The organism is Streptomyces sp. STAM6, from assembly GCF_054963715.1.
Genome location: NZ_JBUEFZ010000012.1, coordinates 113186 through 170162, shown reverse-complemented (window position 1 = coordinate 170162; position 56977 = coordinate 113186). Strand labels below are relative to the sequence as shown.

Sequence of the window (56977 nt, the reverse complement as noted above, 5' to 3'; positions counted from 1 at the left end):
GCATGAGGTCAAGGGGCAGGCCGAGAACCTGTCACGGACCCTGACGGCCACGGCGGCGGCTTGCCGCACACGCCCGCGAGGCCCCGGCACCACCCACTGACATACGTACATGTATGTATGTTACGTTGGGTTCGACCCTGCCCCAACAAGGGCTCGGAATGGGTGCATTGAGGAGGACCACGGTGTCGTCAGCCGACAAGAAGCCCCAATTGACCGTTCGTGAACAGTCCACCGTCCCCCGGGCTGTGCGTGATCTCAGTTCCATCGGTGATCCCGACTACCTCGACCTCTTCACCCTGGAGACCCATGCGGCCGCGCACCGGTCGCCGGAGCAGTGGGCCCGTGCGGCGTTCGAGGACGTCGCCGGAATTCAGGGCCAGTTCATCTGGCGGGTCCTGCTCGGCCTGCGCCTGAAGCGGGGCGTGGCGCCCGACCGCGTGGCGGGATGGAAGGTCGCCCGCAGTCGCGAAGGGTGGGTCACTCTGGAGGCCCACTCCCGCATGATGACCGGCAACCTCGTCATCCGGGTCGAGGACGCCCAGGTGTCGTTGGCCACGATCATCCGCTACCACCGGCCGATGGGGCGGCGCATCTGGTCACGGCTGTCGCCGGTTCACCGCCGGCTCGCCCCCGACCTGCTGCGCGACGCGCACAGGGTGGTGATGTCGAGAGCGGCAGCCGCGTCGTAGGCCGCTGACCGGAGGGGCCCGCCCGGGGCGGGCTCCCGTCTTCGGGGCGGTGACGTCGGCCGCCGGCCGACGCCCCGTGCCCGGACGGCGTCACTCGAGGTGGCCGGGTCACCGCGGATCCCGGGGGAAGGTCCTGGCCGCCGGTTCCCGACCGTGCCCACGGGGCGAGGATGCGGCGGGCCGACTGGGCGTGTGGCGACGGCGCCCTCATGCCTGGTGAAGGGAGTGTGGGGGCTTTGCGGACATGCCGTGTGTACATAGGATCCGGTCATGTCGATCACGCCTTCCATACCCGTGTTGCGCGGCGGCCGGAACACCGATCTGCGCGTCAGTGACGACGGGTTGATCCTGCGCCGAGGGGACCGGGAGTACCGCATCCCTCTCTCGGCGGTCGCGCTCGTCCGCGCGGACCGGCGCGCCGTCGAGGTCAGGCTCACGGCACCTTCCGGGACCGAGCCGACCGTCCATCGGATCGACGGCGTCAGCGAGGCCGCCGCCGGCGCCTTCGCCCAGGCCGTGAACGCCGCGCTTCCGCCGGCCCCGGAGGACGGTGCCACGGTGGACGGCTCCACCCTCGTCACCACCGGCCCCGCCGAGCGGGAGCCCGAGACTCCGCGAGAGGCCCTCGGGCGGCGGGTCAAGCGCTTCGTGCTGGTCTCGGTCCTGGCGATCGCCGTGATGAGCGTGGTCGTCTCGCTCGCCGTGCACCCCGTCCTGATGATCTTCGTCTGGCTGACGGGCGGTGTCGCCTTCCCCTTCGCGGGCGCGGTCGCGCTGTTGTTCCCGACCGTGGCCGAGCGCTGGCGGCTGCCCCGTCACGGCATCACGGTGACGGCGGACTACGCCCACATCGCCTCGGAGCCGAGCCTCTACCTGTACGCGGACCTGAACGGCAACACGCGGACGTACTACGACACGAGCGGCCGGCTCCGGATCGAGATCAGCTACGACCCGAGCGACCCCAGTAAGGTGGTCCGCGCCGACGGCAAGGGCCGGTGGGGGCAGACGATCCTCCTCCTGCTGGCGGGCGGCATCGCGCTGGGCGCCTTCGCCGCCTTCCTCGCGACCCCCTTCATTCCCGTCTAGGGCCGGAGGTCGCGGCCGCTAGCTAGGTCCGTGCCACGATCACGGCTGTGCCGTACGCACACACCTCCGTGCCCACATCGGCGGCTTCTGTGACGTCGAAGCGGAACGCGAGTACGGCATTGGCGCCACGTGCGCGTGCTTGTTCGGTCAGCCGTTCCATGGCCTGGTTGCGGGTCTCGACCAGCGTCTTGGTCAGCCCCTTCAGCTCGCCGCCGATCATCGATTTGAGCCCGGCCCCGATCTGGCTGCCGAGGTGGCGGGAGCGCACGGTGAGTCCGAACACCTCGCCGATGACTTGCTGTACCTGGTGGCCGGGGACGTCGTTGGTGGTGACGACCAGGATGTCGGAATGGGGTGACTGGCCGCCCCCGAAGTCGTCGATGCTCATGTGCGCATCACCTCCTGGCGCCACCCTGGCCCGGATGGCGCGGCAGTGCACGCGGGGGAGGACTGGACGGGTAGGCGGGCGTCGGGCCGCTTGTGCATCGAACAAGCCGGGGCGCTCAGACCTGCCTCGAACGGGATCCCATCACTCGAACGGGCGAGTGGCGCGCCCTCCTTGGCCGACATCGCTCGTCGGAAACGACAGCTTCCCTTGTAGGACACATCAAGGATGCCCACCCATGATCCATGATCCGTAGCCCTTCGGTGCCGACCTGTGTAGCGTGACGCGCGCAAAGCGGTCAGTCCGAGCAAGGCAACGGGGGAGTCGAATATGTCTTTTGACGACGAGTGGGGCTGGACCACGCCCGTTTCGATGCGCAGGAATCACGCGTCGGCGTCGCATTCCGGGGTGTGAGTCCCGCGCCGGGTGGGGGCGTTCACTCGGTGGCACGTACGCCGGTGCCGCGAGCGAGCGTCCCCCTGGACCGCGACGGCGCTTCGGTTGCGGGCCGAGGGTCGCCCTCTCCGTGGCACGCCCTAGAGGCGCGCGTCCGTGTTCCTCTCGGCCAGGGCAGTCAGGAGCGCGGCGCCGCGTGCGGCGTCGTCGACGCTCACGGCGAAGTCCCTGCCTTTGGAACGTATGACCAGGCATTCGCCACTGCGCAGCATGACGGTGGTCCCGAGTCCGCTCAACCGGTACCCCCATCCGCCCACCTGCGCCGGCGTGCGGTTCTCGGCGCGGGCCGACTCGATGTCCGCAAGGGCCCAGCGGCGCGCCGGCCGGCCGAACGGGCCGAACGACACCTTCAGCCCCTCTTCGCTGACCGTCGTCTGCACCGAGGCGCAGCCCAGGACCACGAGCGAGGTCATCGCGAAGGGCGCGATCAGCGCCCAGTGCAGACCCGTCAGACCGCCGACCGCGGCGACGACGGCGCCCAGGGCCACGAGCCCGGTGCATGCCGCGACGGCGTGAAGCCAGGGGTTCGAGGTCCGGGAAAGCCATACGAGTCGCTGATGCGCAGGGAGGTCCATGCGCGGGCGGTCCGTCGCCTCCGCCCGAGCGGCGGTGGTTCCGCCGCCGGCCAGCCGGGTGACCAGGCCCGTGGTGACCGCGACGACGACGATGCCCACGAGCCAGCCCGCCACGGAGTCGGCCTCGCGCCAGTCGGAGCGGTCCAGGTTGGCCCGCACGACCGAGGCCTGCCCGCCGACCAGGAAGACTCCTCCGGACAGCAGCGTGACGCCGGACCAGTCACGCACGACGCCGCTCGCTCCGCCGTTCGCCCGCCGTCGGCCGAGCAGCACGGCCGGCGCCAGGACGGACCAGATGAGCGCCGGGTAGAGCGCGGCGGCCCACAGGGGCATGGAGCTGTCGGGTTCCCCTGAACCGCCCCAGTGTGTGGCCAGTCGCTCCGGCAGCCGCCCGCTCGCAGCAAGAGGCATGGCGATGAGGAGCATCAGTACCGCGGTGCTCCAGCCGACGACGCCCCACGTCGCACCGCTCCCTCGGCCCGTGCGTTCCTTCATGTAATCCCCCTGATCATCTCGATGAGGTCGGCCTTGCTGTATCCCAGGCGCTCCGCGTCGGCCACCAGGCCACCGACGCGATCCAGCAGGTCCGAGCGCTCGTCCGCCGCGGCGGCGACGGTCACACCGCGACCCCGCCGGAACTCGAGAACCCCCTGGTCGCGTAGTGCCCGCAGGCCCCGCAGAACGGTGTTGACGTTGACGCCCAAGGCCCGGGAAAGGTCCCGCGCCGGAGGCAGGCGGTCTCCTGGACCGCATTCGCCCTCGGCGATGGCGCGCCGGATCGCACCCGCGACCTGCTCGTGCAGGGGCCGGCTGTCCGCGGTGTTCAGTCTCAACAGCATGGTGCTAGTGAAAGTAGCACCATTAACTTCATGGTGCCTGGTTGACCTGAAGTGCGGTTGAGCTCCTGCCGATCTGGCGAGGGCGGCGCGCGTGCGGGCGGTGGCGAAGACCTGGCCGGCGGTGACGAAGCCGACACCGGGCAGGACGAGCGGTTCGCCGGGCCGGAAGAGCATGCGGTGAGTCGGCACCGGGCCGCCCGCCGGGCGGTCGCTCTGGCGCTGGACCTCTGTGCCGGCGGCTTCCTGACGGGCACCACCTCGGAACCGGGCGACGACCGGGACACGACGTAACGCGGTACAAGTGTCCGTCGGCTCGCGATTCACCACCCGCTTCCCGGTACGGCCACCGGGCCGCGGTGGATGGAGGGGGAGGCGGCCGGGGTCACACCTCTATCTCGTTCATCGCTGCGGCGTACACCCGTTGGCGGCGGCGCGCTTCGCCGGGGCGGCCGAGGCGAGCCGGGTGAGGAGCCGCACATGGACGGCCTGCGCCTCCCGGCGCAGCCCCGCCCCCTGCGGGTCGTACGGCTCGTCCTCCAGGACGTCCCCCGGTACAGCCCCTCGGCGGCGGCCAGGAGCGCGAATGTGCCGCTTCCGGTGCGCTGCGCACCGCTGATCGCATGGTTGCCGGCGGACAGGAACTCCTGCACGTAGACACACGTAGACAACCGCGCCGTACTCGGTGCCGGTGCGGGGAGTTCAGCCGGCCCAAGTGGCCTGTCCGGCCGTCAGCGTCCGCTCAGTCCGACGCGGCCGGGCACGTCGCGGCCGGCGGGACGTCGCTGCCGTACGCGGTGAGGGAGCAGACCGTGGTGAACGACAGCTTCCACGCGTCGTCCTGCCGTACCGCGGTGCCCGGGCTGCCCGGGCCGACGGTCTCCCCACCGGAGAGCAGCGTGTAGTGGACCGTTGCCCGCAGGTCGGAGCCGAAAGTCACCGCGTCGACGTTCGCCCGCAGGAGCCGGGCCTTGGGATCGGTGGCCAAGGCCTCGATCATCAGGGCGTACTGCTGGCCGTCCTCCACGACGTTCACCCGTTCGTCGACGGAGGATCGCGGATCGAAGAAGCGCGCCCACGCGATGTTGATCTCGTCCTCGGCCGCGACCGGGTCCCGTGGGGCGGTCGGGCCGGGTGTCTGCGAGACGGTCGGCCCCGGCGTGGCCGCCCGGCTCGGGGCTTCCGGTGTGGCGGTGACTGGGGTGGTCGGTCTTGGCCGCGGCTCGTCGGACGCGTCGTCACCGCACGCCGCCGTGAGGAGCAGCCCGCCCACGAGGGCCGCGCCCGTGATGCGCTGACCGACCAAACCCATGATCACCACCTCGCCGTCCCGGGCGCACGACCCAGGTACCTCTTGAGCGGCCGCGTGACTCCCAGCGGGAGCTGGAAGTGTCACCCGTCCGACCGGGCCGCAGGTGACCGGGGCCCGCACCACTACAACTCCGCGAGCCCCTTTTGGTGACGGCCGGACCGGCTGACCCGCGCAAGCCGGAAGTGTCGCGACGCCTCGGTTCGCACGCCGCGGTCGGCGGGCGGACGGCAGACCCGGTGCCCCGGGGACGTCAGCCGTGTTCGACGGGGGTGGTCAGGCGTCTGACCGCTTCCACGACGGCGGTCCGGTGCAGTGCCTGTCGCTGCTCGCCCCAGGCGGAGCCGTCCGGATCGGTGGCCGGGCCGCCCGCTGCCGTGAACCAGGCTTGGGAGAGGGCGAGTACCAGCGTCAGGATGTCGGACGGCTCGAAGGAGGCGTCGATCCGCCCGGCCCGCTGGGCGGCGGCCACCGCCTCGATCTTGGCGGCGTAGGCCTCGCCCTGGCCCGATGTGGCCGCGGGGCGCTCCAGCTGCTTCCAGGCGACCAGGCGCATCAGTTCCGGCCGGGCGATGAGGTGGTCGAAGATCGCGCCCGCGTAGGCGGGGAGGTCGTCGACGCCGAAGGGCACGGATTCGGCCCCGGCCTCCAGGGCGCGCTGCATGACGTGGTCGAAGAGCTGCTCCTTGTTGCCGAAGTAGACATAGATGAGCCGCTTGTTCGCTCCGGCCGCTTCGGCGATGCGGTCGACGCGCGCACCGGCGACCCCGTGGGCGGCGAATTCGGTGAGGGCCGCGTCGAGGAGCCGGGCCTTGGTTGCGCTGGAGTCCCGTGCCATGGCGATCACCCTACCAAGTAACTATCTGGTTATTGACAAGTTGGGTCGCCGTACTCCAAGCTCGAACTATCCAGTTAGTTACATGCGGGATCGAAGGAGTGGAAGACATGGAGAAGCGCGCACTGGGTAGCCAGGGCCTCACTGTCGGCGTCGAAGGGCTCGGGTGCATGGGCATGAGCGCCTTCTACGGCGCGACCGACGATACGGAGGCGCTCGCCACGATCGACCGGGCTCTCGAACTCGGGATCACCATGCTGGACACCGCCGAGGGCTACGGGCCGTTCATCAACGAACAGCTCATCGGCAAGGCCCTGGCCGGGCGCCGCGACAAGGCCGTGATCGCGACCAAGACAGGCGTGGAATTCACCGACGACGGGGTCATGCTCGGTCACAACGGCACGCGGGAATACATCCACCGCGCCGCCGACCGGTCACTGCGCAACCTCGGCACCGACCACATCGACCTGTACTACCTGCACCGAGTCGACCCGAACGTTCCCATCGAGGAGAGCGTGGGGGCCATGGCGGAACTCGTCACCGCGGGCAAGGTCCGCTACCTCGGCATCAGCGAGGCCGCCGCGGCGACGATCCGGCGAGCGCACGGTGTGCACCCCCTCACCGCCGTACAGAGCGAGTACTCCCTGTTCGAGCGGGGTCTCGAAGGTGACGGCGTGGGGGCCGTCCTGGACGAACTGGGCATCGGTCTCGTCGCGTACTCACCGCTGGGCCGAGGTTTCCTCTCGGGCGCGATCACCACGCCCGACGACTTCGCCGCCGACGACTTCCGTCGCACCGATCCGCGCTTCCAGGGCGAGAACTTCGCCCGCAACCTCGCCGTGGTCGACCAGGTGCGCCGCATCGCCGAGGAAAAGTCGATCACCCCTTCCCAGCTGGCCCTGGCCTGGGCGCTGCATCAGGGCGCGGTACCGATCCCCGGCACCAAGCGGCGCCGGCTCCTGGAGGAGAACGCCGCCGCCACGGCCGTGACGATCAGCGACGAGGACCTTGCGGCCATCGAGGCCGTCGCCCCACGCGGTGTCGCGTCCGGTGACCGTTACGCACCCGAGTTGATGCGCTCCCTCAACGGCTGACACGCTCCGGGTCCAGGGCGCGGGCGCTCGCCGCACCGGCACGGCACGGCGCGGCACCGGCACGGCGCGGCACCGCACCGGCACGGAGCCGGCGTTCGTGCCGCCCCGGCCGAAGCGGGGCGAGATTCGCCGGGCTCGTCGATAGGCTGCGGCGGTGTTCGAATACCACGGCTGGATCAACGTGCGGGAGAGCGCCGGAGCCGACGACGACGATCAGGGGCACGACCGTCCCCGGGAGATCGCCGAAACCATCGAAGGCCGCATCCGGGAGACCGGCAGTCCCCATCTGCTCGATCTGCGGTGGATGAACGGAGAAGTGTTCGTCCGCTTCGGGGACTTCCGGAACCACCGTGATGCCGGAATCCTGGAATTCCTCGTCGAGATCGGCCGTATGGCGCCGGGTTCGTACGGCGTGATGCACCTACGGGACGCCAAGGACCCCGGCCGGGAGAACGAAGTCCGCGTCCTGCGGATGGTCCACGGGCGGATCGTCGAAGGCGTGGAGGAGTTCCTGTCGCCGTGCATCCCGCTGCTGGAGGATCCCTCTCCCCGGTGAGGGAGCCGGGCCGCGCGGATCGTCGCCGCCGGTCCGGTGAGACCGCGTGGCCGGTGTCCGTGCAGCGGGCCTCGGGGTCACTGGCTCAAGTGGCCCTTCAAGGCGTTGGTCCCCGGTGCGCAGCTCTCGTTGAGTTCCTCGAGCTCCGCGGCCGTCAGTTTCCGGGCGGAGCCGCGGCGGCCGTGGTCGAGGAGCGCGCACGCGGTGTCGAGCCAGTCCGGGCGCGGGGTGACCCCGGCGAACGCTGCCAGCCGTGTCAGCTCTTCGCGCGGGGCGTCGAGGAGGTCCTCGTAGGCGAGGGTGGTGCGCTGATCGGAGGGCAGTCCGCTGAGGAACCGCGTGCCCTGGATGACGAGTTCCGACCACAGGGTGCCGAACGTCCGCAGCGGCAGCTTCCGGTCGCGGACGAGGGCGGGGTCGAAGCGCTCCTCGAGGAGCGGCGCCAGGTCCGGCGGCAGCGAGCGGACGTGGGCCTCGGTCAGGTCGGCGAAACTGTCGATGCCGGCTCGAGCCTTGATCTCGCGCAGCAGGGCGATGGTGCGGTAGCCCACGTGGCGGCTCATGGACAGGGCGCAGTCCGGCCCGTCCCGGAACATGTGGACGAAGCGCGCGTGCGGGAAGGCGGCCCGTAGCGTCGGGGCCCAGCCCGTCGAGTAACCGGAGCGCTCCACGACGGCGGAGCGCCCGAACCGCGCGCAGAGCAGCCCGAACAGTGCTTGGTGATGCGCAGCGGCGGTGCGTCCGGGCCACCGGGCCACTTCTGCGTGGAGCTCGTCGAGGAGTCCGTCCGGGTCGTCGGTGAGGTGAGGCAGCACCATGAGGGACAGGGCCGGAATGCCGGTGGTCTCCGAGGAGTATCTGCCGGGGCCGCGCGTGTAGAGGAACTCCGGCAGGGGCAGACCACTGCGGATCATCCGCTCGAAGTGCGGCGCGGGCTGGGAGAGCCGTTGCCAGAACTCACTGCCGGACACCTCTCCTTCGGGGAAAGCCGCGTCCCCCACCGAGGCCATGAACTCGTTGAGGCTCAGCACGTCGGGGTGGGCGTTGAGGATGCGTGAGAGCGCGGTCGAGCCGCTGCGGCCCGTACCAATGACGAACGTCAAGGTGCGCATGTTCCCTCTCCGCGGTGCGTACCGTTCCGGAACCAGGACTCGGCTGATGCAGCACTATGCCACGGGGACGACGTCTGCGAACGGGATCCCGCGGGGGCCACCTCTTCGGGGGCGGATGGTTCATTCTGTAACCGTCGGCAAGTGATCAGACTCACTCCGTCATCGACTCGCCGTGTGTTTCGTTCCTGCTTCCTCCTGTCATGATCACCACTGGTGCGGCGTTGAGTGACTCCGCAGCGGACCGATACGCAAGAGAATCAGGGGCATTGGTGTGAGCATGAGGTGGTCTCGGTGGGTGACACGGCGGCGTGAGGACGGCGGCGGGCGTGCCAATCCCCGCAGAAGGGAGTTATCCCGCCGTCTTCGGACCCTGTCCGGGTCTGTTGTTCCGGCGGCGGCAGTGGCTCTGCTGGCCCAGACGGCCACCGCGCTCCCGGCCACGGCCCGGTCGGACGCCTCTTCGGCAGGCGCCTACCCCCTCGTCCTCGATGTGGACCTGACCCCCGATCCGGTCTGCAGCGGGCCGGTGCGGGGCCGGGTGCAGCTGTACGACCCCGCCGCGGCGAGGAGCGGGGCAACGGTCGAATGGCGGGTGCGTGCCGGTCAGGAGCAGGTGGCCGGCGGGCAGGTCGTCATGGGTGCGGCCGTGTCCGGAGCGGCGTTCAGCATCCCGTTCGACCGGGTGCCGGCGACCGAGACAGCCCTGCAGGTCGACGCTCGCGTGCTGCCGGCGTCCGCCGGGGAGGACCCCGGTTCGTACGGGAAGGTCTGGCAGGACAGCATCAGGAGGGGCTGTCATCCGGTACGGGTGGCCTCGGTCGGCGACTCGGTGGTCTGGGGGCAGGGCCTCGAACACGACCAGAAGTTCCCGTACTTGACGGGCCGGCTACTCGGGCGTGAGACCGGGCGGGGCCATCAGCACCTGGACTACTCGATCTCGGGCGCGGTACTCGACGCACCCGACCTGCCCGCGGGCAACGACGACTCGGCCTGTCTGCGGATGCAGGAGAAGCAGGACCCCGACGGCGACGGCGAAATGGAGTTCGGCGAGGTCACACAGCAGATGCCGGACGTCTTCTGCCAGCTGGAGAAGGCGGGTGCGCAGGCACGGGCGGGCGGATACGGTCTCGACCTGGTCGTGATCAACGGATGCATCAACGACCTCGACCCCTTCTTCGGTATCGGCGTGGGCATCACCCCCGGTTCGAAGAACCTGCCCGAGGCGGTCCGGCGCGAGTGCTCCGGCGTCGGCGCGGCACCGCAGAACCCGGCGAAACACGTGCCCTACTTCAGCGGCGCCAAAGTGGGATACGGCGGCCGCGGAATGCAGGCGGCGATCGAGAAGGCGCATTCCCTTCCCGGCCGGCCGAAGGTCGTCGTGGCGAACTTCTACTACGCCGTCAGCCGTAGCAGCTCCCCGATCCCCGTGAAGCACTGCACCGCGCCCGGGCTCGCGGGGTCGTGGTTCAGCGCCTGCAAGGGTGCGATCGGCAAGGTGACCGGCCGCTACGAGCAGTACACCCAGCTGGCCAACGACGCCTACCGCCAGGCGGCCGAGGCGGCCAACGACGCCTCGCCGGACGGTGCGTACGCGGTCGCGGCCGATGGGCTGTTCACCCTGGACAGTGCCCTTTACGCCCCACGCTCGACGGTGTGGGGCTCTCCGTTCACCGACCCGATGTACCCCCTGCGCAAGAAGGCCTGCCCGGAACTCAGCTCCACACCTGTCCAGTGCCTTTCCGCGGCCGTCGGCCACCCCGACATCGCCGGGGCCCGGCAGTACGCCGACGCCTTTCTTCTCAACCCGCGCGTACGGCAGTGGTTCCACCTCGCCCCCGGCGGGCCGAGCACGGAGCTGACCGCGTCCAGGGAGACGCAGGTCGGTGCGGAGGTGCGCCTCACGGCGACGACGGACGGCGCGCAGCCCCGTGACGGATACCGTTACCAGTGGTACTTCGGCGACGGCACTCGGCAGGAGACGCGCGCGGCGACCACCACGCACGCCTATGACCGGGAAGGCCCCTATCTGCCTCGAGTGGTGGTGACCGGCGGGGACGGCCGGCAGGTACTGGCCGAGGCGACGGAACCCGTCACCGTGAAGTGAACCGACGGCCGCCGTACGGTGCGTCGCCGGGCGTGAAGTACCCCGTCACCGCAGTGCTCGCGACGGGCCGCCCTCCGGTTGCGTCCGGCGGGGACCCCCGTTCTCCGCCGGACCGACACCGAGGGTGAAGCCCGCTTGACATCCACCTGCTCAGGCGGGCTTCGCGGCGGTCTGGGGCGAGCTCACGCCGCCATGAGGACGCGTGCCTCCGCGTGTGCCCCGGCCTTCGCCGCGAGGGCACCGAGCAGGTCACGGCACGCAGCTCGCCGACGGCGCGGCTCAGTGCCGACAGGCCCGGCCTCTGGCACACCGCTCCGGTCATGCGGTACGCGTCATCACCGGACGTCTTCTCAACCCACCCCATGTGCATGACTGGTTGATCGTATGTGGGGACACCGCCACCAGCCGTCCCGCTGTGCGCGTCAGCCCGTGGTCCTCGGCCCGGGCGTGGGGGAGTGCCCATCGACGGGGCTCATCCCTGTTGCTCACCCGGCGACGACGCGCACGGTCTTCATCGACGGGTCGGCCGCGTCCGGGATCAGCATTCCCGCTGCGACACCGGTGCGCAGATAGTCCAGGACCTCCGCTGTGATCCGCTCGCCCGGAGCGATGGCCGGAACGCCGGGCGGGTACGGGCTGATCATCTCCGCGGCGATCCGGCCGACGGCCTTCTCCGCCGCGATCTGCTCCGCCTCGGCGAAGAACGCCTTCCTCGGCAGCGTCACCTGCTCGAGTTCGAGGGCTCCGGGCGCGGGCAGGTCCACCCGAGGCTGCCGCTCGATGGAATCCGCGGCATCCACGAGGGCGCCCAGCGAGGTGATCAGCAGGTCCTCCGTCTGGTCGTCGTCGGAATGGAGGATCGACGCGCTGAAACGGCAGGTGTCGGAGCCGCCCACGTCGACGTGGCGGTGTGTGCGCAGCCATTCGCATGCCTGCATGCCGCTGATGCCGAGCTCGCGGACATCGATCACGAGCTTCAACGGGTCGAGGTCGAACGCCAGACCGGCCTCCACCACTTCGCGGTCCATGAGGCGCAGGCCCGGCAGGTCGGCCACGGCCTTCCTCACACGGGCCGCGCGACGCAGGGCGCCGGCCAGGAGCTCGTGCCCGTGCTCCACCATCTGGCGCCGCCAGCCGTCGAGCGTCGCGAAGACCAGTGGCGAGGCGCTGGTGGTGCCGAGCAGGTCCTCGCGCTGCTTCAGGACATCGGGAGAGACCCGGTCGCCCTGCAGGTGGAAGACGGAACTCTGCTCGATGGCTCCACCCATCTTGTGCACACTGGTGACGACCAGGTCGGCATCGGCGTCCATACCCCACGCGGGCAGGTCCCCGTGGAAGGGGAAGTGGGCGCCCCACGCCTCATCGACGATCACGGGCACGTCGTGCTCGTGGCACACGTCGGCCGTGCCCTTGATGTCGCCGCACGTGCCCCAGTCGGTCGGGGTGATCAGCAGCATCCCTTTCGCGTCCGGATGGGCCTGGAGAGCACGGCGCACGTCGTCGGGTTCGGGAGGGTGGGCGAGCTGCCGCTCGGTGTCGAAGTGCGGGTGCACCCAGATCGGCTCGACGCCGTTCACGATCACCGCCGCGATCACGGACTTGTGAGCGTTGCGCGAGACGAGGATCTTTTCGCGCGGTCCGGCCACGGTGAGCATGGCGGCCTTCACCGACAGGGAACTGCCGCACGTCGAGAAGAAGGCGTGCTCGGCACCGACCGCGTCGGCCATCAACTCCTCGGCCTTGCTGATCACGCCCTGTGACTGGCGTCGGTCGTCGAGACCGTTGAGCGTCAGAACGTCGGACCGGAAGACGTCCATGCCGACGACGTCCACGACCCTCGGGTCGGCCCCCCGGCCCTGCTTGTGACCGGGAGGCCCGTAGGAGACGTCCCCGCGGCGCCGGTACTCCTGCAGTGCTTCGAGCACGGGTGCGCGAGAGTGGTCCATCATCCCTCCCGGGGTGAGGGGTGGGCGGTGCTTCCGAGCGGCATGCGGAGGTGCGACAAGGACTGCTCCGGACGAGTGTCACTTTCGCCGGGTTCGAAACACTCCGCGCACAGTCGCTGTCACGGAAGAGCGGCGCCCGCCCAGCGGCGCCCTGTCACGTCGCTGGCGCGCCGTGTCACGTCGCGGGCGCTGGGCACCGGCGGCCACACCACCGGGCTTCGCCTCCACCGCCCGTGGACCGGAGCGCTACTGAGGGTGTGTCAGCAAGAAGTGCCTCCAGCGGACGAATGGCCTCGTCGGCGCGGGGCACTCGCGAGGGCGTCAGAGGCCGCATGACACGTGAGTGGAGGAAGCAGGGATGGCCCTCCCCGAGGACTCCGCCGCTTCGCCGCCGGCCCCGTACGGCTCACCTGAGTGCAGCTTCCGCGTCGTGTACGCCGAAGCCCCGCGGGGAGCCGGTGGCCCGCTCCCGCGTGCGGCCGTTGGTGTGACGGCAATCCCCTTCCGTCGACGCGGTGGCCGTCGACGACTCCCGCACGTGGTTACGGTGGCCCTCCGCGGGCTCAGCGTCTCCTCTCGGAGCGTCGGGCCGGCACCCATCGAGCGGTGAGCCGCCCACCGGAGGGCAACATCGGCTCCTGCCGGCCGCCCTCGCAGCATTGGCCAGCGACGTAAGGACACGTCTTGATGAGCAGCAACACCGAAACCGGCAAGGTGACCGGCACCAAGGACAAGAACTACAACCTCATCTGGTACGTCGAGTCGTGCTTGAACAACGCTCTCAGGCTGGAGACCTACATCCAGGATGCCGAACGCGACGGCGACGCCGAAGTCGCGGAACTCTTCCGCAAGGCCCAGGCGGACAGCCGGAAGGGCGCCGAGCTCGGCAAGCAGCTGCTGCGTAGCAGGCTCGGCGGCTGACCGCGTGCCGCTGCGCCGCGTGGGGAGCGGCGCAGCAGGCCCGAAGCGGTGCCTCGGTCAGGCCCCGGCGTGCGGCAGTACGGGCCCGAACCTGTCCCACCGGGCGATCTCGCAGCCATCGGTCCGCCTGAACTCCGCGTTCACCGGTCGCCCTGCCCACGTGCCTGTGAGGTGGGCGGTGGCAGGTCCTCCGTACTGCATCGTGCATGAGGCGTTCGATGGCGCCGGCGCGAACGGGTCCGTGCCCCACGCGGTCAGTTCGTCGAGCTTGTCGCAGGCGGCTCGCGGGGCCGGATGGGTGCCGCCGGCCGGATGGCAGTACAGCTCGAAGGTGCCGTTGCTGTCCGGGGCACCCCTGTCGGTCACGGTCAGTGTGAGGTGGTCCTGAGGGGGTGGTGCCGCCGCGGCGGCAGAGCCGGTGACGACAGCGGCGAGGGCCAGAGCGAGCGTGAGCCCGGAAGAACGCGGCATGGACACTCCAGGACGAGCGGCTTGGTGGGTCACGAGCGGCCGAGCCCCGGCGCGGCGCGGCACATCCGGATCAACGCACCGGGCCGTTTCAGGACACGCAGCCGCGTGGGGTCGGACCGGCGGGCCGCCGGAGGGTGTTCTCGTTCCGCCTTCGGGTACGCGGGCGACGTGAACAGCGCATCACTTCGCTCGCACACCCGGAGGTTACGTTGAACAGCTTGACGACAATCGCGGCGGACGCCGCGCAAGCTCCCGCCTGGATACACCTGACGATCATGGCCCTTGCCATCGTCGTCCTCCTCCACGTCCTCACCAGGCGCAGCAACTGACGGCCGCACGCCGTCCCCGGACTCGCGCCCGCAGGCTGCGGTTGCGGCGAGTCGTCCCGGCGAGGGCGACGGAAGGGCCCGCTTCGGCAGCGACGACATCCGTCTCCCGGGTGACGCCGGAGGCGAGTCGGAGGGCGACGACGTCGCGGACGAGGTGTCCTGCCGCGGCGGCCCGTGGATCTTCCTCCCCGAAGGCACCGGATCGGCGTCCGCACCCGCTTCACCGGCCGAACGAAACCGTACGACCGCATCGCGGGCCCCATGGCGCCGCTGAACGCGGCCTTCGAGCGCACCCTGCGCCTCGAGGAGGGCTGCGGCCGCAGCGTCACCGGCAATCCGCGGACCTTCACGACCGCACCCTGGTCCTCACGTGACAGCAGCACGTACGGACACGTTCCCCCATGGCTACATGTTTCTGGGCGTCAGGAGGGCATGACCGGGGTGCGTCCCGGGCGCCCCGGACCGCCTCTGCCGCTGCTCGCGGGTCACCGGTTCGAGTGGAGGAGCCACCGGTTCGAGGGGACGAGCGACCTCGACCCCCGACTTCGTCCGGAACCGGAGGCACCACACGCCTCGGTGGCAGGAAGCGGGGAAGACGGGGGCCGACCCGCCCACGGGGGGGGTGGGCGGGGCGGCGGGGGCCGGCCATGTTCTCGACCGCGCGGATTCAGTGTTCCGTCCGCGCGACGAACGCGGCAACCTGCGTCGTTCGTGCGTCGTAAGCTGCCCGGATGAACGACGCTGACGGGGCATCCGGTGTGACGGGCGGCCTCACCACCGGTTCCGTGGCGCGCCTGCTGGGCGTCGCTCCGACCACGCTGCGCTCCTGGGACCGGCGCTACGGCATCGGGCCCGCCGCGCATCACACAGGGCGACACCGGCGCTGGAGCGCGGAAGACATCGCGCTGCTGGAACGGATGTGTGCCCTCACCAACGGGGGACTGCCGCCGGCGGAAGCCGCGCGGCTGGCGCGGGCGGAGGCGCGGGCCGCCGCGGAACCCGGCAAGGGCACCCTCGGCGGGCCCTCCGGTCCACCGCATCCGAGGCGCTCGCCCGAAGAGAGGGCACCGGCTGCCCGGCCGCACCGTGACGAACGCGGCCGGGGACTCGTGCGCGCCGCCCGGCGCCTGGACTCTCCCGCCGTCGACCGGATGCTCGACTCGGTGATCACCGAGCGCGGTCTCGTCACGGCCTGGACCGACGTCATGGTGCCGGCACTGCAGGCCGTCGGCCGCCAGTGGGAGCGATCGGGTGAGAGGTACGTCGAGGTCGAGCACCTGCTGTCCTGGCACGTCTCGGGGGCGCTGCGCCGCTGTGGGACCGTACCGGACGAGAGTGAGGGCGCCCGGCCGGTGATCCTGGCCTGTGTTCCCGGCGAGGGCCACAGTCTGCCGTTGGAGGCACTGGCCGCGGCGCTGAGCGAACGTGCCGTGCCGGTGCGGATGCTCGGTGCCGCGGTGCCCGGCGAGGCACTGGTCGAGGCGGTGCGCCGGACGGGCCCCCGGGCGGTGGCGCTGTGGGCGCAGTCCCGGACGACGGCCAGCCGGCCTCTCGCACGGCATGTGGCCGGGATGAGCTGGGGGGTGCGGGGTGCGCGCGGCCGGCCCTCCGTCCTGACCATCGGCCCCGGCTGGATGGCACCCGTGGTGCCCGGGGCGCTCCGCCCGCCGGGGCTGCGGGAGGCGGTGGAGCTTCTCGCGCCGGCGTCGCACTCGGCGCCTGCGCCCGCCTCCGCGCGGGCCCCCGGCCGGGCCGCCGTCGACGGCCTCCGTCGCCACAGCTGATGCGTGAGGGGAGCCGCGGCACGCTCCCCTCAGCCCTGGTCCTGGTCCCTTTCGGAGCGAAGCCGCGACGTCCGCTCCGAGGTTTCGGACAGTTCCCGCGCGATCCGTTCCCAGACCCGCTCCGGGGGCGGATTCGGCAGATCCGAGAAGCCGACGCGGCGTGCCACGGTCACCACACGGGTCATCCCGGCCAGTGCCTCCCGGCACACGACACAGGTGTCGATGTGCCGCAGGGTACCGACGGCATCGCCCGTCACGGCGTTGCCGAGGGCCAGTTCCACGAGGTGCGCGGGCTCGACGTGTGCCACCGTACCCTCCGGTGTCGCGTGGGGTGTGCCTTGTCACCGGGCTCGTGCGAGCTCCGCGCAGGTGGTCAGGCGCGTATGCCCGGAGCCCGGCGTGCCACGAGGACGCCCGTGACGGTCACCGTGCCGGCCGCGGCGGCCCAGGCCACCCACTGGCCACCGGGGTCCGTGGTGGCGGGGGCGCCGATGCCTGCGGTGTTGAGGGTGTTGGAGGCTGATTCCATGCCGCTGAACGTCTGGGTCTTCAGCGCCAGGTTCTTGTCCGCGGCGCTGCCCCAGGCGTAGACGACGTTGCTGGTGGTTTCCCGGAGGTTCAGGTTGGCCGGGCCGATGGCCACGGTGTCCGTGCCCGCGAGGGTGACATCGGCGGCGACGGTGCCGGCGTCCACGACGGCGGTGTCCTGCTTGGGGTTCGTCAGATTGGTGAACACCGGTTGTCCGCCCGCTCGGACGTCGACCGCGGGGGCGGCGGCGACATGACGTACGGTCAGCCGTGCTTTTCCGTCGCCCACTTTCGACACCTCGTTGACGAAGGCCGTCAGCTGGGGCTTGCCGTCGGCGGAGAGGTGGGCGGCGATCGTCGCGTTCGCTCCCGCGGGTACCTGGATCTCCTTCTCGATGGCCGGTGCGCCGTCGGGCCCCTGGCCCGCCGCGAAGACCTGGATGTCGTAGGTGCCGGGGTCGAGGGCCTGCGGGTCGGTGAGGGTGCCGGGCTTGAAGTCGCCGAGCAGTTCACTGCCGTTGGCGTAGACGTCGACCGTGAGACCAGGGACGCCGTGGAAGACGGAGACCATGGCGGAGTCATTGGTTTCAGTGGTGGAGGCCGCGAAGGCGGGCACGGCGGAACCCAGCGCGAGGGCGCAGGCGCCGGCCGATGCGGCGATGGCGAGGGGGAGCCGGAAGGTCATGACAATCAATCCTTGAGCGATGAGTGTCCGCCGGTTGCGGGAACTCGTACCTGCTTCGTGCGCGGGCGCCGCGCCGGATGCGGGCGGCGCTCGTTCGTCGGCCGCTATCCGTGTGTCGTTGTGGCGTCCGTCGTGTCGACACGGCCCTGTTCGATCCCACGACGCAGGCGGTGCAGGCCACGGCGTGCGTGGCTCTTCACGGTGCCGAGGGGCATGCCGGTCCGTTCGGCGATCTGGGCCTGGGTGAGGTCCTCGTAGAAGGCCAGGCAGAGTACCTTCCGCTGGTGTTGCGGCAGGCGTGACAGTTCGTCGACCAGGAGGACCCGGTCCAGGACGTCGTCCGGCGCCGCTCCGTCGGGGCGTGCCGGGTCGATGGTGTGGGCGGCGGAGTCGATCAGTGCCAGGCGCCTCGTTCTGGCCGCCAGAGCGTCAACGATCTTGCGTCGGGTGATGCCGACGAGCCAGGCGCCGAGCGGGCCTCGCTCGGGGCGGAAGCCGGCGCGTCCGCGCCAGGCGCTGAGGAACACCTGCTGCGTGACGTCCTCCGCCTCGTGGGTGTCGCCGAGCGAGCGGGTGGCCATGGTGTGGACGAGCGAGCCCCAGCGGCGGTAGATCGCGGCGAAGGCGTTCTCGTCCGCGGCTCGCAGGCCGCGGGCGAGCTCCTCCTCGTAGCGCGTCTCCTCCGTCGGCGGGGCGCCGGCTCGTGGGGATGGGGCGGTGGTGGTTCGCGCGTTCGCGATCATGGCCCGGTTCCTCCTGCCGAGCGTCGAAGACGGGGTCAAAGGCCGTCCGCCGAGCCGGGACGGCCGCCGTGCCTTTCGGGGTGGCCGGTGTTGTGCGCCAGTCTTCGACGCCCAAACGACGCACGCAACATGCGTCGTTTGTGCGTCGTACCATGGGTGCCATGGCAGTGCGCGAAGGCGAGGGCGAGGATGCGCGGCGCACCGGCGGGCTGACGACCGGCGAGGTGGCCAGGCGTCTCGGCGTGGCGCCCACGACCGTCCGTACGTGGGACCGGCGCTACGGCCTGGGCCCCGACACCCACACCGGTGGCCGGCACCGTCGCTGGGCCGCCGCGGACGTGGCGCGGCTGGAGCGGATGTGTGCCCTGACGGCGACCGGACTCCCACCGGCCGAGGCCGCTCGCACGGCCCGCGAGGGCACACCGGCCGCGGAACGGGCGGCCCGGTCCGTCGACGCCGCACCTGCGGGACCGCCGGTCCGTGCGCGCAGCCGGGCCGGCACCGGCCTGCGACTGGGCGACGTGCGGCAGGAGTGCAAGGGAGTCGCTCGCGCGGCTCTGCGCCTCGACGCCGTCGCGCTGGACGAGCTGCTGAGGACCGCCATCGACGAGCACGGGCTGATCACGGCATGGACGGAGGTGATCATGCCGGCGCTGCAGGCCGTCGGACGAAAGTGGGAGAGCTCCGGGGAGAGGTACGTCGAGGTGGAGCACCTCCTGTCCTGGCACGTCTCCGGCGCGCTGCGGCGCTGCACCCGGCCCCCGGCCGAGGAACGTCCCGGTGGCACCGTCGTGCTCGCCTGTGTGCCCGGCGAGAACCACACGCTGCCACTGGAGGTGCTGACCGCCGCACTCGCGGAACGTGGTCTCGCGGTACGCATGTTCGGGGGCGCTCTGCCCGTCGAGTCCCTCGTCTCGGCGGTGCGCAGGACCGGACCGGCCGTGGTCGGGCTGTGGGCCCAGTCCCGCAGCACCGCCAGCCGGCCGTTGGCCCAGCATGTGGCCGCCATGGAATGGGGAGTGCGCGGCGCCCGCAGGAAGCCGGTCGTCCTGACACTGGGCCCCGGCTGGGCCGGGCGGACCGTGCCCGGCCTGCCGCGTCCGACGGGGCTGGCCGAGGCCGTGGCGCTCGTGGAGTCGTCGACGGGGGAGTGAGGGGCCGCCCTTTCCGCGCCCGGCTGCGGCGGGCGCCCGCGTTCCCCGACGGGTTCCGACGGGGCGAGTCGGGTGGGCCACGCCGAGTCGTTGGGCGAGCCGGAGGACCTGTTCCCGGCCGTCGCGGTACAGGTGGTCGGGTCGATGAAGGAGGAACATGACCGTGCACCCCCGCCGCCTCCCGGACACCGTCGTCGTCGGTGCCGGTCCGGCAGGCCTGGCCTGTGCCCTGGACCTGAGCCGTGCGGGACGGCGAGTGGCCCTGCTGGAGGCTTCCGACGGGGTGGGCGGCCGGATGCGCACCGACCGGCGGGACGGATTGCTCCTGGACCGGGGATTCCAGGTGTTCAACACCTCCTACCCCCAGGTCGAACGGCGTCTGGATCTGAGGAGTCTGCGACTGCGACCGTTCACCCCCGGCCTGCTGGTGCACGGGGAGCACGGGCCGGTGCGCCTCGCCGATCCGACCCGCCGGCCGGGTTGGGCCGGGTCACTGCTGCCGGGGCGGGTCCTTCCGGCCCGCGATCTGGCCGCGCTCGCGGCACTCACCGCACGGGACGCACTGCTGCCCGCCGAGCTCCTCAAACGGCGCGCCGACAGCTCCACCTCGGCCGCCCTGTCCCGCGCCGGGGTGTCGCCCGGGACGGTCGACCGTATTCTGCGGCCTTTCCTGTCCGGCGTGTTCCTGGAGGACCGGCTGGAAACCTCCGCGCGCTTCTTCCACCTGGTCTGGCGAAGCATGGTCCGCGGAACGCTCTGCCTGCCCGCCGACGGCATCGGCGCGGTACCCGCCCAGCTGGCCGACGGTTTGCCCGAGGGCGTCCTCCGGCTGGAGACACCCGTCGCGGCCGTCACCGACTCGGGTGTGCTGCTGGCGGACGGGGACGAGCTGCCGGCCCCGACCGTGGTGGTGGCCACGGACGCCGGCACGGCGGCCCGTCTGCTGCCGGGACTGCAGGTGCCGGACGGCCGTACCGTCACCACGTACCACTACACGGCCCCGACCAGCCCTCTCGCCGAACCGACCCTGGTGGTGGACGGTACCGGCACGGTTCTGAACACCTGCGTCCTGACGGAGGTCGCCCCCACCTACGCACCGTCCGGCACCGTGCTGGTCTCCGCGTCGGTGCTGGGCACGGACCGGCCCGGGGCGGGCGGAGCCGTGCTGCGGCGCCTGGGCGAGCTGTACGAGACGGACACGAGCGGCTGGCAGCAGGTCGCCGTGTACACCGTCGAAGGCGCGCTGCCCGCGATGCGACCGCCCTGGCCGCTGAGCCGTACGACGCGTTTCGGCCCCGGCAGACACGTGTGCGGCGACCATCGGGCGACCGGTTCGGTACAGGGCGCGCTGGCGTCGGGCACGCGGGCCGCCCGGGAGGTACTGGCCGACCTGGCGCGTGGGTGAGGCGCGACGGCCGTGTGCGACCCGCCCGCATCCATGAGGGACCGCCGCACGGAAGAGACGGCGCAAGGGAAAGACGCGCAGGGAAAACGGTGCAGGGCACCACACCCCCCGACCAACCCGACCCCGGAGCGAGGCGTGGACATCAACGGCGGGCGAATGCCGGTGGCCGGGACCAGCGGTGGCGGGCGGCCCGGATGAGCCGACCTGCCCCACGCCCCGACGAGACGTCCGACGTGGTCATCGTGGGCGGCGGCGCGGCCGGACTCAGCCTCGCGCACCGGCTGGCGCGGAGCGGCACGGCCACCGTGACCGTCGTGGAACCACCGGAGGGCCCCCTGCGGCCACCCGAGCGCACCTGGTGCTACTGGGACGACGGAACGGGCGACTTCCAGGAAGCGGTCACCGCCTCCTGGCCCCGGCTGCGCGTCCACGGCTGCGACGGCGGCGCGGTCACCGTCGATCCGGCACCCCTGCGCTACTCCATGCTGAGGTCCACCAGGTTCGAGCGGCTGGTGCACTCCCGGCTGGCCCGGTCCCCGGCCGCCCGGATCGTCCGCGCCACCGCGCTGGCGGTGCGCGACGTCGCCGGAGGAGCGGAAGTCCACTGCGCGGCACCCGACGGCCGTAACCTGACACTCCGCGCCCGCCACGTGTTCGACTCCCGCCCCCTGCCCACGCTGCCACCGGCCCGGACCCTGTTGCTACAGCACTTCCGCGGCTGGTTCGTGCGCACCGCGGCGGACCGGTTCGACCCCGCGGTCGCGGACCTGATGGACTTCCGGGTGCCACAACCGGGCCACGGGCTCGCGTTCGGATACGTCCTCCCGCTCGCCGCGGACCGGGCACTGGTGGAGTACACCGAATTCTCGCGGGCGCCGTTGACCTCGGCGGCCTACGACACGGCGCTCAGCCACTACACCCGCGAGGTCCTGCGCCTCGGCGCGTTCACCGTGGAAGAGGCGGAGCAGGGAGCCATCCCCATGACGGACGCCCGCTTCCCGCGCCGGGACGGGCAGGCCGTCTTCCGGATCGGGACGTCCGGCGGCGCCACCCGCCCGGCGACCGGCTACACCTTCGCCGCCGTGCAGCGACAGAGCCGCGCCATCGCCGCCGCACTGCGCGACGGACGCGCCACCGCGCCGGCCCCGCACGGGCGGCGGGCGCTGGTCATGGACGCCGTGCTCCTGAGAGCACTGGACACCGGGCGGATCGACGGCCCCGACTTCTTCACCGGCCTGTTCCGCCGCAACCCCCCGGAACGGCTGCTGCGCTTCCTCGACGGGGCCACCACCCCGCGGGAGGAGTGGGGCATCGGCCTGCGCACCCCCGTCGGCCCCATGCTCCGGACCGCACTCGAACTGCCCTTCCTGCGCCGCCGCTCGCATCCCACGGCCGGCCCCGCACACCGACCGGAGGAGAGCCACTGATGACCCTGCTGCGCGACCACGACCTGGCCCGCGCCTTCGACCACGCATCCCACAGCTACGACCGCCTCACGGCGCTCAACCCCGGCTACCGCACCGATCTGCTGCGTTCGGCACGCCGGCTCCGGCTGCCCGGGGACGGCGCCGGTCTGCATGTGCTCGACCTCGGCTGCGGCACCGGCGCCTCCACCCGCGCCCTGCTGCGCGCCGCCCCGCACGCCCGTGTCACGGCCGTCGACGCCTCCGCGGGAATGCTGCGACGCGCCCTGGCCAAGCCGTGGCCCGCACGCGTGCGGTTCCTGCACCTCACCGCCGAAGAACTCGCCACGGCCGGTGAAGGACCCTTCGACGCGGTCTTCGCGGCCTACCTGTTCCGCAACGTCACCGCCCCGGACCGCGTCCTCGCGACCGTCAGGGCGCTGCTGCGGCCGGGCGGACGGCTCGCCGTCCACGAGTACAGCCTCAGCGGCTCGGCCGTCCACCGAGCCATGTGGACCGCCGTGTGCCGAGCGGTGATCATTCCGGCCGGCACGCTCAGCGGCGACCGCGCCCTGTACCGCCACCTGTGGCGCAGCGTCCTCGCCTTCGACACCGCGCCCGCGTTCACCGACCGCCTGACGCGTGCGGGCTTCACGGGAGTGCGTGCCGCCCCTGTCGCCGGGTGGCAGACCGGCATCGTGCAGACCTTCCTGGCCCGCAACGGCACCACCACGACGGCGGGGTGCGCCCGGTGAGCGCCCCACGCCGGGCCGCCCGACGCGGCCGCGACCGCAAAGCCGAGATCCTGATGCCCATGCCGGGCCGGGACCGGTTCACCCGCGCCGACGCGCCTGACGTCGCCGTGGTCGGCGGCGGCATCGCCGGTCTCGCCGCGGCCACCGTGCTGGCCGAACGCGGCGCCCGCGTGACGCTGTACGAGCGGGAGGAAGCACTGGGCGGGCGGCTCACCGGCCGCCGGACCCGTCTGGCCGACGGCTCCGTGGTGACCATGAGCCGAGGGTTCCACGCCTTCTTCCGCCAGTACTACAACCTGCGCGGCCTCCTGCGGCGTACCGACCCGGGTCTCACGCGGCTGACCTCTCTGCCCGACTACCCGCTGCGCCACAGCGGTGGCCTGACGGACAGCTTCGCCCACGTCCCGCGCACCCCGCCGTTCAGCGCGCTCGGATTCGTCGCTCGCAGCCCCACCTTCGGCTGGCGTGACCTCACCACCATGGACGCCCGGGCGGCGCTGCCGCTCCTCGACGTCCGCGTCCCCGAGGTCTACGAACGCTTCGACGACATCAGCGCGACAGCGTTCCTGGAACGGGTCCGCTTCCCCGAGGCCGCGCACCACCTGGCGTTCGAAGTGTTCTCGCGCAGCTTCTTCGCCGATCCGCGCGAACTGTCCGCCGCCGAACTGCTGCTGATGTTCCACATCTACTTCCTCGGCTCGGCCGAGGGCCTGCTCTTCGACGTGCCGAACGACCCCTTCCCCCAGGCCCTGTGGGAGCCGCTCGGCGACTATCTCCAGCGCCTCGGGGTGGACATCCGGACCGGCACGCCCGTGCACCGCGTCCGCCCGCACGACGGCGGGGGAGCCGAGGTGGAAACCCGCACCGCCCACCGCTTCGATGCAGTGGTCCTGGCCCTCGACCCCGGCGCTCTGCGGCAGGTCGTCGCCGCCTCACCCGGCCTGGGCACCGCTTCCTGGCGCGGTGACATCGCCGCACTGCGCACCGCGCCGCCCTTCCTGGTCTCCCGGCTCTGGCTGGACCGGCCGGTGCGCGCCGAGCGCGCCGCGTTCCTCGGCACCAGCGGCTACGGCGGTCTGGACAACATCAGCGTCCTGGAACGCTACGAGGGCGAAGCCGCCCGCTGGGCCGCCAGGACCGGGGGCTCGGTGGTCGAACTGCACGCCTATGCCGTCACCGACGGCGGGGACCCGGAGCGGGTGCAGGACGAGATCGCCGGCCGGATGCGACAGGTGTACCCGGAGACCCGTGACGCGCGGATCGTCGACGCCCGGCACGAGTGGCGCTCCGACTGCCCGCTCTTCCCGGTCGGTACCTACCACCGGCGCCCCACCGTACGGACACCGCACCCGTGGCTGACGGTGGCCGGTGACGCGATCCGCTGCGACCTGCCCGTGGCGCTGATGGAACGCGCCGCCACGACCGGCTTCCTGGCGGCCAACCTGCTGCTCGCCGGCCGGGGCGTGCGGGGGCAGACGCTCTGGACGGTGCCCCGGGCAGGCCGCTCCCGGCCGCTTCGGGCACTCGGCGCGCTGGCGAGACGCTGAGGGATCACCCCGGGAACCGGCCGGTGCTGCGCAGCGCCCAGCGCCTTTCGGCATACGCCAGGTCGTCCCGCCACAGACGGCCGGCGGCCCGCCGCATCAGCGGGCGCAGCACGGGGGCGGCGGCGCGCGCCAGGGCGAAGCCCCGCCTCTCGGAGGTCGCGACCACGGCCTCGACCACGGCGGTCCGCGGCCGTGGGACCGACTCGCCGGTCAGCGGTGTGGCGTGCGTTTCCACCACGGAGGTGACTCCCTCGCCGTCGGTGATGCGCATGACGACGGTACGGGGCCCGGGCGCGGTGAACTCGGCCCGCACCGGGACGACCAGGCGGCCGGTCACGCGGAAGGAGACGTCGACGACGAAGGCGTCGTCGTCGCCCTGCGGAGCCCGTGCCACCGTCAGGTCGACGAACGAGTAAGGGTGGAACCAGGCGCCGTGCCACGGATCGAGCCGGTTGGCGACCACGTCCTGCGGTTCGCACCGCCCCACCGCCGCGAAAACGGCATCCACCCCGCTGCCGGGCGCGGGCCGGTCGGGCACCATCGGGCGCTCCGTGGGTTCTTCGCCGCCGACGGTGTCGAGCCTCACCCACACCAGCACGCCGTCGTCGTGGACGGGACAGGGGTCCCAGCCGGGGAACGGCCGGCCGTCCAGGGCCAGTCCGTGCCAGTGGCACACCAGCGCGCCGCACACGACCCGGCTGTCGCGCAGCGGTGCGCCCAGGTGCGGGCAGGCACCCGGGCCGGCGTGCAGGTCGCCCGAGTCCGAGCGCCACAGGACGATGTCGACGCCGCCGACGGTCCTGCCGTACGGGCGGCCGGCGGCGCGGAAGTCCCGGGACGCGCCGACGACGAACCAGTTGCCGGAGGGACGGACGGCCGCCCGCTTCAGCGCGTCGGCGATCAGCGCCGGACGCGCCTCCTGCCAGGTGGGCGTCTGAGCCGCCCAGTCACCGCGGCGCCGCCGCCGCAGCGGCGGGGTCCAGCGGGCCCGGTCCGGTCGGTCGGTCATCGCACGCTTCCCTTCCGCCGGAGTGCCGGCTCCTTTTCGTACGGCGTCGAGCCCGGGACGCGGGCACGCCACCGGGCGCCGATGACGCGGGCGGCTCCCGCCGCCGCCGTAGCCGCACGACGCCCGCGCGAGACCACCGCCCGCCGGTGCAGGACGGTGTAGCCCTGGTGTGCGATCGCGTCGAGAATGCCGCCGTACAGCGTGAACGCGGTGCGGATGCAGGGCCGCACCCGCGGGTCGAGCATGCCGATGCCGGGCTCCGCCTCCCGGTACACCTGCCGTGTCATGGCCTCGGCGGCGACGAGCGCGGAGCGGATCCGCGGATCCCGGCTCCCGGTGCGGCGGCTCCACTCCAGCAGCGGCCGGTCCACGCCGTGGGCGGCGAGCAGGTCGGCCGGCAGATAGACCCGGCCCCGGTCCAGGTCCTCGCCCACGTCCCGCAGGAAGTTGGTGAGCTGGAACGCCACCCCGAGCGCCGCCGCGTGCGGTGCGGCCTCCTCGCGGGGTACCACCGTGCCGAGCACAGGCAGCATCTGCAGCCCGATCACGGCGGCCGAGCCGTGCATGTAGGCGCGCAGGTCGGCGTAGGTCGGATAGTGGGTGACCGTCAGGTCGGCGCGCATGGAGGCCAGGAAGTCGGCGAACAGTACGTGCTCGATGTCGTACCGGTCGGCGGTGTCGGCCAGGGCCCGCACCACGGGCTCCCCGCCGGTGCCGGTACGCAGCCCGTGAACGAGGTCGCTCTCCAGGCGCCGCAGCAGCGCGGCCCGCTCACGGGGCGTGCGGTGCGCGCCCAGGTCGTCGACGATGTCGTCCGCCCAGCGGGCGAAGCCGTACAGCGCGTGCACGGCGCAGCGGCGTTCCACCGGCAGCAGCCGGGTGGCCAGGTAGTAGGTCTTGCCGTGGCGGGCGTTGAGCCGGCGGCACTGGGCGTAGGCGGTGCGGAGCGCCGGATCGGTGATTCCCGCGGCGTCCAGTTCACGACGGCTCAATCGGCACACTCCGTGGTCGGGGGTGGGCGACACCCGCGGTCGTGGCGGCGGAACGGGGGCCGTGGGCGCGGCGCCGGACGCCGCCGGTGACGCGGGCGGCGGCGAGCTTGCCGCTGATGAGCACGGTGGGCACCCCGACGCCGGGCGTGGTGCCACAGCCGGCCAGCACGACGTTGTCCAGCCCGCGTACGAGGTTGCGCGGCCGGAAGGGGCCGGTCTGGGCGAACGTGTGGGAGACCGAGAACGGGCTGCCGGCCGCGTGTCCCTGTGCCGTCCAGTCCAGCGGGGTCACCAGGAGTTCCTCCTGGACGCTGCCGGTGAACCCGTCGAGGCCCCGTCGCTCCAGCTCGGCGACCAGGCTGTCGCGGTATCGGGGCCCCAGGTCGGCCCAGGCCGCCGCCGAGGGGCCGACGGTGGTGTTCGGGCAGGGGGCCAGGACGTAGTGGAGGTGCCGGCCGTCCGGCGCGAGGGTGGGATCGTGCGTCGTCGGCCGTGTGATCAGCAGCGACGGATCGCTCATCAGCCGGCCCGAGCGGGTCAGTTCGTGGAAGGTGCGCTCCCAGGCGGCGCCGAAGGACAGCGTGTGGTGGGCCAGGCCGGGCCACGTGCGGTCCGTGCCGGCGTGCAGGACCACCGCGGACGGCGAGTGGCGCAACGCCACCGGGCGCCGGGGCGCACGTCCCAGCAGCCGGTGGGCGGTGGACAGTTCGCACGTCAGCACCACCGCGTCGCAGGGGATCCGCTCGTCCGACGCCAGACGGACGGCACGCACGCGGCCACCCTTCCGTTCCAGTGCCGTCACCTCGGCCGACCAGCGCAGATCGGCACCGGCACCGGCGGCCGCGCCCGCCATGGCCCGGGGCAGCGCGTGCATGCCGCCCTTGGGGAACCAGACGCCGGCCACGGTGTCCATGTAGGCGATCACCGCGTAGGCCGCGAGCGCCCGGGCGGGGGCCAGGCCGGCGTACAGGGCCTGGAAGGAGAAGACCCGGCGCAGGCGGGCGTCGGACAGGAAGCGGCCGATGCGCCTGTCCAGACGTCCGAAGCCACCCAGTGCCGCAAGCCGCGCCAGGTCCGGGTTCAGGAGCTGGAAGGGCGAGTCGAAGTTCGCGTCGATGAAGCGCCGCATCTGTGCCCGGTACAGCCGCTCCAGCCAGTCCCGCAGCCCCCGGTAGCCCGCGGCCTCCGCCGCTCCGGCGAAGCGCCTGACCTCCGCCTCCATCGCCTCACCGTCGGTGTGGACGTCGAGGGAGGTTCCGTCCGCGAAAGCCGCCCGGTAGGCGGGATGGAGGGGCAGCAGCTCCACATGGTGGGAGAGACTGTCGCCGACGGCCGCGAAGGCTTCGTCGGCCAGATGCGGCATGGTGAGCACCGTGGGACCGGTGTCCAGCTGGTATCCGCCGATCCCTACGCGGCCGGCGCGGCCGCCCGGCCCCGCGTCCCGCTCCACGACCGTGACTCGCCGTCCCGCGCCCAACAGGTGGAGAGCGCAGGCGAGGCCGGACAGCCCGGCGCCCACGACCACGACATGGTCGGTCGGTCCCGCCACCGTCCTCACGCGCCCTCCTCCATGCGATCCGGCGCGACCCCCGACGCGCGTTCGACCAGTGCGGCGAACTGCCGCCGCACCGAGGCGTCCGCACCCGTCGTCTCGAAATGGCGCAGGCCGGCGGCCGCGAGTTCCGCGATCTTCGCCTCCACCACGGCACGGGCTCCGGTCCGCTCGATGGCCGCCCGCATGCGCTCGACACCGTCGTCCGGCCCCGGGTCCGGACCGGGGGCGGCAAGTGCGGCGGCGGCCTCCCGGTCACCCGACGTGTCCGCGAGTCTGAGGGCGGCGGCGAGGAGGTAGGTGAGCTTGCGGGTCCGCAGGTCGTCGTCGGCGGGTTTGCCCGTCAGGGCCGGGTCGCCGAAGGTACCGAGCAGATCGTCGCGGAGCTGGAAGGCCAGGCCCGCGCACCGGCCGGCCGCGCGCAGCGCGCCCAGCGCGAACTCGTCGGCTCCGGCCAGCGCCGCACCCATCGCCAGCGGCCGCTCGACCGTGTAAAGGGCGCTCTTGAGCGTGGCGATGGCCAACGCGTCGTCGAGGCTCGAGGCGCCGGTCGCCTGGGCGTGGAGGTCACGGTACTGGCCGGCGACCATCTCGCCGCGCATGGCCCGCCACTCGCGGTACAGCCGCGGGCCGTGTGCCGAACCGAGCGCGGTCTCCGTCAGCAGGTCGTCTCCCCAGGCCAGGGCCAGATCACCGGCGAGCACCGTGGCGGAGGCGGCGAACGACTCAGGCGAACCGTCCATCCGTTCGGCCCTGTGCATGCGGGCGAGAGCCACGTGCATCGCCGGTGCACCACGGCGCAGTGGCGATTCGTCCATCAGGTCGTCGTGCATCAGAGCGCAGGCCTGCACCAGTTCCAGGGCGGCTCCCGTGCGCAGTACCGCCGAAGCGTCGCCCGAGCCCCCCGCGGCCTGCCAGCCGCACCACACGAACGCGGTGCGCAGCCGCTTCCCGCCGCGCCGGACGAAGGCGACGACGCGGCCGGCCACGTCACGTGCGAACACCGGGTCCGTGTCGTGCGCCCTGTGCAGCTCGGCGTCCAGGACGCGGGCCAGGACCGTCTCGACACACCGGGTGGCGTCGAGGGCCGTGAGCGGGTCGCCGGCGAGCCCGGCCGGTTCGGCAACGGTTGGCCGCAGTCCGAGCATGAGCTACCCCTTCTCACTGTCCGTCACGCGTGCACCTTTGTTTCTGCCGCCGAGCCGGGTCCGGATGCGGTGATGTCTGCCCGCTGCGACGCGCCTTGCCGGGACGGCTCACTCCACCGGCCGCACGGGGTGAGTCTCATGGCGGTGTGTCGTCCGGCTCGAGGCGGCCGCATCCCCGTGGACGATCCGTCGCCTCGTCAGCCCCGGCCGCGCGCGTGCTTGAAGCGCGCCAGGCCGTCGCCCAGGTCGATCAGCGGCCGGGGGTACTCCAGGCGTGCCCGCTCGTGCGCGGGCAGCCGCCAGGGCTCATGGATGTGCCGGTCCGGCACGTCCCGCAGCTCCGGCACCCATCGCCGCACGTACTCGCCCCGCGGATCGAAGCGCTTGCCCTGGACGACCGGGTTGAGCACGCGGTGCGGGCGGGTGTCGGTGCCGGTCCCCGCGACCCACTGCCAGTTGAGCTGGTTGTTGACGATGTCGCCGTCCACCAGCCAGTCCAGGAAATGGCGGGCGCCGATCCGCCAGTCCACGTACAGCGTCTTCGTCAGGAAGCCGGCCGCCAGCAGGCGCGCCCTGTTGTGCATCCAGCCCTCGTGGCGCAGCTGGCGCATCGCCGCGTCGACCACGGGGTAACCCGTGCGGCCCTCCCGCCAGGCCGCGATCTCGTCGGCGGCCTCTGCCCCGGTCCGCCAGTGGTCGTGCCTGGTCCGGTAGTCCCGGACGGACGCCGCGGGGCGCGCCGCCAGCACCTGGTGATGGAAGTCGCGCCAGCACAGCTGCCGCACGAACGCCTCCGCCCCGGAGCCGCCGTGCGCGCGGGCCCGCCGGACGAGTTCCACCGCCGACACGGCACCGAAGTGCAGATAGGGCGACAGCCGGGAGGTGGCGTCACCTGCCAGGTCGTCGTGCCGGGCCTCGTATCCGGACAGGTCCTCGCGGACCCACCGGGAGACTCGTCGGCGTCCCGGTGTTTCCCCTCCGGCCGGCAGGCCCGGTGAGAGGCCGGACAGCTCGTCGCGGGACGGCGGTCCCTCGCCGCGCACTCCGTCGGGCACGCGCACGGCGCGGGGCGCCGGGCAGATCCCCCTCAGACGCTCCTGCGACCAGCGGCGGAAGTAGGGGGTGAACACGGCGTAGTGGTCGGAGCCGGCCGGTGTCACCACACCGGGGGCGAGGGCGGTGATGACGTTGTCGTGCACGTGGAGTGCCACGCCGTGGTCGCGCAGGACCCGCCGCAGACGCTCCTCCCGGCGCTGGGCGTACCCGGATACGCCCGCGGCCATGTGCACCTGAGAGGCGCGGCACTCCTCGGCGACCGCGAGGACCTCCTGGTCGACCGGTCCGCGACGCACCACGAGCCGGCCGCCGCGGCGGCGCAGCGACGCGTCGAGGTCGGTCAGGCAGTCGGCGAGGAAGGCGCTGCGGTTGGGCGCGTCGAAGCCGGCCGCCCGGACGCCGGGATCCCGTACGAAGAGCGGTACCACCTCGTCCGCCGCCGCGAGCGCGGCCCGCAGCGGCGGATGGTCGTGCAGACGCAGATCCGAGGTGAACAGGACGACCGCGACGGTCATGGTGGCGCTCCTGAAGTGACGACGGTGCGACGTGGGCGGGCGGGCCCGTCCTCAGGAGATCACTTCGGATCCGGCGCCACCTGCGGATGCACGACGCGCCCGCCGCCGCGCGCCAGGGCACTCGGCCACCATGCCCGGGGACCGATGTCGATCACCAGGGCGGGGACCAGGAGCGAGCGGACCACGAGCGTGTCGAGCAGGACGCCGAAGGCCACGATGAAGGCGATGTGCACCAGGAAGGCCAGCGGGATGACCATCAGGGCGGCGAAGGTGGCGGCGAGCACGACACCGGCCGAAGTGATCACTCCACCGGTCGTGGTCAGTCCGCGCAGCACGCCCTGCCGGGGGCCGTGCACGAGCGCCTCCTCCCGGACGCGCGACATCAGGAAGATGTTGTAGTCGACGCCGAGGGCCACCAGGAACACGAATCCGTAGAGCGGCACCGACGCGTCCGTACCGCTGAACCCGAGGACGTGCTCGAAGACCAGCGCCGACACCCCGAGCGTCGCCAGGAAGTTCAGAGCGACACTCGCCACCAGCAGCACCGGTACGACAAGGCAGCGCAGGAGCAGCACCAGGATCAGCAGGATGATGCCGAGGACGACGGGCACGATCACCGTGCGGTCCCGGGCGGCGGTCTCCTGGGTGTCCAGCCGCTGGGCGGTGTACCCGCCGACCAGCGCGTCGGCGCCGGCCACCCCGTGCACGTTCGCGCGGAGCCGTGCGACGGTCTCCTTGGCGGCCTCGCTGTCCGGCGCGGCGCTCAGGGTGGCGTCGATGCGCACGCGCCCGTCGACGACCTTCGGGGGAGCGGCGCCGGGCCGTCCCGAGTCGGAAATGGCGGCGGCCGCCGCCACGCCCCCGGTGTCCCCGGCCGCGGCCGTCACCTCTTCGGCACGGCCGGCGTCGGCGATGATGACGGCCGGGGTGCCCGACCCGCCGGGGAAGTGCTCGCCGAGCGTCTCCTGGGCGGCGACCGAGGGGGCGTCGTTCACGAACACTTCGTCGAGCGGGATGCCCTTCGCGGACAGCGTGGGAAAGAAGCAGGCGCACACGGTGAGGGCGAGCGCGGTCACCAGCCAGATCCGACGCGGCCGGGCGTCCACCTTCGCGGCGACCCGGCGCCACACACGGTGCCCCTCCTCGGAGGCGTCCGACGCCGTCGGCCGGGCGGGCCAGTAGGCGGTGCGGCCCAACAGCGCCAGCGCGGCCGGGAGGAACGTGAGGCTGGAGAGCACGGCACACCCGATGCCGATGGCCCCGACCGGCCCGAGGGCGCGGTTGTTCGTGAGGTCACTGGCCAGCAGGGCGAGCAGGCCGAGCGCCACGGTGGCGCCACTCGCGGTGATCGCGCCGATCGAGCGCCGCACCGCCGCCACCGCGGCCCCCGCGCGGTCCCCGCGCAGGGCGAGTTCCTCACGGAAGCGTGCCGCCAGCAGCAGCGCGTAGTCGGTGGCGGCACCGATGACGAGGATCGAGAGGATGCCCTGCACCTGGCCGTCCACGCGCACCACGTCCCGGTCGGCCAATGCGTAGACGACGGCGCACGCCAGCCCCAGGGCGAACACGGAACCCAGGATGATCAGGAACGGCAGCAGGACGCTCCGGTAGACGAGCAGCAGAATCAGCAGTACGGCGCCGAGCGCCACGCCCAGCAGCAGTCCGTCGATGCCCGAGAAAGCGTCCGAAAGATCGGCCCGGCTCGCTGCCGGACCCGCGATCCACACCGTGGTGCCCGGCACGCTCCGCGCGGCCTCGCGCACCTCGTCGAGCACCGCGGGCAGCTCCTCGCCCAGGCCGGGCCGCAGCGGGACGACGGCCTGTAGGGCCCGGCCGTCGCCGGACACCAGAGCGGGTGACGGGCGCCCGGCGACCCCGGGTGCGTCGACGAGCCCGGCGACCGCGCCGGTGGCGGCTGCCCGCTGGGCCCCGCCGATCTGCTTCCCGTCCGCCGTCCAGACCACGATGGCGGGTACGCTCTCGGACCGGTCGAACGCGGCACTGGCCTCCAGCGCCTTGGTGGACTCGGCGCTCCGCGGCAGAAAGGCCGCCTGGTCGTTGGTGGCGACCTCACCGAGCTTGCCCGCGTACGGCCCGAGCGTTCCGCCCACGGTCAGCCAGACGAGCAGCAGGACGAGCGGCACGAGCCACCGGGCCCAGCGCGGTGCGGTTCTCATGAGCCTTCCAAGCGGGTAGGCGAGGTGACGCAGGGGGCGAGTACCTCGACGGTCGAGTGATCCTAGGTCGGGGCGTGAGCGGTTCCGGTACGCCCCTTGACCGTTTCCCGAAGACGACCCGAGTGGGTTGCAGTCCGGGCGATCCTTTTGCGTCGGCCGCAGGACCCGCGACGGCGATCGCACGCGGCGCCACGGCGACGAGCAGGGAGGGGACTCGACGGTCCGCGTCCCTGGAACGCATTCCAGGCACCTGAGGTTTCACCAGGTCACTGCCTGTTCGGGCATTCCAGCTTTCCTCATTGGCCTTGATCCGTTGTCCGGAGGGACGCCCGTCCCGAAAGGTTTGTGCGGACAGGCCTCACGACGGCAGCACACGAAACACACCGAACACACCGAACACACCGAACACACGGAACATCGGAACATACGGAACATACGGAGGAAGACGGTTGCGCAGCTCCATACGTGCCTTACGCACCGAGCCGACAGGCACCGTGAACGCCGCCCCGGCCACGGCGGACCCCGGCAGGCCGGATCCCGGACACCGGATTCCCGTCGTCGTCCACGCGGCGGATCCCATTACCCGCGCAGGAGCGCTCAGCCAGTTGCGCCCGCACCCGGCGATCGAGCTGCGCGACGAACTGCGCGACGAGGCTCGCGACCAGCTCCGCGACGGAGTGGAGGCCGGGCCGGGGAGCGTGGCGGTGCTGATCGGTGAGACACCGGACGAGACCATGCTCACCCGGCTGCGCCGACTGGTCCGCAGCGAAGGAGCCCGCGCCGTCCTGGTGGTGAGCGCGGTGCGGGAGGCCGAACTCCTCGACATCATCGAGTGCGGCGTCGGGGCCGTCGTCTGGCGCCACGAAGCCACCGGACAGCGCCTGTTGCAGGCGGTGCTCGCGGCGTCCCGCGGTGACGGCGACCTCCCGGCCGATCTGCTCGGCCGTCTCATGAGCCAGGTGGGTACCCTTCAGCGCTCGGCCACGGGCCGTGCCGGCGTCTCCGGACCGGGACTGGCGGCACGCGAGGTGGACGTCCTGCGGCTGGTCGCCGAGGGACTGGACACCAGCGAGATCGCGGTCAAACTCGCCTACTCGGAACGCACGGTGAAGAACGTCATGCACGGGCTGACCACTCGTCTGCACCTGCGCAACCGTGCCCATGCCGTCGCCTATGCGCTGCGCGAGGGCTACATCTGACCGCCGGGGCACCTACCGGGCACCCACGAGGGCAGCGCGCGAGGGGATCTCCGGGCACCCCGGTCGGCCCCGTCGTCGTCCCCCGAGTGCCTGCTGGAGCGGGAGGGGCGGGGAGAGAATCGAAACGTACGAGACACGCACGGCGTGCGGATGCGCCGAGGCCGTGCGCGGGCGGTTCGCGCCGTTCGGCGGCACGGCGACACCTCACAGCAAGGCGGGAGCGCGACGGTGATCCACGAGGTGGACGAAGTCCTCAAGAGGATCCTCGGCGGTGGCGCGCTGGCCGGCTCCGGGATCGAGGTCTCCTTCGAGGCCCCCACCCGCGACTGGGCGGCCAGGCGCAACGCCCCGGCTGTCAACGCCTACCTGTACGACATCCGCGAAGACGTGGCCCGCCGGCAGCGGGGCACCACCCCGGTGATCGACGACACCGGTGTGGTGCTGTCACGACGCCAGCCGCCCCGCTGGTTCCGGCTCTCCTATCTCGTCACGGCCTGGACCAAGCGGCCCCAGGACGAACACCGCCTGCTCGCGGCCGTACTGGGCGCGCTCATACCCCGGGAGATCCTGCCCGCCCGTGAACTTCCCGGCTCACTGGGGGCACTGGGACTTTCCGTACCTCTCACGGTCGCCGGGATCCAGTCCGAGTCGCGGTCCCTGGCCGAGATCTGGTCCGCCCTCGGAGGCGAGCTCAAACCCTCCCTGGACGTGGTGGTGACGGCACCCTTCCCGGCGGCCCCGGAGTACGACGCCGGGCCGCCCGTCACCGAAGGGGCGGGGGTGCGCGTGCGCGGACTCGACGGCACCCTCGAGGGCTCGCGGGAGCGGCGGCACCGGCCGCGGCCCCCCGCCCCCCGGAGCGCGGCCACCGACGGCGCGGAAACCGGCGATGGCGCCCCCGCGAGCACCGAGCGAGGCCGCACGGGCTCCGGCGGCACGGCGCCCCGCCGCAGGACCGGAGAGCGACCGCCCCGATGACCATGCACGCCTTCGGGCACCACGCCGACCCGGCATGCCTCCGGGCCGGCCTCGTGGCCGAGGAGGCCGAGCACCGTCCCACCCCGGCCGATGCGCTGCTCGCCCGGCTGGCCCGGCTGCGTGAACGGGTGGCCCTGCTCGTGGGGCTCCGCAGTGCGGACGACCCCACGGCCGCGGACCCGCTGCGCGGCCTCTATCTCTCCGAGGACGCGGTACGGCACGTACTGGGCTCCACCGCGCCGGGGCCGGACGCCACCCGGACGGTGCCACGACGCGGCACGGCCGCCGTCCCCGGCACGGACGGCGCGGCGGTGACGTCACGGGCACGCACGGCCGCCCCGAAGCGGCCGGATCCGCCCGGCGCGGTGCACCCTGTGCACGCGGGCGGCGGCGTACACGCGGGCGGCGTACACGCGGGCGGCGTACACGCGGGCGGCGTACGCGCGGGCGACGGGGGCGACGGATGTGACGGGGGTGACGGGGGCGGTCGGACCGGGGAGGCCGACCACGACCGGCTGGCTCACCTTGCGGCCCGGCTCGGCCTCGGTGAGCTGGACGCCTGTCTGCTCCTCGTGGCCGTCGCACCCGATCTCGACCGGGGCTTCGAGCCCCTCTACGCCTACCTCAACGACGACGTCAGCCGGCGCCGCGCGACCATCGGCCTCGCGCTGGAGCTGTGCGGGCTTCCCGCGCACGGGCCCGAGGGACGGGCCAGATTCCACCCGGCGGCGCCGCTGGCCACGCTCGGTCTGGTCGAGACCGACGAGCCCGAACGGCCCTTCCTCAGCCGCTCGCTGCGCGTCCCCGACCGGCTGATCGCCCACCTCCTCGGCGACGACACCCCTGACGCCGTGCTCACCGGCCGGGCCCGCCCCCTCGTCGCACCGCCCGGACCGTACGACGAGGAATTCACCCGCAGGCTCTCCGGCCTGCTCGCCTCCGCCCCCCTGACCGCCTACCTGAGGGAACACCGGGAGGGCGACGGCCTCGTCTGCGCCGCGGCGGCGCTGGACACCGCCGGTCTCGACGCCCTGCACTACATCCCGGGCGGCACCGGGCCCGAGCCGCTCGCCGAACTTCTGCGCGAGGCCAGGCTGACCGGCCGCGCCGTCGTCGTGTCACCGGTGCCTGAGGACCCCGGCTCACTGATACGGCGGCTGACCGTGGGCGACGTACCCGTGCTGTTCACCGGGACCCGCCCCTACGACCCCCAGTGGTGCGACCACGACCCGCTGGTCCTCGACGTGCCGAGGCTGCGTGCCGACGCCGCCGATGCCTGGGCGGCGGCCCTCGGCACGGCGACCGGCCCCTGGCCCGACCTCGTGACGGCCGTCGCCCCGTACCGCCTCGGCGGCGAGCGCATCGCCCGTGCCGCGCGCGCCGCCCACCACCTCGCCGCCTTCGACGGCACCCCTCTGACCACCGACCACCTGAAGGTGGCGGCTCGCACGCAGTCCACCTCCGGTCTCGAGCGACACGCCCGTCGTGTCCGGCCCGAGGTCGGCTGGGACGACCTCGTCCTTCCCGACGGCCCCCGCGCCCAACTGCGCGAACTCGCCCTGCGCGCCCGCCACCGCGACCGGGTCCTCGGAGACTGGCGGCTGAGCGCCGGAGGCGGCCGGGGGCGCGGCGTAGTGGCACTCTTCGCCGGTGAGTCCGGCACCGGTAAGACACTGTCCGCCGAGGTCGTCGCCGCCGAACTCGGCCTGGACCTGTACGTCGTGCAACTGCCGTCCATCGTCGACAAGTACGTCGGCGAGACCGAGAAGAACCTCGAAAGGATCTTCAGCGAGGCGGACCGCACCGACTCCGTGCTGCTCTTCGACGAGGCCGACTCCGTCTTCGGCAAGCGCTCCGAAGTGAAGGACTCGCACGACCGCTACGCCAACATGGAGAGCGCGTACCTCCTCCAGCGCCTGGAGTCCTTCGACGGCATCGCCCTGCTCACCACCAATCTGCGGGCCAACGTCGACGAGGCGTTCACCCGGAGACTGGACCTGGTGATCGACTTTCCGTTCCCGGACGTCGAGCAGCGGCTCGCGCTGTGGCGTCACAGTCTCGCCCGTGTGCCGTGCGCGGAGGACACCGACCCGGGGCCGTGCGCCCGGGAGTTCGAACTCGCGGGGGGATCGATCCGCAGCGCTGTCGTCACCGCCGCGTACGCGGCGGCCGGCCGCGGCGGGCCGGTCACCACGGCCGACCTGCTGGAGGGTGCCCGCCGGGAGTACCGCAAAGCCGGCCGCCTGGTGCCGGGCGAGGGCAACTGGTAGCGGCGCTCGCCCGGCAGCTCCGTGCCGGCTGTTCGCCCGGGTCGGCTATTCGACGCGCCACTTCTGGTTGGACTGCCCGTTGCACGACCACAGCACGAGCTTCGTCCCGTTCCCGGTGCCGCGGTCGAAGGCGTCGACGCACTTGTCCGCCTGCGGATTCACCAGATCACCGGCCGGGCTCAGCACGAACACCTGCGCCGGGTTGCCGCTGCACCGGGCCAGCTGGATGGCCGCTCCGTCGTCCCGGGAACCGTTCGCCACGTCCATGCACAGGCCGAGGGAGCGCACCGTGCCGTCCGCCTGGAGATCCCACTTCTGCTGGGGCGATCCGGCACAGTCCCAGAGCTGGAGCTGGGTGCCGTCCGGGTTTTCGCCCTCCTTCGCGTCGGTGACGTCGACACAGCGGTTCGATCCCGCACCGATGATCTGCGAGCCCGGTACAGCCGGATCCTCGGGTACGGGTTCGCCACCCGGCTCCGCACCCGCGTCGGGTTCCGGTTCCGGTTCCGGGGGCCGCGGCGGCTCCTCCGGCTCCGCGGGCGGCTCGGCGGAGTCCTCCGGAGCGGGGGAGTCCGCCGGGGACGGGCTGGGCGCGGGGAGCGCCGACGCCCCGGCTTCCGCGGGCTTCTCCGTGGCGGCACTGCGGACCTGGGGCTTGTATCCGATCCACAACAGGACGAACGTGATGGCCAGAGCCAGGCACACACCCAGGAACGTGGCCAGCCAGCGGGGCAGGAAACCGCGCTGCACATAGGTGCCGTCGACGTTCAGCGGCTCCACCCCGGAGCGCTGCACGGCCAGGGTATAGGGCCGCCGCTCCTTCCGGCCGAACCAGATGATCTCGCGCGGCTTGAGCGTCGCGTCGACGAAGGCGGCGCGGCCCGGCTCGATCTGGACGCTGGACGGGTGGATCTCGTACGAGAGGTCGTCGCCGTTGTCGCTTCCGCCGACCGAGCAGGTGAGTTTCGTGTTGCCGAGGTTGTCGATCGCGAGCTTGGGCCGCCCCCGGAAGCGGCCCTTCACGGTGGGCGGTACGAGTTCGGCCCGCACGTCCGTGAAGGGGGTGATCGTCAGATTGCCCTCGGGGACGGTGGTGGCCTCAGGGTGTTCCGTGGGGGTGATCCGCACGGCGTAGGGGTTCGGGCCGGCGGTGGCGTCGGGGGAGCGCGGCGGGGCGAAGGCCAGCTCCACCGTGCCCGTGGTGCCGGGGTAGAGGCGCAGGGCCCGCGGCTCCACCGTCGTCCAGGGCGCGAGGTCCCCGACGGGTTCGAAGCGGTATTCGTCGACGACGTCACCGGTGTTGCGCAACCGCAGCCGTACGGTCGTCGTGGCGCCGGGGTCCACGGTGGCCGACGCGGGTTCGAGAGATGTCCAAAGGCTCACGTTCGGACGCTAACGAGAACGCGGCGCCGTGTCGGGAGGCCCAGGGGCACGATCCTTGCCTGAAGGGGCCGACATCGGCTGCCCGTTCGCGTCGTCACGTGCCGTCCATGAAGGAGACCCTGGCCGACGACAGGTCCACCGAGTCCGGAATCATCGCCTGGGGGCGCAGCAGATCGCGGAACAGGAAGTCCATCAGATCGGGGCCGCTCATGGCCTTCAGCCGGGCGGCCAGCGCGGGGTTGGACTGCTCGAACCTCATGATCTCCACCACCGCGCGCTCGACCAGACCGGGGATGATGTCGCCGCCCGCGAGGACGTTCTTGTGGAGGAGCTCGGGGCGCTTGATCACCTTCTCCGGGCCGTACACCATCGCGTTGCCCGGTTCCATGAGCGCGAACTGCCGCGCCAGTGTGTGAGCCTGCCGCTCCTCGACATCGCCGATGCCGTGGAAGTCCGTGATCGATTGCGTGAGGTCGTCGTCGGAGAGCGTGCCGTGTTCGAACCGGCGCACGTTCCGCATCCCGTCCGTCGCCTTCGCGGAACCGGCGCTGACAGGCTGGTCCGGGCGCTCCGCGGACGCCACGAGTCGGGGATAGTCCCGCTGGACGAAGTCGCTCAGCATGATCCAGCCCTTGCTCAGCAGCCCGGACTCGCCGATCCCGAGTTCGAGGCGCGCCTGTTCCTTGCCCTCTCCCTCCTTCCCCACACCGAAGCGGGACTTGCGGCCCGTCTTGCCCGCCGGCTCGATGTAGAAGAAGACGAAGCCGTGATTGGCGAGCATCAGCTCGTCCACGTTCATGGTGTTGTGCTTGTCCGTCGGGTTCTCCCTGTCCAGCGCCGTCTTGGACTTGAGCCGTTTGTCGGTGGCCGTCAGCATCCGGTCGGCCCGGTCCTTGGCGGTGTAGTGGGCGACCACGCTCTCCCGCAGCTGTGCCTCCAGCCTGGCGCTGACGTCCTTCACCCAGTCGTGCTCCGCCTGGCCGCCGATCTCCTGCTTCAGATCGTGACGGTTCAGCTCCGACAGCTCCCGGACGTAGCTGAATCCCGACATACCGAAGTTCACGGTTCCCTGCGCGAACTTCGCGTCCTTCCACAGGGTGCCCGTATCGGTCATGTCCTTGTACGGGAGCCGGGCGTCCTCCGGCAGGTCGCTGTCACGAGCGTGCTGCGCGGCCACGACCTCCATCTCGGCCCGCACGGCATGCAGCACGTCCTTCAGATACTCGGCGTCCGCCGCCTTCGCCTCCGTGGAGAGCGGCCCGGCGACGGCCTGGATCTCGGCGAGCATGCCCATGCACTGCTGGGGGTCGCGGACGGGAGAGGCGTCGTACGCCTCCACGAGACGCTTCACCGGTGCCGTGACCTGATTGGCGGGTGCCGGCTTCTTCGTGATCCAGGAGGCGAGCTTGCCGCCCGCCGACTGGGCCGGGGGCTCCTTGACGGTGATGCGGTTCCCCAGCTCCTCCGGTCCCTTGCGCTGCACCGGCAGTCCCTCCGGTCCCTTGCGCTGCACCGGCAGTCCCTCCGGTCCCTTGCGCCGCACCGGCCGTCCCGGTCGCGCTACCGGGGCGACACGATCGGACGCCTCGTGGAAGCCGTCCGTCTCGCGCTGGACGGGCGGCGCCCCGCTCATCACCCGCCGTGCGGTCGCCTCCGCCTCCTTCTCGGCCCAGTCGGACGGGTCGGAGATCTTCAGGCCGGAGCCGTTGTCGGTACCGGGCACGGCTCCGCGGCCCTGCTGCCGGTAGTGGTCCAGTTCATGCGCGAGGGTGTGCTTGTCGTGGCCGTCCCAGACCACGTGGGAGCCGGAGGTGTACGCCTTCGCGCCGATCTCCGCCGCGGACCGCTGGGCCACCGCGTCGGTGTGGACGCGCACGCCGCTGAAGTCCTCGCCACCGAACCGGGCCTCCATCTCGGACCTGAGCCGTCCGTCGAGCGGCCGGCCGGAAGAGCGCAGCACCTCGTGCACCGGGGAACGCTGGAGGGCCGGCGCATGACCGCACTGCGCGTCGTGCTCGTGCCGCTCCTCGGCGACGGCCCGTGCCACCGCCGAGTTGCCCGCCGCGCGCTGGAGCGCCAGGAGGCGCTGCGCGGACGTGCTCGGCGGCACCGTCCGACGGGCCTTCTCCCGGTCACCGGCCTGGCCGGACCTCTGTTCCTGTGCGCGCACGACGCTCCCCTCGCTGAAATGGCATCCCAGCGTTACCCGGTCGGGGCGGAGCGCGGCAGGGCCGCGGGGGCAGCCTCGCGGGCAGGTTCGGGGCGCCGCCGGGGCACCCTGTGCCGCGCACTGCCCGTGGGGGCAACGGCCGTGCCCCCAAGCAGGTACCGGAGGCCGTTTCGGTCGCCGCGCTTCGCACGGAGGGTGGAGGCCGAAGTGTCTCGTACCCGAGGAGAGCAGAGCATGCCGTCGTACCTGTCGCCCGGCGTATACGTCGAGGAGGTGGCCAGTGGTTCGCGCCCCATCGAGGGGGTGGGAACATCGGTGGCAGCCTTCGTGGGGCTGGCCCCCACCGGCCCCTTGAACGAGCCGACCCTGGTGACCAACTGGACCCAATACGTCGCGGCCTTCGGTGACTTCACCGACGGGTACTACCTCGCGCACAGCGTCTACGGCTTTTTCAACAACGGCGGCACGGCCGCCTATGTCGTACGCGTCGGCGGCGCGCCCGCGGGCACGTCCGAAGCCTCCGCCACCGCCGTGGCGGGTTCCACCACGAAGGGTTCCGCCGCACCGGCCGCGCTGCCGCCGGGAGAGCCCCGGCAGCTCGGCACCTTCACCGTGACCGCCGTGGCGCCCGGTTCGCTGAGCGTCGAGGTGGCCGACGCGGAGGGGGAGGGCCCGGCCGAGCGGTTCAGACTGATCGTCAAGGACGGTGACGATGTCGCCGAGACGTTCGACGTGACGGCCAGGAAGAGCGGCCGCAACTACGTCGTCACGCAGGTCAAGGAGCGCTCCAGGCTCATCACCGTGCAGGAGGCGGCGCCCGCCGGGCAGCTCGCCCGGCCCGAGAACCAGACCGTGGCGCTGCCCGCACCGGTGGCCCCCGCGCCGGTGGCGGACACGCCCTCGGCCGACCCGTCGCACCCCGGCCCCGCCGAGTACCTCGGCGACTCCGCCGACCGCACCGGCTTCGGCGGCCTGGAGGCGGTCGACGAGGTCTCGATGGTCGCGGTGCCCGACCTCATGGCCGCCTACCAGCGCGGTGCGATCGACCTGGAGGCCGTCAAGGCCGTCCAGCTGGGTCTGATCGCGCACTGCGAGCTGATGGGTGACCGCGTCGCCGTCATCGACCCCCCGCCCGGGCTGAACGCCCGCCAGATCAGGGTCTGGCGCCAGGAGACCGCCGGCTACGACTCCAAGTACGCCGCCCTCTACTACCCCTGGATCAAGTCCTTCGACCCGTCCACCGGGCAGGCCCGGCTGATCCCGCCGAGCGGCCACATCGCCGGAGTGTGGGCCCGCAACGACTCCGAGCGCGGTGTGCACAAGGCGCCCGCGAACGAGGTCGTACGCGGCGCCGTGGACCTGGAGATCCAGATCACCCGGGGCGAGCAGGACCTCCTCAACCCCGTGGGCGTCAACTGCATCCGCGCCTTCCCGGGCCGCGGCATCCGCGTCTGGGGCGCACGCACCCTCTCCTCCGACCCGGCCTGGCGCTACCTGAACGTCCGCCGGTACTTCAACTACCTGGAGGAGTCCATTCTGATCGGCACCCAGTGGGTGGTGTTCGAACCGAACGACCACGCCCTCTGGGCCCGGATCCGCCGCAACATCTCGGCGTTCCTGGTCAACGAGTGGCGCGGCGGCGCACTCTTCGGCGCCCGGCCCGAGGACGCGTACTACGTCAAGTGCGACGAGGAGACCAACCCCCAGGAGTCCGTCGATCTCGGCCGGGTCGTCTGCGAGATCGGCATCGCGCCGGTGAAGCCCGCCGAATTCGTGGTCTTCCGTCTGGCCCAGTTCTCCAGCGGCAGCGGGGAGCTCGAGGAGTAGCCCCGGCCCCGCCACCCCGTTCTTTCGTACACCGACAGAAACCGTGAGAAGGACAGAGAACAGATGAGTCTCCAGCCGGGTGACGCCCTCACCTCGCACAATTTCGGCCTGCAGATCGACGGCGTGATGGTCGAATACCTCGCGGAGGTCAGTGGCCTCAGCCTCGAGCAGGACGTCATCGAGTACCAGCAGGTCTCCGCGCAGGGCAAGCCGGTGACGAAGAAGCTGCCCGGTGTGAAGAAGGCAGGCACCTGCACCGTCGTGCGCGGTATGACGCAGTCCGCGGCCTTCAACCAGTGGATCAACGAGTCGGTCAACGGCGCGATGTCCACGGCCCGCAAGAACGCCACGATCATGGTGATGGACTATCAGAACAACCCGGTCAAGCGGTACAACATGCGCAACGCCTGGTGCAGCAAGATCGACACCAGCACCGTGAAGGCCGGTGAGGCGTCCGCGCTGACCGAGACCGTGACGATCACGTTCGAAGAACTGGTCATCGAGTAATGCGGCGCACGGCTACCGGGGCCGGCACGGGTGCGCTCACGGACGCCGTGCCGGAGGCCGGGGCGCAGCAGGAGCAGTGGACGAGCGACGCCCCCGCCCACGTCCCCGGCCCCGCCCCCGTTCCCGGCTCGGGACCGGCTCCCGGCGCGTCCGCGCAACGTCTGCGGACGGAGTTCGCGTTCGAGCTGCCGCGCGGATACGTCGACGAGTCCGGCGCCGTCCACCGTGACGGCGTCATGCGGCTCGCGACCGCCCGGGACGAACTCGTGCCACTGCGGGACATGCGGGTCCAGGAGAACCCGGCCTACCTGTCGGTGGTACTGCTCGGCCGGGTGATCACCCGGCTCGGCACGCTGCCCCTCGTCCACGACGGGGTGGTGGAGAACATGTTCGCCTCCGACCTGGCGTTCCTCCAGGACTTCTACCGGCAGATCAACGCGGAGGGACACACCCGGGCAGGCGTCACCTGCCCCCACTGCGAGCAGCCCTTCGAGGTCGAACTCGGCGGGAGCCGCCTGGGGGAATCGTGACGTACGCGACCGACCGCCTGCACGAGGAGATCGCGTACGTCGCCTATCACTTCCACTGGAACCTGGAGGACATCCTGGACCTCGAACACCACGACCGGCGCCGCTACACCGAGCAGATCGCGGGACTCGTCACCCGCGCGTCGGCGCAGGGGTGAGGACATGGCACTCTTCAGCCGGCTCAGAGGGGGCCGGGGGCGCGCGGCGGAACCGGCGGTCGGTACGGACTCCTTCGTGGGCCCGGCGGAACCACCCGCCGGGGCAGCGACTCACGCCGGTGACGGTACACCGGGCGAGGACGGCACCTCGGTCGCGCCGCCCGCGGTCGCGCCCCGGGCACCCGGATGGCCGGCGCTCCCGCCGATCCAACGCGTGAGCGCCGGCGCCGAGGGGCCGGTCTCCGAAACGGCCTTCGGCCGTCGGCTCGCCACGTGGCAGAGCCCCGCCTTCGCCGGACCGTTGTCCCACGCGGTCCTCGACGAGGCGCCGGGCGGACTGGTCCATGGCGTGCTGACCGCGTCGGCGCCGCCGGTCTCCGGACTGGAACTGCCGACCCCTTCTCTGCCGGTTGCCCGTGCCGTCGCAGAGGCGGCGGGCCACGGCGTCGAAGCACCGACGGTGCAGCGCGCGGCCCTGCCGGCGGTGCCTTCGCCGGTACGACCGCCGGGCGTCGCCGTGACGCCCGTGACGGCCCCCGCCCCTCCGCCGGCCGCACTGACCCGGGCACGGCCCGTGCGGCGCAGGGAGCTGCCGGTCGTCCCGTCGGCGGCTTCAGGCCCGGCGTCGGCTTCGAGTACAGGTACGAGTACGAGTACGGGGGCGGCTCCAGCGCCGGGCACGGGGGCGGCTCCAGCGCCGGGCACGGGGGCGGCTCCCCGGGAGGGGGCGTCCGCCGGCCCGACGGCTTCCGCCCAACGACGGGCCACCACTGGTGGTCCAGGGCGGCGGGAGCCGGACCCCATGACTTCAGCGCCCGGGACCCAGGCGGCCGCCATTCCGGCAAACGGGCCCGCCGGGCCCTCGACTTCGGATGCGGGTCCGACGGCCCCCGCATCCGGCGCCTCGCCGGCCGGGCCGGTCCGCCGCAGACCTTTGCTGGGAGCGCCCATGCCCTCGGCACCCGCGGACGCGACACCCCTGATGGGGCGTGGCGCAGCCGGCGGAGGACGGCGGCGTGAACAACGGGCGGGGCATGCCCCTGAGCGGGGACCCGAGATCGCCCCCATCGGCGCACGCCCCTCTCCACCGGCTCCCGCGCCCGCACCCGGAACCGGTTCCGTGCAGGTGGACCGGTATCCCCTCGCACGTTCCGCGGCCCCACAGCCCTCCGCGCCCGGTACCGCCTCCGTCCCTCTTGCGGATGGACGGGCGGGCAGCGCGACGGGTAGGCCTCCCGCCGCACTCGCCCCGCCACCCGAGGAGACGCACGCGCCTTCCGCCGGGGGAGCGGCTGCCCGCACCGGGGGCGGTGTGCCCACGAGCAGGGCGAGCAGCACAAGTGCCACGAGCAGCACAAGCGACACCAGCAACACGGGCGACGTGAGTGGGCCGGGCGGGTCGAGCGGGCCGGGCGAGAACACCGCCCGCGCCGCGGTGCGGCGTCACGCCGGGGAGCAGCCCCCGGCGACGCCGCGTCCCGCACCTCACCCCGGCCGGGCACTCGCTCCCGTCCGCGCGCTCACCACCGCGCCGACGTCCGCGGCCTCACCGACGTCCGCGCGTCGTCCGGAGGCGCTCCCGAGGGCCGCCGTGCCGTTGCGCCGCCTTCCCTCGGCACCGCCCGTGCAACGACGCTCGGCCGCGACGCCCGCGGGCTTCTCGGGGACAGTGAGCACGCCGGCACCGCCACCACCGGACGGCGCGGCCGGCGGCGGCGCCGGTCAGGCTCCGGTGGCGCAGCGGGTCAGGACGCCGGAGCCGGCGACGGGACAGCCGAAGGGCCAGGGCGCCGTGACGCCCGCAGGGCGGCGGACGGCCCCGGCCCCCGCGGTGCTGCCTGTGTCCGGCACCACGCGTCCCGCGCCGGGTTCCGCGACTCCGTCCGGTTTGCCCCGGACCGACGCTGCGGCCGTCGCCCCCGGCCCGCGTCCGGCGCGCCTTCCGGCTACGGCCACGGAACCCATACGCGATGCCGGTGCCGTCCGACGGACGAAGGCCCGATCGGCAACAGCGGCAGCCCCGTCCCCGTCCCTGTCCTCAGCCTCGTCGCCGTCCCCGTCGCCGTCCCCGTCCCCGTCGCCGTCCGCGGCCTCGTCGGGCTCCCCGTCCCCAGGCTCGTCGCCCTCCCCGTCGCCGTCCCCGCCCGTGTCGGCCGCTGGTCCTTCGCCGCACGCTGCGCCGCCCGCGGTGCAACGCTCGGTGCAGGACGGATCAACCCGGCCCACGCGGGGCGGCGGCTCGTCGACACCGTCAGCGGCGCCCATGCCGTCGGCGGCAACGCCAACGCGCCGCACGGCCGCGCCCTCCGGTGAGACAGCGGAAAGCCGCGGTGGCAACACGCGCGCCGACGGTGCCGTGGCGAACACCGGCCAGGTGCGGATCAGCCGTCCCGATGCGGGCATGCCCCCCGTACAGCTCCTCCCCGCCCCGAACTTCCCTGCCCCGGCCACCTCACCACCGCCACCGGAGGGACCTGCCACGGCGCCGCGACAGAGCCACGTCGTGCCGTCTGTGCCGCAGCGTCGACCTGAGTCCGGTTCTGACCCCGGGACACCGCACCCGGGTGCGACCTCCACACCCCGCGTCGGTCTCGGTGTACCGCTGGTGCGGCGTCCGCCCGCGGAAAGCGTGACAACACCCGCTGGCGCCACGCCGATTCAGCGTTCCGGTCAGCCTCGGCGAAGCCCCGCCGGGATGCCGAATCCGGCGCCGGTGAAGGCCGCCACGGTACCCGTACCCGTATCTGTCCCGGCACCGGCCACGACCGGCAGTCCGGTGTCCGACGTGGAGCGACGCGCGACACCGGACGTGGAGCGACGCGCGACACCGGACGTGCAGGAGCGCGCGACACCGGACGTGCAGGAACGCGCGACACCAGACGTACAGCAACGCACGCCAGGCCCTGCCGTCGGCGCCGCCCCCTCCGTCCAGCGTTCTTCACTGCCGGACCCGCCCGACCCTCCTGCGGCCCTCCGGCCGAGCGACCGCCGGCCCCCGGCCGTTCCCTTGACGCGGCCCGCCACGAGTCCCGATCCGCTGCCCCCGGCCTCGCGTACGGTGCGGCGCGTCGCGAACACCGGGGCCACGCACCGCCCGGAGGACGCGCCCGGGCACCGCCCGCCCGCCGCGCCCGACGGTCCGGGAAACAAGGGCCCGCGCTCGGACCGTCCCGCCACGGAAAGCCCGGCGCCGCCCTCCGGCCCTCCCGTACGGCCCCACACACCCGTGGCCCTCACCTCGGCCGCCGTCCTGCCCGTCCAGCGCATGCCGGCGACACCGTCCGTACCGCCCGTGCCTGCCGTGTCATCTCCCCCCGCCGCGTTCCACGCTCCCACCCCGCCCCCCACGGTGCGACGTCGTACGGCCCCCGGCCCCCCGCCGCCACACCCGCCCGCCCCTCCGCCTCATGCCGCCAAGAAGAAGGACAACAACACCGCACCGCCCGACACCCCCGCCGATTTCGACGCCCGCGTCCTCACCGGTGCCCAGATCGACGAGTTGACCCACCGGCTCATCGGACCGCTGGCCCGCCTGCTGCGGACCGAACTGCGGCTCGACCGCGAGCGCGTCGGCAAGCTCCGCGACTCGCGTCACTGACCCCGTCCCACCCTGTTCGCTCCCCCGTCCCGACCCGTCCCGACCCGTCCCGCACTGCCCCGTACGACGACCGGTACGGCACCACCCAGAAAGGCCATCCGATGCCCAGCGAACGCGACCCGGGCTCCTCCATCTTCTTCACCCTGACCATCGACGGCGAGAGCCTCGGCCGCTTCAACGGGTGCGAGGGACTGTCCTCGGCGGTGGAGATCGAGCAGCACCAGGAAGGCGGCAACAACGGGTTCGTCTGGCAGCTCCCGTCCCGGGTGACCTTCTCCTCCATCCGCCTGACCCGGCCGCTCACCGCGGACACCGCCAAGGTCGCGGCGTGGATCTCCTCCGTGACCACGGGCGTCACCAGGCCCACCGCCCAGATCGCGGCCCTGCGCGCCGACGGCTCCGAGGTGGCCCGCTGGGGCCTGATCGACGTGCTGCCGGTCAGCTGGCAGGGACCGTCCCTCGACCCGGCCAGTCCCCAAGTGGCCACCGAGGTACTGGAGATCACGCACCACGGGTTCACGGACTGAGGGGATCGCCACACATGCCAGGCAAGGGAGCCAAGGGCGGCGCCGGCAGGAGTCTGGTGCGGGCCACGCTCGCCATCCACGAGCCGCCGATCGGCCACAGCACGACACCCGGCGGGTTGATCAGGAACTTCGCCTTCGACTTCAACCCGTCACAGCTCGGACTGAGCCGGCGCGCACGGTGGAAGACCACCCCCACGGCAGCGGTGCGCGACGGTGCGCTGCCCGAGTTCATGGGCCCCGAGCCCCGCGAAATGACGCTGGAGGTGTTCCTCGACTCCTCCGACGACCCGGGCGGCAACTCGGTTCTGAAGAAGGTCGAAGCGCTGTTCTCCTGCTGCGAGGTGACGTCGAAGAGCATCGCGGCCAAGCAGCCGTCCACACCGTGGGTGGTCTTCCAGTGGGGGGCGTTCTCCACCGCCCGGTTCACGGCGTACGTCTCCTCGGTGGACGCGACCTACACGTTGTTCGGTACGACCGGCGTTCCGATCAGGGCCACCTGCCAGGTGCATCTCCACGAGATCCCCAGCCGGACCAAGGGCCAGAACCCCACCTCGGGCGCGCTCACCGCGCGGCGCGTGCACCGGGTCGTCGCCGGAGACTCGCTGGAGTCACTGGCCTGGCGGGAGTACGGAGACGCGGCCGCATGGCGGGCGATCGCCGAAGCCAACGGCATCGACGACCCGACGCGACTGCCGGCAGGTGTCGAGCTGGTGCTGCCCGCGGCCGAGGAAATGAGTGCTTCCTGATGGTGCAGGCATCCTTCTCCAACGTCATCCACCTCACCCTCAACGGCGCCAAGCTCCCCGACACGTACACCAACGCCCTCATGGGCGCCTGGGTCGACCTCGGAGCGGGTGTTCCCGGAGCCTTCCGGCTCACCTTCCGCGATCCGCACGGACTGCTGCTCGGCAAACTGGGCGTCGAATTCGGTACGAAGGTGGTCCTGGCGCCCGTGTCCGCCGGCCAGGGCACCGGGACACCGCTGCTCACGGGCGAGGTCACCGGCATGGAGACCGACTACGACGGCACCGGTACGTTCACCGTCGTACGCGGCTACGACCAGGGCCACCGCCTGATGCGACAGCGCAGGGTCGCCGCGTACCGCAACCAGACGGCCTCCGACATCGTCCGCAAGCTCGTGAGAACGAGCGGCATCCCGGTCGGCAGGGTGCAGCCCACCAAGACGGTCCACGAGTTCATCAGCCAGGCCAACGTGACCGACTGGGACTTCCTGGCCCGGCTCGCCGACGAGAACGAGATGGTCATGTCGCTGGACGGCGACGGCAGATTCCGGTTCGCCGCACCGGACCCCGCGTCCGGCGCACCTCCGACGAGCACGGACGGCGAGAAGAGCCCCTTCGTCCTGCACGCCGGGCAGGACGTGCTGCGCTGCCGCGCCGCCGTCACCGCCGCCGACCAGGTCGGCACGGTCGAGTCCCGCGGCTGGGACGTCACGACGAAGAGGAAGCTCACCGCCACGGCCACCGCCGCGGCCAACCCCGCCATCGCGATAGGCACCACGCCGAGGAAGGCGGGTGCCCGCTTCGGGGCCACCACACTGGTCGAGACCGACACTCCCTACGACCGTCAGTCCGAGGTCGCCTTCGCGGCACGCTCCCTCGCCGACGACATCACCTCCTCCTTCGCGGAACTGGAAGTGACCGTCCGTGGCAATCCCCGGCTGCGCCCCGGGGTACCAGTCACGCTCCGGGACGTCGGCGCCCCGTTCGAAGGCAAGTACACGGTCACCTCCGTACGGCACGACTTCGGCAGCGGTGGCGAGTACACGACCTGGGTGACGGTCAGCGGGCGGCAGTGGCGCTCGCTGTTCGGCCTCACCTCCGGCGGTGGCACCACGACCCGTCCGCGGCTCCCGGGCGTCGCCAACGCGCTCGTCACCGATGTACAGGACCCGCTGAAACAGGGCAGGGTGAAGCTGCAGTTCCCCTGGCTCGACGACACCTACGTGAGCGACTGGACGCGCACCGTCCACATGGGGGGCAAGGGCGGCGGAGGCATCTTCCCGCTGGACGTCGGCGACGAGGTGCTGGTGGCCTTCGACCGCGGGGCCCTGGACCACCCGTACGTCGTCGGAGGCCTCTACAACGGCCGGGACAAGCCGACCGACGTCAGGGATGTCCCCCTGCACGACGGACTGCGCAAGCAGGCGATCCGCCACACCCTGTCCGACCGGCAGGGCAACAGGGTGGACCTGCTGAGCCAGCCCACCGGCGCCCGCAAGCAAGGCGTGCGGATCGCCACCGGCAACGACCGGCTCACCATCAACCTCGACCGCACCAGAACCGAGATCACCGTGGACAGCAAGGGCTCCGTCACCATCAAGGGCGGCGGACAGGTGTCGGTGGAGGCAGGCACGGACCTCACCCTGAGCGCGCGCCGGTCCCTGACGATCAAAAGCGGCGGGCCCCTCACCCTGGAAGGCCGCGGCGTGGTCAACCTCAAGTCCGTCGCCGGCGCGATCCGGGTCAGCGCACTGGGCGCTCTCGACCTCCAGGCCAAAGGCAGCGCACAGCTCGGCGCCGCGAGCGTCCAGATCAACTCCGTCGCCAACGCGGGCATACGGGCCATCAGCATCCCCCTGCAGGGCCTCGTGACCGCCAACGGAAAGCCGGTGATCTGATGTCCGAGCAGTTCGTCGGCTCAGGCTGGGCCTTCCCGATGAGGATCGGACCCACCGGTGCCATCGCGCTGGTCAGCGGGGAGCGGGAGATCGAGGAGGCGATCCGGCTCGTGCTGGCCACCGCCCCCGGCGAGCGGCCCATGCGTCCCGAATACGGCTGCGCCATCCACGACCTGGTGTTCGCCCCGGTCAACGAGGCCACCGCCGGCCGCATCCAGCACGAGGTGTACGCGAGCCTCGACCGCTGGGAGCCCCGCATCGAGGTGAACGACGTCGAGGTGACCGCCGGAGCCGAGCAGGGCGTGCTCTACATCGACGTGCGCTACTCGATCCGCGGCACCAACAATCCGCGCAGCCTCGTCTTCCCGTTCTACGTCATTCCCGCACACGACGAGCCCCGCCCGGGCGACTCGGGCGACCTCCCCGAAAGCGACCGCTGATGGCCCTGCCCTCCCCGAACCTCGACGACCGCCGCTTCCAGCAGTTCGTCGACGACGCCAAGCGCTACATCCAGAGCCGCGCCCCCGAATGGACGGACCACAACGTGTCCGACCCCGGCGTCACCCTCGTGGAAGCGGTCGCCCACATGGCCGACCAGATCGTCTACCGGCTCAACCGCGTTCCCGAAAAGAACCACCTGGCCTTCCTGGACCTCGTCGGGATCACCCTCTTCCCGCCCATGGCCGCCCGCACCGACGTCACCTTCTGGCTCTCCGCCCCCCAGGAGGATCCCGTGGTCGTACCGGCCGGCACCGAGGTCGCCACGCTCCGCACCGAGAGCGAGGACGCCGTCGTCTTCGCCACCGAACGCAAACTCACCATCGCCTCGTGCGATCTGACCCGCCTCGTCGTGCAGAACAGCGGCTCGGCCGTCGCCGACCGGACCCACGACCTCGACGAGGGCAAGGACGTGTCGTGCTTCGCCGACGCGCCCCGGTCCGGCGACTGCATGCTCCTGGGCCTGAGCACAGCCGTACCGCACTGCGCGGTGGCGCTCGAACTGGACAGCCGGGTCGACGGCGTGGGCGTCGACCCCCGCCAGCCGCCCCTGGTGTGGGAGGCATGGACCGAGGACGGCTGGGAGCGGTGCGAGGTCGACCGGGACGACACCGGCGGCCTGAACCGGCCGGGCGCGGTCGTCCTGCACGTCCCGGCCGGTCACGTCGTCTCCCGCACCGCGGGCCGGCAGGCCGGCTGGCTGCGCTGCCGCGTCACCGAGCCGCTGCCCGGCCAGCCCTTCTACAGCACCTCGCCGACCGTCCGGTCCGCGCGGGCCTTCACCATCGGCGGCACCATGGTCGCCGTACACGCGGAGACGGTGCACGACGAAGCCCTCGGCGAGGCCACCGGCCTGCCCGGACAGCGCCTGAGCCTGGCCCATACGCCCGTCGTCGGCGACGACCCGCCGCTGCACCTCCAGACCGCCGACCACGACGGCTGGACCGACTGGAAGGTCGTCCCGCACTTCGCCGCCTCCGGTCCGCACGACCGGCACATCACCCTGGACGCCGCCACCGGCGAAATCGCCTTCGGCCCCGCCGTACGCCAACCCGACGGCACCCTGCGCCAGTACGGAGCCACCCCGCCCAAGGGCTCGGTCGTCCGGGCACGCCGCTACCGCACCGGCGGCGGCCGCGCCGGGAACGTCGCCCGCGGCGCCGTCCGAGTGCTGCGCAGCTCCATCCCCTACGTGGCCGAGGTCGTCAACCGGGAAGCCGCCCGCGGCGGCGTCGACGGCGAAACCGTCGAAGAGGCCAAGACCCGCGCCCCCATCACACTGCGCGCCCAGGAACGGGCCGTCACACTGCGCGACTACGAGGAACTCGCCCGGCGAGCCGCCCCCGACACGGCCCGCATCACGTGCCTGGAGGGTGACGAAGGCCGGCACGGGGCGTACGCCGTCAGGGTTCTCGTCGTCCCCCAGGCGGTCGTCGATCCGGGCGGACGCCTGCGCTTCGAACAACTCGTCCCGAAGAACGCCCTGCTGGAACGCATCACCCGGCACCTCGACGAGCGGCGCCTCATCGGAACACGACTGGCGGTCGGGCCGCCGTTCTACCAGGGCGTGACCGTCGTCGCCACCGTCCATGCCTTCCGCGGCGTCGACACCGACCGCGTACGCCGCCAGGTCCACGACGCGCTCTACCGGCACATCGACCCCCTCACCGGCGGCACCGACGGCAAGGGATGGCCGTTCGGACGCCCCGTCCAGTCCGGGGAGATCTTCGCCGTGCTACAGCGCGTACCCGGTGTCGAACTCGTCGACGAGGTACGGCTCCACCCCGCCGACCCGCTGACCGGGAAGCGCGGGGAGGCGACGGACCGCATCGACCTCGACCCCCCGTCCCTGGTGTTCTCCTTCGACCACAAGGTGCGTGTGATCGGCGACGCCTCATGAGGGGATCCATCGACGGACTGGCGTCCTCCGCGCCGATCGGCACGCTGTTGCCGGCCGTCTTCGCCGACGACGACCTGGCTCAGCGATTCGTCGCCGGCCTCGACGAGGTCCTCGCACCGATCCTCCACGTCCTCGACTGCCTGGACACCTACTTCACCCCGGCACTCGCCCCGGCCGACTTCACCCAGTGGCTCGGCGGCTGGGTCGGCGCGGAGACCGACGGCACCGAGCCCGAGGACCGGCTGCGCGCCGCCGTCGCCGCGGCCGCGCACCTGCACCGCGTACGGGGCACCCGCCGCGGCCTGGCCGAAGCCGTCCTGCTGGCCTTCGGCGTGGCGCCGGAGATCACCGAGAGCGGAGCCGCCGACTGGAACGCCCGGCCCCTCGGCCCGGTCCCGGGAGAACGCCGCCCCCGTCTGCACGTCGTCCTGAGACTGCCCGACCCGACCCCGGCGGACGAGCACCGGCTCGACCGCCTCGTGGCAGCCGCCCGCCCCGCCCACATGCCGTACACGGTCCAGGTGACCGCTTCCGAGAGGACTCCCCAGAGATGACCCGTCAGACCCCCGGCACCGGCTCCGGGAGGGAAGGGGCCGCCACCAACTGCGCCGAGTGCGGCACCCGGGCGGAACCAGGCCAGTCCTTCTGCGACTCGTGCGGTGCCGTACTGCGCTGGACGTCCGACGCCCCGGAACGGACCGGGGCAGCCGCCGGTCGCGTCCCGGCTCCCGCCCCGACGCGTACCGGGGCGACCGGGCCCGCGCCGCGGGACGCCGCCGCCGAGCCTCCCGACCCCGGGGCACCCCAGAGCGCGCCGCCCACCCGAGCCGCCGGCCGGGACACGGAGCCGGTGGAGGACGGCGACGACCCGGAACGGGACCGTCCCGCGCGACCCGGCACAGGACCGCGGCCGACCCCGAGGGAGGTGGCTTCGCCACCGGCGCCCACCAGCGGCAGCGACGTCCACGCCGTGCCGGGAGACAGCCCCGGGAACCCCGGTGGCACCTCCCGGACCGGCACCCCCGAACCGGCCGACCGCGGCTCGGCCGACCGCCCGGCCGGCCCGACCGCCGCTCCCGCCGATGACACGGCTCCCACGCGGCCACAGCCGTCCGCGACCCCAGGCCCCACCACCGCTCCCGACGACACCGTGGCGCGGGCCAGGTCCCTGCTCGTGCCCGTCTCCGACTCCGAACCCCGGGCGCCGGAGCGGCCGTCGGTGGCGCCCGTCCTCCCGGGCCGCCCGGTCGCGAACCGCCCCCACGTGCGAGCCCCGGGCCGGGAGACCGGCGCCGACGGCGGCGTCCCCTGCCCCTGGTGCGCCACCCCCAACCGCCCGGACCGGCACTTCTGCGGCCGGTGCGCCATGCCGATGTCCGGCGCCCCCGCGTCGGCGAACCCAGGGCGCAGGCCCTGGTGGCGCCGCCTGCTGAACTTCCGCAACCGCCCGACCCCATGGGCCGGAGACCGGCCACGCCTGCGCAGGGGCTTGGGACGGATCATGAACCTGGTCGTCGGCGCGCTGGTGCTGGCCGCGCTGATCACCGCCGGCCTCAACGCCGGAAAGGCCGTCGACGCGGTTCGCGACCACTTCGCCAAGCGGGCCCCCGTCGCGCCCGACACCATCACGGCCTCACGGTCGTACGAGGGCCACTCGCCGCAACTCGTCTTCGACAAGCGGAACAACACCTGGTGGGGCCCCGGAGTGGCCCGGTCCGGCGAAGGCGAATGGATCGAGGCCCGCTTCGACCGACCCATCCGCCTCCTGGACCTGGTCATCACCCCCGGCGTCTCCACGCGCCCCGACCAACTCTCCGAGTCGGCCCTTCCCCACCGCCTCGATGCGCTGATCACCACGGCCGACGGTAAAACGGCAAGGCGCTCACTCACCCTCGACCAGGGCGCCGGCGGACAACGCCTCCCCTTCCGAGTCGGCACCGTCACCGCCGTGCGCTTCATCCTGGGCTCGGCCTACGGCGCCGCCGAGAACAAGCAGGTCGCCCTCGCCGAGATCGAGTTCTTCGGCCCGTCGAGCAACGGCAGGGGCGGCGAGTGACGTCCGCGGCACACCGGCGTGCATCCCGGGACCGGTCCCCAACGGCTTGCCCGGGTCACCAGGAGGTCGCGAAGCCGTACGCTCCCGACGACTGGGGTGCCGAGGTCGGCGAAGCGGTCGACGAACCGGTCGGTTCGTTCGGCCTCGGCCCGCCACTGACGCCAGGCGCCCACCACGACCACCGGGTCGGCGACCGCGCCGTTCCAGTCGGCGTCGCGGTCGTCGGCGGTGCGGTACAGCCTCGGGCAGTCTTCGCCTGCCATCCGGCGGAAGTGCCGTTCGTTCTCGGCCATGTGCCGCACCAGCCCCAGCAGGGACATCGTGGAGGGTGGAACGGAGCGCCGGGCCATCTGTTCCGCGTCAAGGCCCGCGCACTTCATCTCCATGGTGAGGCGGAAGTAACGCAGTTGATCGAGAAGCGTGCCGCGTTCATCGGCCGTCTCCGCATCGGTTTCGCGCGGATCGTCCTCCGGGTCGACCCACAGATCGGGATGGACGGTCGAGGGCGTCCACCGCGTCAGCGCCGGTTCGTTGATGCGCTCGCCTGAGGCCATGGGGGCATGGTGGTACCCAACAACGCCGTCCGCCACCGAATATCGAGCGTCTGTGTCGGACATCGGCCGGCCGACGGCGCCCGTGGCCGGTGGTTGCCCGGCTTCCGACGGCGTCAACCCACTGACGGACCGACCGGCGTAGGCCTCAGGTCGTAGGCGACCGCGACCCACGGGTGACGTCCGCGGCACTGGTGCCTGCTTATCGTCTGTCGCATGGAGACGTTACGTATGCGGCGTCCGGCCGCCGCCGTGGCCCTCGTCGGCGCTTTCGTCGGCGCCCTCGCTGTCGCCACCCCGGTCGCTCACGCGCAGGTTGCCACGGACCGGGCGGTTCCCGCCGCCGTCCGGCGGATCGACCCCGGGGTGCTGCTGCCCAGCCCCGGTGGACCGTCGTCCGTCGGCCGGTCCACCGTGCACCTCGTCGACCGTTCCCGGCAGGACCTGTGGGTACCGGACCGGCCGCGCGAGCTCATGGTCGACCTGTACTACCCGGCCCGCCCGGCCGCGCGCACCCGCGCTCCGTACGCGGACTCGCGCGAGGCGCGGCTTCTGGTCGAGGCCGGGGGCGGGCAGGACGCCGAGGCCGTCGCGAAGCTGAGCGCCACCCGCTCCCACAGTGTCCAAAACGCCCGGCCGGAGCGCGGCCGCCATCCGCTCATCCTGCTGTCACCGGGCTTCGGGGCCCCACGATTCACCCTCACCACACTCGCCGAGGACCTCGCCGGCCGGGGCTACGTCGTCGCCCTGGTGGACCACGCCTTCGAGTCGTCCGGCACGGTCTTCCCGGGCGGCCGCGTGCTCACCTGTGTGGCCTGTGAGAAGGCCAAGACGCCGGAGGACATGCGCAAGGCGACCGTCAATCGCGCCCAGGATCTGTCGTTCCTGCTCGACCGGCTGACGGGGCCACGTCCGGCATGGCCGCACGCGGCACTCATCGACCGCACGAGGGTCGGCGCGGCCGGCCACTCGCTGGGCGGTGCGGCCGCGGCCTCGGTCATGGCGCGGGACGGCCGCGTTCGGGCCGGCG

49 protein-coding genes (1 of these 49 only partly in view) are annotated in these 56977 nt (G+C 72.4%); 29 read left to right on the top strand and 20 right to left on the bottom strand.

Going from position 1 to position 56977, the window contains the following annotated elements; genetic code table 11:
• Positions 1 to 245 precede the first annotated feature (245 nt).
• Positions 246 to 689 (top strand): hypothetical protein, encoded by a 444-nt coding sequence (locus tag ACY34K_RS17250; protein ID WP_462747893.1) that lies wholly within the window; start codon positions 246 to 248, stop codon positions 687 to 689.
• Positions 690 to 959: 270 nt separating this feature from the next.
• Positions 960 to 1775: a hypothetical protein gene (locus ACY34K_RS17245; RefSeq protein ID WP_462747892.1), complete on the top strand. Its 816-nt coding sequence runs from the start codon at positions 960 to 962 to the stop codon at positions 1773 to 1775.
• A 22-nt stretch (positions 1776 to 1797) separates the two neighbouring features.
• Here the strand turns inward: ACY34K_RS17245 and ACY34K_RS17240 are convergent, their stop codons facing one another.
• The 3 genes from ACY34K_RS17240 to ACY34K_RS17230 all read right to left on the bottom strand — a co-directional run bounded on the left by ACY34K_RS17240 (position 1798) and on the right by ACY34K_RS17230 (position 4030).
• A complete protein-coding gene (locus tag ACY34K_RS17240) occupies positions 1798 to 2163 on the bottom strand; it encodes a YbjQ family protein (protein WP_462747891.1) in 366 nt (121 codons plus the stop codon).
• A gap of 533 nt (positions 2164 to 2696) precedes the next feature.
• Positions 2697 to 3686, bottom strand: coding sequence for a DUF1648 domain-containing protein (locus ACY34K_RS17235; protein WP_462747890.1), 990 nt, complete (start codon positions 3684 to 3686; stop codon positions 2697 to 2699).
• Entirely contained in the window at positions 3683 to 4030 is a 348-nt protein-coding gene (locus tag ACY34K_RS17230; RefSeq protein WP_462747888.1) for a GntR family transcriptional regulator, read from the bottom strand. Before ACY34K_RS17230 ends, ACY34K_RS17235 begins: the two co-directional genes overlap by 4 nt.
• Before the next feature lie 477 nt (positions 4031 to 4507).
• Between ACY34K_RS17230 and ACY34K_RS17225 the strand changes: the two genes are divergently transcribed.
• Positions 4508 to 4684: a hypothetical protein gene (locus ACY34K_RS17225; protein ID WP_462747886.1), complete on the top strand. Its 177-nt coding sequence runs from the start codon at positions 4508 to 4510 to the stop codon at positions 4682 to 4684.
• Positions 4685 to 4769: 85 nt separating this feature from the next.
• Here the strand turns inward: ACY34K_RS17225 and ACY34K_RS17220 are convergent, their stop codons facing one another.
• On the bottom strand, positions 4770 to 5339 hold the full coding sequence (locus ACY34K_RS17220; RefSeq protein WP_462747884.1) for a hypothetical protein: 570 nt from the start codon (positions 5337 to 5339) through the stop codon (positions 4770 to 4772).
• 250 nt (positions 5340 to 5589) lie between these two features.
• Entirely contained in the window at positions 5590 to 6174 is a 585-nt protein-coding gene (locus tag ACY34K_RS17215; RefSeq protein WP_462747882.1) for a TetR family transcriptional regulator, read from the bottom strand.
• Positions 6175 to 6281: 107 nt separating this feature from the next.
• Between ACY34K_RS17215 and ACY34K_RS17210 the strand changes: the two genes are divergently transcribed.
• Both ACY34K_RS17210 and ACY34K_RS17205 read left to right on the top strand, forming a co-directional pair.
• A complete protein-coding gene (locus ACY34K_RS17210) occupies positions 6282 to 7265 on the top strand; it encodes an aldo/keto reductase (protein WP_462747881.1) in 984 nt (327 codons plus the stop codon).
• Positions 7266 to 7419: 154 nt separating this feature from the next.
• Entirely contained in the window at positions 7420 to 7821 is a 402-nt protein-coding gene (locus tag ACY34K_RS17205; protein WP_462747879.1) for an Imm7 family immunity protein, read from the top strand.
• Positions 7822 to 7898: 77 nt separating this feature from the next.
• On the opposite strand, the gene ACY34K_RS17200 is transcribed toward ACY34K_RS17205, so the two are convergent.
• Positions 7899 to 8933: a sulfotransferase family protein gene (locus ACY34K_RS17200; RefSeq protein ID WP_462747876.1), complete on the bottom strand. Its 1035-nt coding sequence runs from the start codon at positions 8931 to 8933 to the stop codon at positions 7899 to 7901.
• Positions 8934 to 9333: 400 nt separating this feature from the next.
• Between ACY34K_RS17200 and ACY34K_RS17195 the strand changes: the two genes are divergently transcribed.
• A complete protein-coding gene (locus tag ACY34K_RS17195; protein WP_462747874.1) occupies positions 9334 to 11037 on the top strand; it encodes a PKD domain-containing protein in 1704 nt (567 codons plus the stop codon).
• A 485-nt stretch (positions 11038 to 11522) separates the two neighbouring features.
• Here the strand turns inward: ACY34K_RS17195 and ACY34K_RS17190 are convergent, their stop codons facing one another.
• A complete protein-coding gene (locus ACY34K_RS17190) occupies positions 11523 to 12983 on the bottom strand; it encodes an aminotransferase class I/II-fold pyridoxal phosphate-dependent enzyme (RefSeq protein WP_462747872.1) in 1461 nt (486 codons plus the stop codon).
• Between the two features lie 687 nt (positions 12984 to 13670).
• Between ACY34K_RS17190 and ACY34K_RS17185 the strand changes: the two genes are divergently transcribed.
• Positions 13671 to 13904 carry a hypothetical protein gene (locus tag ACY34K_RS17185; RefSeq protein WP_462747869.1) on the top strand — a complete coding sequence of 78 codons (234 nt, stop codon included), beginning with the start codon at positions 13671 to 13673 and terminating at the stop codon, positions 13902 to 13904.
• Between the two features lie 57 nt (positions 13905 to 13961).
• Here ACY34K_RS17185 and ACY34K_RS17180 read toward each other — a convergent pair whose 3' ends face one another.
• Positions 13962 to 14375 (bottom strand): SSI family serine proteinase inhibitor, encoded by a 414-nt coding sequence (locus ACY34K_RS17180; protein ID WP_462747866.1) that lies wholly within the window; start codon positions 14373 to 14375, stop codon positions 13962 to 13964.
• A 1060-nt stretch (positions 14376 to 15435) separates the two neighbouring features.
• Here ACY34K_RS17180 and ACY34K_RS17175 point away from each other — a divergent pair.
• Entirely contained in the window at positions 15436 to 16488 is a 1053-nt protein-coding gene (locus ACY34K_RS17175) for a MerR family transcriptional regulator (RefSeq protein ID WP_462747863.1), read from the top strand.
• Positions 16489 to 16517: 29 nt separating this feature from the next.
• Here ACY34K_RS17175 and ACY34K_RS17170 read toward each other — a convergent pair whose 3' ends face one another.
• From ACY34K_RS17170 to ACY34K_RS17160, 3 genes are all read right to left on the bottom strand, one after another.
• The gene (locus ACY34K_RS17170) at positions 16518 to 16796 is read right to left on the bottom strand and encodes a hypothetical protein (RefSeq protein WP_462747861.1); all 279 of its coding nucleotides are present in this window, start codon (positions 16794 to 16796) and stop codon (positions 16518 to 16520) included.
• Between the two features lie 65 nt (positions 16797 to 16861).
• The gene (locus tag ACY34K_RS17165; RefSeq protein WP_462747858.1) at positions 16862 to 17701 is read right to left on the bottom strand and encodes a DUF4397 domain-containing protein; all 840 of its coding nucleotides are present in this window, start codon (positions 17699 to 17701) and stop codon (positions 16862 to 16864) included.
• 104 nt (positions 17702 to 17805) lie between these two features.
• Positions 17806 to 18444 (bottom strand): RNA polymerase sigma factor, encoded by a 639-nt coding sequence (locus ACY34K_RS17160; protein WP_462747855.1) that lies wholly within the window; start codon positions 18442 to 18444, stop codon positions 17806 to 17808.
• 161 nt (positions 18445 to 18605) lie between these two features.
• Between ACY34K_RS17160 and ACY34K_RS17155 the strand changes: the two genes are divergently transcribed.
• The 5 genes from ACY34K_RS17155 (at position 18606) to ACY34K_RS17135 (ending at position 24708) form a co-directional block, all read left to right on the top strand.
• Positions 18606 to 19598, top strand: coding sequence for a MerR family transcriptional regulator (locus tag ACY34K_RS17155; RefSeq protein WP_462747853.1), 993 nt, complete (start codon positions 18606 to 18608; stop codon positions 19596 to 19598).
• 157 nt (positions 19599 to 19755) lie between these two features.
• A complete protein-coding gene (locus tag ACY34K_RS17150; protein WP_462747851.1) occupies positions 19756 to 21003 on the top strand; it encodes an NAD(P)/FAD-dependent oxidoreductase in 1248 nt (415 codons plus the stop codon).
• 194 nt (positions 21004 to 21197) lie between these two features.
• A complete protein-coding gene (locus tag ACY34K_RS17145) occupies positions 21198 to 22430 on the top strand; it encodes an FAD-dependent oxidoreductase (protein WP_462747848.1) in 1233 nt (410 codons plus the stop codon).
• Positions 22430 to 23161, top strand: a complete 732-nt coding sequence (locus tag ACY34K_RS17140) for a methyltransferase domain-containing protein (protein ID WP_462747845.1) — start codon at positions 22430 to 22432, stop codon at positions 23159 to 23161. Before ACY34K_RS17145 ends, ACY34K_RS17140 begins: the two co-directional genes overlap by 1 nt.
• A gap of 53 nt (positions 23162 to 23214) precedes the next feature.
• The gene (locus ACY34K_RS17135) at positions 23215 to 24708 is read left to right on the top strand and encodes an FAD-dependent oxidoreductase (RefSeq protein ID WP_462747949.1); all 1494 of its coding nucleotides are present in this window, start codon (positions 23215 to 23217) and stop codon (positions 24706 to 24708) included.
• A 4-nt stretch (positions 24709 to 24712) separates the two neighbouring features.
• Here ACY34K_RS17135 and ACY34K_RS17130 read toward each other — a convergent pair whose 3' ends face one another.
• The 6 genes from ACY34K_RS17130 to ACY34K_RS17105 all read right to left on the bottom strand — a co-directional run bounded on the left by ACY34K_RS17130 (position 24713) and on the right by ACY34K_RS17105 (position 33157).
• Positions 24713 to 25717 carry a DUF5914 domain-containing protein gene (locus tag ACY34K_RS17130; RefSeq protein WP_462747843.1) on the bottom strand — a complete coding sequence of 335 codons (1005 nt, stop codon included), beginning with the start codon at positions 25715 to 25717 and terminating at the stop codon, positions 24713 to 24715.
• Complete coding sequence (locus ACY34K_RS17125; RefSeq protein ID WP_462747840.1) at positions 25714 to 26709, bottom strand: phytoene/squalene synthase family protein; 996 nt, start codon at positions 26707 to 26709, stop codon at positions 25714 to 25716. The genes ACY34K_RS17130 and ACY34K_RS17125 overlap by 4 nt, the downstream gene beginning before the upstream one ends.
• Positions 26696 to 28267 (bottom strand): phytoene desaturase family protein, encoded by a 1572-nt coding sequence (gene crtI, locus ACY34K_RS17120; protein WP_462747839.1) that lies wholly within the window; start codon positions 28265 to 28267, stop codon positions 26696 to 26698. Before crtI ends, ACY34K_RS17125 begins: the two co-directional genes overlap by 14 nt.
• Positions 28264 to 29409 (bottom strand): polyprenyl synthetase family protein, encoded by a 1146-nt coding sequence (locus ACY34K_RS17115; protein WP_462747836.1) that lies wholly within the window; start codon positions 29407 to 29409, stop codon positions 28264 to 28266. Before ACY34K_RS17115 ends, crtI begins: the two co-directional genes overlap by 4 nt.
• Before the next feature lie 197 nt (positions 29410 to 29606).
• Positions 29607 to 30980, bottom strand: a complete 1374-nt coding sequence (locus ACY34K_RS17110; protein WP_462747834.1) for a cryptochrome/photolyase family protein — start codon at positions 30978 to 30980, stop codon at positions 29607 to 29609.
• Positions 30981 to 31039: 59 nt separating this feature from the next.
• Positions 31040 to 33157 (bottom strand): MMPL family transporter, encoded by a 2118-nt coding sequence (locus ACY34K_RS17105; protein ID WP_462747830.1) that lies wholly within the window; start codon positions 33155 to 33157, stop codon positions 31040 to 31042.
• A 494-nt stretch (positions 33158 to 33651) separates the two neighbouring features.
• Between ACY34K_RS17105 and ACY34K_RS17100 the strand changes: the two genes are divergently transcribed.
• From ACY34K_RS17100 to ACY34K_RS17090, 3 genes are all read left to right on the top strand, one after another.
• Positions 33652 to 34356, top strand: a complete 705-nt coding sequence (locus tag ACY34K_RS17100; protein WP_462747946.1) for a helix-turn-helix transcriptional regulator — start codon at positions 33652 to 33654, stop codon at positions 34354 to 34356.
• Positions 34357 to 34584: 228 nt separating this feature from the next.
• Positions 34585 to 35334, top strand: a complete 750-nt coding sequence (locus tag ACY34K_RS17095) for a Pvc16 family protein (protein ID WP_462747828.1) — start codon at positions 34585 to 34587, stop codon at positions 35332 to 35334.
• The gene (locus ACY34K_RS17090; RefSeq protein WP_462747825.1) at positions 35331 to 37604 is read left to right on the top strand and encodes an ATP-binding protein; all 2274 of its coding nucleotides are present in this window, start codon (positions 35331 to 35333) and stop codon (positions 37602 to 37604) included. The genes ACY34K_RS17095 and ACY34K_RS17090 overlap by 4 nt, the downstream gene beginning before the upstream one ends.
• Before the next feature lie 45 nt (positions 37605 to 37649).
• Here ACY34K_RS17090 and ACY34K_RS17085 read toward each other — a convergent pair whose 3' ends face one another.
• Together ACY34K_RS17085 and ACY34K_RS17080 are read right to left on the bottom strand one after the other, a co-directional pair.
• Positions 37650 to 38987 carry a ricin-type beta-trefoil lectin domain protein gene (locus ACY34K_RS17085; RefSeq protein ID WP_462747822.1) on the bottom strand — a complete coding sequence of 446 codons (1338 nt, stop codon included), beginning with the start codon at positions 38985 to 38987 and terminating at the stop codon, positions 37650 to 37652.
• Positions 38988 to 39081: 94 nt separating this feature from the next.
• Complete coding sequence (locus ACY34K_RS17080) at positions 39082 to 41157, bottom strand: eCIS core domain-containing protein (protein WP_462747819.1); 2076 nt, start codon at positions 41155 to 41157, stop codon at positions 39082 to 39084.
• Positions 41158 to 41391: 234 nt separating this feature from the next.
• On the opposite strand from ACY34K_RS17080, the gene ACY34K_RS17075 reads away from it, so the two are divergent.
• From ACY34K_RS17075 to ACY34K_RS17020, 12 genes are all read left to right on the top strand, one after another.
• Positions 41392 to 42984 (top strand): phage tail sheath subtilisin-like domain-containing protein, encoded by a 1593-nt coding sequence (locus ACY34K_RS17075; RefSeq protein WP_462747817.1) that lies wholly within the window; start codon positions 41392 to 41394, stop codon positions 42982 to 42984.
• A 63-nt stretch (positions 42985 to 43047) separates the two neighbouring features.
• Positions 43048 to 43491 (top strand): phage tail protein, encoded by a 444-nt coding sequence (locus tag ACY34K_RS17070; RefSeq protein ID WP_462747814.1) that lies wholly within the window; start codon positions 43048 to 43050, stop codon positions 43489 to 43491.
• Positions 43491 to 44021: a hypothetical protein gene (locus ACY34K_RS17065; protein ID WP_462747812.1), complete on the top strand. Its 531-nt coding sequence runs from the start codon at positions 43491 to 43493 to the stop codon at positions 44019 to 44021. The genes ACY34K_RS17070 and ACY34K_RS17065 overlap by 1 nt, the downstream gene beginning before the upstream one ends.
• On the top strand, positions 44018 to 44176 hold the full coding sequence (locus ACY34K_RS17060; RefSeq protein WP_462747809.1) for a DUF6760 family protein: 159 nt from the start codon (positions 44018 to 44020) through the stop codon (positions 44174 to 44176). The genes ACY34K_RS17065 and ACY34K_RS17060 overlap by 4 nt, the downstream gene beginning before the upstream one ends.
• A 3349-nt stretch (positions 44177 to 47525) precedes the next feature.
• Entirely contained in the window at positions 47526 to 47774 is a 249-nt protein-coding gene (locus ACY34K_RS17055) for a hypothetical protein (RefSeq protein ID WP_462747807.1), read from the top strand.
• Between the two features lie 101 nt (positions 47775 to 47875).
• Positions 47876 to 48301: a phage tail protein gene (locus tag ACY34K_RS17050; protein WP_462747805.1), complete on the top strand. Its 426-nt coding sequence runs from the start codon at positions 47876 to 47878 to the stop codon at positions 48299 to 48301.
• Between the two features lie 14 nt (positions 48302 to 48315).
• Positions 48316 to 49047: a CIS tube protein gene (locus tag ACY34K_RS17045; protein WP_462747803.1), complete on the top strand. Its 732-nt coding sequence runs from the start codon at positions 48316 to 48318 to the stop codon at positions 49045 to 49047.
• Entirely contained in the window at positions 49047 to 50942 is a 1896-nt protein-coding gene (locus tag ACY34K_RS17040) for a VgrG-related protein (protein WP_462747800.1), read from the top strand. Before ACY34K_RS17045 ends, ACY34K_RS17040 begins: the two co-directional genes overlap by 1 nt.
• Positions 50942 to 51382: a GPW/gp25 family protein gene (locus ACY34K_RS17035; protein ID WP_462747797.1), complete on the top strand. Its 441-nt coding sequence runs from the start codon at positions 50942 to 50944 to the stop codon at positions 51380 to 51382. The genes ACY34K_RS17040 and ACY34K_RS17035 overlap by 1 nt, the downstream gene beginning before the upstream one ends.
• Positions 51382 to 53340: a putative baseplate assembly protein gene (locus tag ACY34K_RS17030; protein WP_462747794.1), complete on the top strand. Its 1959-nt coding sequence runs from the start codon at positions 51382 to 51384 to the stop codon at positions 53338 to 53340. Before ACY34K_RS17035 ends, ACY34K_RS17030 begins: the two co-directional genes overlap by 1 nt.
• Positions 53337 to 53894, top strand: a complete 558-nt coding sequence (locus ACY34K_RS17025; protein ID WP_462747792.1) for a phage tail protein — start codon at positions 53337 to 53339, stop codon at positions 53892 to 53894. The genes ACY34K_RS17030 and ACY34K_RS17025 overlap by 4 nt, the downstream gene beginning before the upstream one ends.
• Complete coding sequence (locus ACY34K_RS17020; RefSeq protein ID WP_462747790.1) at positions 53891 to 55396, top strand: NADase-type glycan-binding domain-containing protein; 1506 nt, start codon at positions 53891 to 53893, stop codon at positions 55394 to 55396. Before ACY34K_RS17025 ends, ACY34K_RS17020 begins: the two co-directional genes overlap by 4 nt.
• Here the strand turns inward: ACY34K_RS17020 and ACY34K_RS17015 are convergent.
• Positions 55312 to 55986 carry a mycothiol transferase gene (locus ACY34K_RS17015; protein WP_462747787.1) on the bottom strand — a complete coding sequence of 225 codons (675 nt, stop codon included), beginning with the start codon at positions 55984 to 55986 and terminating at the stop codon, positions 55312 to 55314. The genes ACY34K_RS17020 and ACY34K_RS17015 overlap by 85 nt on opposite strands.
• A 177-nt stretch (positions 55987 to 56163) precedes the next feature.
• On the opposite strand from ACY34K_RS17015, the gene ACY34K_RS17010 reads away from it, so the two are divergent.
• On the top strand, positions 56164 to 56977 hold the 5' portion of the coding sequence (locus tag ACY34K_RS17010) for an alpha/beta hydrolase family protein (protein ID WP_462747784.1). The gene runs 395 nt beyond the window's last position; the window shows 814 of its 1209 coding nt (coding positions 1-814); the start codon lies at positions 56164 to 56166; the stop codon falls past the right edge of the window.

What these genes read in the sequence shown, in the direction of transcription:
- ACY34K_RS17245 (WP_462747892.1), top strand. Translation starts at nt 960, where the DNA reads ATGTCGATCACGCCTTCCATACCCGTGTTGCGCGGCGGCCGGAACACC.
- ACY34K_RS17240 (WP_462747891.1), bottom strand. Translation starts at nt 2,163, where the DNA reads ATGAGCATCGACGACTTCGGGGGCGGCCAGTCACCCCATTCCGACATC.
- ACY34K_RS17235 (WP_462747890.1), bottom strand. Translation starts at nt 3,686, where the DNA reads ATGAAGGAACGCACGGGCCGAGGGAGCGGTGCGACGTGGGGCGTCGTC.
- ACY34K_RS17230 (WP_462747888.1), bottom strand. Translation starts at nt 4,030, where the DNA reads ATGCTGTTGAGACTGAACACCGCGGACAGCCGGCCCCTGCACGAGCAG.
- ACY34K_RS17225 (WP_462747886.1), top strand. Translation starts at nt 4,508, where the DNA reads ATGGACGGCCTGCGCCTCCCGGCGCAGCCCCGCCCCCTGCGGGTCGTA.
- ACY34K_RS17220 (WP_462747884.1), bottom strand. Translation starts at nt 5,339, where the DNA reads ATGGGTTTGGTCGGTCAGCGCATCACGGGCGCGGCCCTCGTGGGCGGG.
- ACY34K_RS17215 (WP_462747882.1), bottom strand. Translation starts at nt 6,174, where the DNA reads ATGGCACGGGACTCCAGCGCAACCAAGGCCCGGCTCCTCGACGCGGCC.
- ACY34K_RS17210 (WP_462747881.1), top strand. Translation starts at nt 6,282, where the DNA reads ATGGAGAAGCGCGCACTGGGTAGCCAGGGCCTCACTGTCGGCGTCGAA.
- ACY34K_RS17200 (WP_462747876.1), bottom strand. Translation starts at nt 8,933, where the DNA reads ATGCGCACCTTGACGTTCGTCATTGGTACGGGCCGCAGCGGCTCGACC.
- ACY34K_RS17190 (WP_462747872.1), bottom strand. Translation starts at nt 12,983, where the DNA reads ATGGACCACTCTCGCGCACCCGTGCTCGAAGCACTGCAGGAGTACCGG.
- ACY34K_RS17185 (WP_462747869.1), top strand. Translation starts at nt 13,671, where the DNA reads ATGAGCAGCAACACCGAAACCGGCAAGGTGACCGGCACCAAGGACAAG.
- ACY34K_RS17180 (WP_462747866.1), bottom strand. Translation starts at nt 14,375, where the DNA reads ATGCCGCGTTCTTCCGGGCTCACGCTCGCTCTGGCCCTCGCCGCTGTC.
- ACY34K_RS17175 (WP_462747863.1), top strand. Translation starts at nt 15,436, where the DNA reads ATGAACGACGCTGACGGGGCATCCGGTGTGACGGGCGGCCTCACCACC.
- ACY34K_RS17165 (WP_462747858.1), bottom strand. Translation starts at nt 17,701, where the DNA reads ATGACCTTCCGGCTCCCCCTCGCCATCGCCGCATCGGCCGGCGCCTGC.
- ACY34K_RS17160 (WP_462747855.1), bottom strand. Translation starts at nt 18,444, where the DNA reads ATGATCGCGAACGCGCGAACCACCACCGCCCCATCCCCACGAGCCGGC.
- ACY34K_RS17155 (WP_462747853.1), top strand. Translation starts at nt 18,606, where the DNA reads ATGGCAGTGCGCGAAGGCGAGGGCGAGGATGCGCGGCGCACCGGCGGG.
- ACY34K_RS17150 (WP_462747851.1), top strand. Translation starts at nt 19,756, where the DNA reads ATGACCGTGCACCCCCGCCGCCTCCCGGACACCGTCGTCGTCGGTGCC.
- ACY34K_RS17145 (WP_462747848.1), top strand. Translation starts at nt 21,198, where the DNA reads ATGAGCCGACCTGCCCCACGCCCCGACGAGACGTCCGACGTGGTCATC.
- ACY34K_RS17140 (WP_462747845.1), top strand. Translation starts at nt 22,430, where the DNA reads ATGACCCTGCTGCGCGACCACGACCTGGCCCGCGCCTTCGACCACGCA.
- ACY34K_RS17135 (WP_462747949.1), top strand. Translation starts at nt 23,215, where the DNA reads ATGCCCATGCCGGGCCGGGACCGGTTCACCCGCGCCGACGCGCCTGAC.
- ACY34K_RS17130 (WP_462747843.1), bottom strand. Translation starts at nt 25,717, where the DNA reads ATGACCGACCGACCGGACCGGGCCCGCTGGACCCCGCCGCTGCGGCGG.
- ACY34K_RS17115 (WP_462747836.1), bottom strand. Translation starts at nt 29,409, where the DNA reads ATGCTCGGACTGCGGCCAACCGTTGCCGAACCGGCCGGGCTCGCCGGC.
- ACY34K_RS17110 (WP_462747834.1), bottom strand. Translation starts at nt 30,980, where the DNA reads ATGACCGTCGCGGTCGTCCTGTTCACCTCGGATCTGCGTCTGCACGAC.
- ACY34K_RS17105 (WP_462747830.1), bottom strand. Translation starts at nt 33,157, where the DNA reads ATGAGAACCGCACCGCGCTGGGCCCGGTGGCTCGTGCCGCTCGTCCTG.
- ACY34K_RS17090 (WP_462747825.1), top strand. Translation starts at nt 35,331, where the DNA reads ATGACCATGCACGCCTTCGGGCACCACGCCGACCCGGCATGCCTCCGG.
- ACY34K_RS17075 (WP_462747817.1), top strand. Translation starts at nt 41,392, where the DNA reads ATGCCGTCGTACCTGTCGCCCGGCGTATACGTCGAGGAGGTGGCCAGT.
- ACY34K_RS17070 (WP_462747814.1), top strand. Translation starts at nt 43,048, where the DNA reads ATGAGTCTCCAGCCGGGTGACGCCCTCACCTCGCACAATTTCGGCCTG.
- ACY34K_RS17065 (WP_462747812.1), top strand. Translation starts at nt 43,491, where the DNA reads ATGCGGCGCACGGCTACCGGGGCCGGCACGGGTGCGCTCACGGACGCC.
- ACY34K_RS17050 (WP_462747805.1), top strand. Translation starts at nt 47,876, where the DNA reads ATGCCCAGCGAACGCGACCCGGGCTCCTCCATCTTCTTCACCCTGACC.
- ACY34K_RS17045 (WP_462747803.1), top strand. Translation starts at nt 48,316, where the DNA reads ATGCCAGGCAAGGGAGCCAAGGGCGGCGCCGGCAGGAGTCTGGTGCGG.
- ACY34K_RS17040 (WP_462747800.1), top strand. Translation starts at nt 49,047, where the DNA reads ATGGTGCAGGCATCCTTCTCCAACGTCATCCACCTCACCCTCAACGGC.
- ACY34K_RS17035 (WP_462747797.1), top strand. Translation starts at nt 50,942, where the DNA reads ATGTCCGAGCAGTTCGTCGGCTCAGGCTGGGCCTTCCCGATGAGGATC.
- ACY34K_RS17030 (WP_462747794.1), top strand. Translation starts at nt 51,382, where the DNA reads ATGGCCCTGCCCTCCCCGAACCTCGACGACCGCCGCTTCCAGCAGTTC.
- ACY34K_RS17025 (WP_462747792.1), top strand. Translation starts at nt 53,337, where the DNA reads ATGAGGGGATCCATCGACGGACTGGCGTCCTCCGCGCCGATCGGCACG.
- ACY34K_RS17020 (WP_462747790.1), top strand. Translation starts at nt 53,891, where the DNA reads ATGACCCGTCAGACCCCCGGCACCGGCTCCGGGAGGGAAGGGGCCGCC.